This is a genomic window from Billgrantia aerodenitrificans, assembly GCF_021404405.1.
GTDB lineage: Bacteria > Pseudomonadota > Gammaproteobacteria > Pseudomonadales > Halomonadaceae > Halomonas > Halomonas aerodenitrificans.
Genome location: NZ_JABFTV010000009.1, coordinates 170,482 through 228,152 on the forward strand (window position 1 = coordinate 170,482; position 57,671 = coordinate 228,152).

The following is a 57,671-nucleotide window of genomic DNA, read 5'->3' on the forward strand; positions in this document are numbered from 1 at the left end:
GAACGGTATGCTGTAGCCATGCCCTTTGAGTAAAGAATCACGCTGGGCGATCTTGAGATCTTCAGCAACCATTTCGGAGCACATCACCTGCAGACTGATTTCCGGCTCCCAGCCCAGCTGACGCTTGGCTTTGCTGGGATCTCCCAATAGAGTCTCGACTTCAGTGGGACGAAAATAGCGAGGGTCGACACGAACTATTACGTCGCCAGGAATTACCGCCGGCGCCTTATTTCCTGACACGTGCACCACGATCGCCACCTCTCCGCCACCGCAGCCTTCGAATTTCAATTCAATACCCAATTCGAGTGCACTCATGCGAACGAAGTCGCGCACCGAGACCTGATGGCCAGTTGCAATCACATAGTCATCAGGGCTGTCTTGTTGTAACATCATCCATTGCATTCGCACATAATCCTTGGCGTGCCCCCAATCGCGCAGGGCATCAAGATTGCCGAGATATAAGCACCTATCCAAACCTTGGGCGATATTACACAAGCCACGAGTGATCTTGCGGGTGACGAAGGTTTCGCCTCTCCTAGGTGATTCATGATTGAAAAGAATGCCGTTGCAAGCATAGAGGCCATAGGCTTCGCGATAATTGACTGTAATCCAATAGGCGTAGAGCTTAGCGGCGGCATAGGGAGAACGTGGATAGAAAGGTGTACTCTCTCGCTGAGGAATTTCCAGAACCTGACCATACAGCTCGGAAGTAGAGGCTTGATAGAAGCGAGACCGCCGCGCGAGGCCCAGCAGACGGATCGCTTCAAGCAATCTCAGTGTGCCCAAGGCATCCACGTCGGCGGTATATTCAGGGGACTCGAAGCTGACCGCCACGTGAGATTGTGCAGCGAGGTTGTAGACTTCATCCGGCTGAACTTCTTCCATGATTCGGATCAGATTGGAGGCATCGGTCAAATCACCGTAGTGCAAGCGCAACCGTTGGTTATCGTCGTGAGGATCCTGGTAGAGGTGGTCGATCCGTTGAGTGTTAAACTGTGATGCTCGTCGCTTTATTCCGTGAACCTCGTACCCTTTTTCCAGGAGATATTCGGCTAGATAGGATCCGTCCTGCCCTGTGATACCGGTAATCAGCGCTTTTTTCATTATCATTCCCTGCCTATAGCTAGTACGTTTCATTCGCCTTTACGCATACACAACCTTTACTAGATCAGGCCTAGAAAATCGGTGCCTCATGATGTCGTTCGCCAGGGTTGCTCACTGCGCTTTCTTCGGCGGATTACTCTTAATTCGCTGGCCATTCGGTATAGTTTTCGATAGACAGCCGCGGGAAGCAGTCGGCTTATCAACATCAAAATTGAGTTTCTCAAACGTCGACGATGACCACCGAAATAGCGGTAAAGAGCGCGGCTAGCTTCACTAGATTCTTCCAATATAGGTAAGCGCTGCATTTCGATACGAGTATTTAGATAAACCTGGCAGGAAAGTCTTTCATCGAATGCGCAGTGCATACCGGAGCCATCGAAGCCAAGGTTCCGAACCAGCGAAAGCGGCGGGAAAAGGGCGAATTTTTTATATTTTAGCAAGTAAAGATGCCACTCCACATCTCCGGCAACGATCTCCCCATTGGCGCACCTCCTCACCAAAGGCAAAAGATGTGGGCTAGCATGATTCATGCGACGATAAAGAGTGCGGTCTTTGAGGAACTCCCGGTGCAGATCGGGGGTGTGACTAGCGAATCCCTTCTTGTCACGCCATACGGCAAATCCCCATGCACAGAAGGCACTAAGCAATAATGGTTCACTGCGTTCAGGAATCGACAGAGGCCAGAGATAACCGCAGATAGCTTGTATGGCATCATCAGTTTCGTAAAGCGATAAACCATCGTTCATAAAACGCAGGAACCCACGACCTGTCAGAACGTCATCCTCAAGATAGATCAGCCGGTCATGCTCACGATAGATCTGCTCCATGGCCGTGTCCTGGTTGGCAGGATGGCCAAAGTTGTACGATCGCTGAATCAGCGTAACCGAACGGAAGCCGTCAATGGATCCAAGATAGCGGCGCACAGTATCGACCGCCTCTTTATCGGTTGGTGACTTGGCGGCATCAGATGCTATGTAGAGATCGGTCATCTCGGCCAAGTCATTGCGCTTCAGTGCTTCTATGGTCTGACGTAAATGCTGGTGTCTACTATAGGTAGTGATCAGCACTGGCGCACAGTTTTCTGGAAGTATATTCACTTGGCCTCCCTTTTCCACATGGCAACCCAAGGTAAAAGATGTCTCACGAAACAAAGCGCTTTGATGGATATCATCCAAAAATGTCGGGTACGGCTATCTAGAATGTCGAGCAGTAATGATGGCAGCGCTTGGGCACAAACCGTTGCTACAGCAGCACCCAAAACACCGTATCGAGGAATCAAGACAAGATTAAGAAAGACATTTATTACAGCGCCAAGCAGGGTGCGGTAAAGCGATAAGCGCTGTAGATTTTCGACTAAAAAGCCCTTATGTGTGGCGAGACCAAGGAAGACAAAAACACTCGCCCAGATATGAATCGCAAGCACCGGCCCTGCCTCATGGTATCCCGGACCGAACAACAAAACCACTGCCCAGGAAGAAAGTATAGTCATGGGCACTGCAACCGCAAAAGCCAACAAGACCATGAAGTCGCACGTCGTCTGGAGACGCTTCAAATAGTACCGACGTCCCAATTGGTTGCCTTCCATCAGGGCAGGATAGACGGACGCGACGATAGCTACTGGAATGAAATACCATACCTCGCTGATCCGAGTGGCAGCGGTATAGATACCGACAGCCTCGTCACCTATCATCTGCCCCAGCATGATCTGGTCGATGCGCATATACACCATTATTGCCAAGCCCGAGAGGATTAACGGCCAGCTATTTGCCAATAACCGACCGGCTCGGTGCAGTCGAAATCGCCAGCCTACTAGCGCCCCGCCACGCCAGGCGAACATCGCCAGTAGCCCGATGATCGCTACCCCTCCCTCAATCATTAGGGCCCAGGCAAAAGCCTGCAACGGAGCTTGAAGCAGAATGAGACAAAGATTGACGACAGCAAAGATAAGAAAGACACCGTTTTCGACCCACACCACATATTTGGATTCAAGTCGCGATTCGTACCAAGCTTTTATCGCCTGAGATGACTTGACGATCACAAGCGGGGCTAACAAAATCACCAGACTACGTCCGATGGGGTCGTCACGCACACAGACGATTGCCACGGCAATCAGGAGGCTAGCTAAAATTCCGGAAATTAACTGTAGGACGAAAGCAGTGCCGAGAATCTCAGCCGCCGAGCTGGGCTCGACGATGAGCTCGCGAGTAACGATTTCGTTAAGCCCCAAGCTGCCTATGGCGGTAAACAAAGCGACAAACGCCAAGGCGTAATTCAAAAGACCGAAATCGGCAGGACCAAGGTAGCGAGCGATAGCGATCATCACCACAAGGCCCACTCCCATCCGCAGGATGCGATCCCCGAACAGCCAACCGGTATTAGCTATAATCTTGAGAAGTTGATCGCGGCTTCCGAACCGATGACTCAAGTTTTCGGTCAGTTGCCTTAGCAGTGACACAATCATAGGGCCACACCGTTAACCGGTGTAGCACGGCACACCAACGGGACGAGGCTCTTGACACCCCGGATACCGAACTTGGCCGTGAGACAGGCGGCATCTGGTGCCCGGCCCTCTGCCAGGCTGATTAGAGCACGGGGAAAATTCGCCCCAGCGAGGTGAGTGAATGGGTAACCACCACCGAAACGGGCATTGAATTCAAGTACACAGGGTGAGCCGCCATCGTGAGACAACATGATGTCGACATCGAGATTGGCACGGTGACGGAGCAACTTACCGAGCTGTTCCGCGACGCCGGCTACCTCAGTGTGCGAAACTGTCTCGGCACTGTCAGTCTCACCAGCACGCATCGCCAGTTTTCGCTTGACCACAGTGGCAAGGTGCTCACCTTCGAGGTCATTGAACACGTCGACACCATACTCTTCGCCTTTAATCATCTCTTGGATAATGATCGAGCGAGAAGGGTCGTGGCCGCTGAGTACGTTTAGGTAGGATTCCGCAATCTGTTTGCTGGTCAGGTGATGAAAAAAGCATAACGACTGTTGATCGTCAGCGCGGTGAATCGAGAGCGAGCCCATGCCCCAACGTGGTTTAACCATCAACGGAAAATCGACTTCGCCTCTCCGCAGTGCAACCAGAGCCATATCGAGCCCCAGATAGGTACGGGGACCGTTGATAGCGTTCTTGGCCAGAAAGCGACTGGTATGCCATTTGTCATTGGCCATTTCTACCACCCAGGGCTCACTCACAGCTACCACGATGCCGAGATCAGCGAAGCGCTGCCGAGCAGTAGAGATAACCGGAAGATCGATATCGAATAGCGACAAAAGGAGGCCGATACGCTCCATACGACAGATTTTCAATAGCTCATCTATATAGGCATCACTATGAATGGGAGGTACAATATAGGATCGCTCGGCGGCGACCATACCAGAAGTAAATGCCTCGGAATTGACCGCTACAACTCGCCCCCTCTCCTGAAGAGCTTCACGAAAATATTCGACTAGATAATTTCGTCTCCCGACGCAGCTCAGCAACACGTTCATGGACATGCCTTTTGGATGGTTACAACACGAGAATCGTCAGTCCGGTAAGTGCTTAGGATACTATCGCTGTTGTCTGCAGCTTTGAGCAGGTTGCCTTGCAAATCGAATATTGCGGGTGGGGCGGTGATGAAAGCTGGCGTATAGTTAATTGAATATGCACCACGATTAGCAAACATAATGAAGTCGCCTGACGCCAAGCTCCCCGTAAAGTCAGAATCAATTACATCATGCTCCATACACGTATTACCAACGAGCCGATAACGGCTTACTCTTTTTTTTCTTCGGCACTTCGTGATGCTGAAACAAGGGCTCTTCAATCGTGAGTTGGTAGGATTTACAGCGTTGACACTGGTATCAATCACGGCGTGAAGAGAACCAAACCGTTCACGCACTTCGATGACCTCAGCCACTAGCGACATGGTATCCCCGACCAAAGCTATACCGGGCTCAGCAATCAGCTTTAGTTCTTCCGATGTCAAACCGGTTGAGAAGGCTTTACCAATAGCAGCTGCATAGGCTTGAGCATCGGGAATAGGCACGCTGAAGCCCTGCCTCAATGCCTCCGGCAGAGAACCGAAAAACCCTCCGCCGATATTGATTGTCTTAATCGAATATCGACATGCTAGTCTCTTGGCGACCGCCATCAAACGCTCGACTCGAAGAGCGAAATCTTCAGCTCGTCTATCACGCGTGGAGAAATGGCAGTGCAAACCGTTGACTTCAACACCTGGCAGCTTAGCCAAAGCATTCAACGCTTGGTTCAGCTCTCCATTATCACAGTGAAAACCAAAGCGACTAGTCCCTTCACCATGAGGGAAGCAAATACGAAGCCCGACCCGCCATGCCCCCCCCTCGCCGACCAGTTCCCGCAGTTGGTCGATCTCGCTGAAGGCATCGAGGTTGACGTGAGAACCTCGGGTAAGGGCATACCGAAGATCTTCCTTGCGCTTGACCGGCCCATTGAAGATTATGCGCTCCGGGTCAAGGTAGCGGCTCGCCACGTCATATTCGAACCGCGAGACCACCTCCCCCATACCATGCTCATCACGGAGAATCTCACCGATCGCCGGCATATAGTTGGCCTTGAAGGCATAAGCCACTTCAGCACATGACACGTAACGCCGTAGTGCCTGTCGAAAGCCAAGGAAATTGCTACGAAAGCGTTCGGTGTCGAAAAGGTAGTAACTACCACCTGCCCGTCTGGATAGAGCGGCGAGGAATTCATGGCAATATTGCATACTGACAGTCTCCAGGCCTTAGCCCTGATCCGCGTGGTAAAGGCGTTCAGCTACCGGGCGATACCACTCATCAAGCGAGACCGGCACTCGTGCATTGTAGCCGAGGACTTGTCGGGTTAATGGAGACAATCCTCGGCCATAGTCTTCCCCCAGCATCCTTGCGTAGTCCATTTGTGGCTTAACGAAGGGACGACCATAGCCGATAGTTAGCGCTACCCGCTTGCGATCAGTGGCATTATGGCCGCCTCGATGCCAAAGCGCAGAGTTGAACAGGCTGACAGAACCAGCCGGTGCGACAATACGCTCATGTTGACGCTCGAATACATCGTCATCGGGCCGCCCCTCTGTTTTGTGTGAACCGCTGAGCACGTAAGTTGCCCCGTTCTCGAGCGTGAAATCATCACACATTATCAACATATTAAGACGCAGATGATAACCGGGAATAAATGTACGAACGTCACGATGCACCTGATGAACGTAAATATTAGCCCCAGGAAATCCCCCGATGGGAGTGCAGCAGTTACAAATATAGGGCTTATCATCAAAGTACCGGGCAATATATTTGTGAAAAAGATGCATATCGATGAATCGGTCAATACTGTCATTGCCACCAATACATTGGTGAGCGGTTCCGTCTCCGGAAGTATTGATTCCATTTTTTATTTGATATTTACTACAGACATCAATCCATTTCAGACTGTCCTCTCGTAAGGCTTGAGTAAGTTCGTCTGGCAAAATCTTCTCGAAGACAACCCAGCCCCTTTCACGTATTTCTTGGTCAAATTTTTCTATACTCATGCAATCGAACATGGTCGTTCCCTCTCTTGTCACCTAATAAACCACTGCACTCATCATGTTACCGGGCGCGACATCCGGTATGCATTTTCATGCTCCGCAACGACAGTAAAGCCTGCTTTGTCATACCAATGAATGGCGCGGCTATTATTTCTATTAACTTCCAGCTCTATTTTTTTGAAACCTCGTGTTTTAGCGGTGACGTCAACATGTGAAAGGAGAACTCCCGCGATCCCCCGCTCCCGGCATGCAGGCGCGACAATGAAAAGGCTAATATAGGCACAGCCCGTTGAGGGTCGGTTGCAATAGAAGGCGATGAAGCCCAAGCAGTACTGACCTTCACAATGCGAGACGAGCTCTGCTTGTGTGAGCAGCTTATCGATGTACTGCTCCAGCTCGACACCCGTAACTAGCTTGCCAGCCTGACGTGTCTGTTCTTCAACTATTAATTTGGTGATGGCTTGGTGCGACATTGGTCCTCTCCCTTGGTGCAGCCAGGCATGCCGAAGGCTATGCCAACGTGGCCCAGACTTTCCTTGACGGTCTCACAGATGACATCCACCTGTTGGGACGTCAGACCCGGGTAGATCGGCAGGCAGAGAATACGCGACGCAAGCGACTGTGCATTAGACTGTTGCTTACCTTTGTGGTGAACCTGGGCAGGACTCAGGCAAGCTACGTCATCAAGAGAAGGATAAAAGTAACGGCGTGCTTCAATACCTCGTGCTCCCAGTGCGGTTAGAACTTGCAGAAGTACGGCTTCACTCTCAAAAACTATGGGGAAGTAGGCATGATTTTGTGTGGCTTTGGGATTCCAGACTTGTAACCTAACCCAATCAGTGAGCTGCGTGCGGTATCGCTCCCAAATGTCTGCTCGTTGCGTCAACACGGTATCAATTTCATCTAATATACAGAGACCCATAGCTGCCTGAAACTCGTTGAGCTTGGCATTGATCCCCACTGCATCGATCCGGTCACGTTGGAGGGTTCCGAATTGTGTCATCAGTCTTGCTGTCTCGAGATCCTCACGGCAACGAAAGATAATCGCGCCACCTTCAATGCAGTGGAATATCTTAGTGGCATGGAAACTCAGAGTTGTGGCGTCACCACGGCGCAACAGACTCTTCCCCTTATAACGTACGCCGAATGCATGAGCGCCATCGTAAATCACCGGCAGGCCGTTTCTTGCCGCTATAGCTTCCAGATGTTCGACATTGCAGGCGTTACCGAAGACATGCACAGGTACCAGCGCCCTGCTGCATGGTGAAATTGCTTCTACTACTCGATGAGCATCCACACACCAGGTGTCGGGGTCAATGTCGGCAAAAGCCGGTTTCCCCCCATCCCACTTCAACGAGCTGGTCGTCGCGACGAAACTGAATGGTGTGGTCACCGCATTCCAACCTTCCTCAGCAGTTGGACCACTCACGCCCAGAGCGCGGTAGGCAATCTGAAGCGCCAGAGTACCGTTACCCACCAATAATAGATGTTCGACGTCTAGATATTCAGCCAGCCGTTCCCCTAACTGTTGCGTTAAAGGACCATTATTAGTTAGGCAGTGGCTGTTATAGATGCTATCTAGATAGCGTTCAAGACGGGCTCGCGCCGGCAAATAGGGACGTGTAACAGGGATCATTTTTCTTTGACCAAGTCGAGGAGGTATTTTCCATAGCCGTTCTTCGAAAGATCACCACCCGCCCGCGACAAATCGTTAACGCTAAGCCATCCGTTATTGAAAGCAATTTCCTCAAGACATGCGATCTTGAAGCCTTGACGTTTCTCTATTGTTTCAACGAACTGGGATGCCTCTAAAAGACTCTCGTGCGTACCTGTATCCAGCCATGCGAAGCCTCGACCCAAGATCTCAACATGCAGATCCCCACGTTCCAGATAAGCCTGATTGATACTAGTAATTTCGAGCTCCCCACGATCAGAAGGAGTAACCCGCTTGGCTAATTCAATAACATCATTGTCATAAAAATAGAGCCCTGTCACAGCGAAGCGTGACTTAGGGAGTTTAGGTTTCTCCTCAATGGAAAGCACGCGCTTCTTTTCGTCAAACTCCACGACCCCGAAACGTTCAGGGTCTCGCACCAAATACCCAAAAACCGTAGCCCCCTGGCTACGCTTGGCTACCTCAAGCAGTAATGGAGAGAACCCTTGGCCGTAAAATATATTGTCACCAAGGACCAGGCATACACTTTCTTGCCCAATGAAGTGCTCGCCAATGATGAATGCTTGGGCCAAGCCATCGGGACTTGGCTGAGTGGCATAGGTAATATTCAGACCAAACTGCCCACCGTCACCAAGGAGCCGTTGAAAGCAGTACTGTTCATCGGGAGTGGTAATAACCAGTATATCTTGAATACCAGCCAACATAAGTACCGAAAGGGGATAATAAATCATCGGCTTATCATAAACAGGAAGCAACTGCTTAGAGATCCCCATGGTTATTGGATATAACCGCGTACCCGACCCTCCGGCCAATATTATGCCTTTCATCAGGCGATCTCCTTATGTCCCATACCTAACCGCTCACGTTGGTAAGAGCCATCCTGCACACGTCGGCTCCATTCGGCATTGTTCAAATACCATTCAACAGTCTTACGCATACCGCTGAAAAAACTCTCACGTGGCTTCCAGCCGAGTTCCTCCCGAATCTTGCTAGTATCCAAAGCATAACGATGGTCATGTCCAGGGCGATCCGCGACATGGGTAATGAGATCTTGATACTGATTGACTCCAGCTGGTTTATCGGGAGCAAGTATCTCAAGCAAGTCACATATGTGATGCACCACCTGTAAATTGGCAAGCTGAGTGTTACCACCTATATTATAATTCTCACCAACTTTACCATGACTAAAAACACGCATTATTCCACGAGCATGATCATCTACATAGAGCCAGTCACGTATTTGCTCACCCGCACCGTAAACCGGCAATTGCTTGCCCTCAAGGGCATTGAGAAGCATAAGCGGTATCAGTTTTTCAGGGAATTGATAGGGCCCGTAGTTATTCGTACAATGGGTAACCAAGACGGGTAACCCATAGCTCCGCCACCAAGCTCTCACCAGATGGTCGGAACATGCCTTGCTGGCAGAATAGGGTGAGTTAGGGGCATAAGCAGCCTGCTCTGTACATGGCGGTGAACCAACTTCTATATCGCCAAAAACTTCATCCGTGGAGACATGTACAAAGCGAAAGCGTGACTGAGTCTGGTCAGGTAAATTTTCCCAATAACGGTATGCCACTTCAAGCAGCTGATAGGTTCCGATGATATTGGTCTGAATAAAGGTGCTTGGCCCTTCCAGCGATCTATCCACATGGCTTTCTGCCGCCAGATGAATGACGGCTTGAGGAGAGTAGTGCCTAAACAACTTCAACATCTCATCGTGTTGACAAATATCTATTTGTTCGAAACAATAATTTGGGTTAAAAACATTATCGCCGAGAGATTCTAAATTCCCAGCATATGTCAATTTGTCGACATTGACTACACGATACCTGGCATCACTAAGCAGGAGCCTGATCACTGCAGATCCAATAAATCCCGCCCCACCAGTTACAATGATTGGTATAGACATGATCACAACTCTCTTTATTCAGTGTCATTGATGTGCAGGATTAAAATAGCGACCGACTAATCGTATAGCTCAGCACAGGACATTTAACTATAAGAGTAGTGGTAATATCCGTATATCGAAGAGGCTCTACGTTCAATGGCATTTAGCACACTTCCCTTAACAAGGCAGCCTGCGCTTTCCAATCGCAGTTTTGCTAAATCTATTTCAGCAAGTGTATTAACACCATAGCGCACAGTCATCAGCGTCGTCCCGACTTGCTTGCCAACGATTGCCGCATCTGTTACCGCCATGATTGGTGGAACATCAATTATTACTAAATCATATCTCTTGCTGGCAAACTCAAGCGCTTTTGTAAAACCTTCCTGCATTAATAGCTCGGATGGATTAGGCGGTGTTATTCCACGTCCAATATAATCCAGGCCATCCAGATGAGTTGATCTTATGGCTTTATCTATATCCACTTTTCCTGAGATAAGCTCGGACAATCCCTCCTCTCTCTTCCCGCAAAATAAGTTATGTATCTGTCCCTTACGCACGTCTGCATCAATCACCAATATACGTTGGCCGGCTTGCGCGCAGACAGCAGCTAAATTTACCGCAACGAAACTCTTACCTATTCCTGGGCTCGGCCCAGTGATCATGATGCGATTGTTAGGAGCTTCCAGCATTGCAAAATGAAGGTTCGTGCGCAGACTTCTTAGTGACTCTATCGCAATATCAGTAGTATTGGCATAAGCCAGCACCCAGCCCAGCTGATTGCGTTTAGTATTTGACATTCTGGCTAACTTTACTTGTTCTTCTGACAGCGGCACTGTAGCATAGGCGGGCAGGCCTATTCCTGCTAACTGCTGAATATTTTCCACACCTCTATTTAATAGGCCTCGCAGTAAAACGATACTGATAGAAATAATTAGACCAAGTGCCGTGGCTAGCCCGACGACCATTGCTTTACGTGGTTTGATGGGGTGGGGGTGAATACCAGCAGTATCTAGTATTCTGACGTTTCCTACGGTACTCGCTTTGGCAATGCTCATTTCCTGAGCTTTATTAAGCATCTGTACGTAGACCTGTTGGTTGACTTCCACATCTCTAGCCATCCGAAGCACCTGTTGTTGAGTCTCCGGTAAAGCATCGATTCTAACCTCGAGCCTCCTTCTTTCATTTTGCAACCGTCCTAGCTTATCTAGCAGTGCTGCATACGTAGGATGGCTAGGAGTAAAACGCCGAGATATGTCGGCCTGGCTTAACTCAAGCTCGCTAACTTGAGTATCCACCTCTACCAACCGTTCCAAAAGCCCTTGGGTTTCTAGTGTCAAGTCGACACTCTCACGTTGATTTCTGTAGGAGTTCAATGAATCTTCTGCACCTATCAATCTATCATGTATATCTGGCAATTGGTTCTGGATAAATTCAAGACTTTTTTCAGCCTCGGCGCTTTGGCGCTGGATATTCTGCTCTAAATAAATATGAGTTATTGCTTCTAGAACATTGCGTGCCTCAATGGGGTCTGATCCTGTCACTGCCAGGCGTAGGATGCCGGAATCCGCTCCCTCTTCATGCACCGAATAACGCTGTCTTAGTATATCTATTGCCACCATACGGCTAAACTTTGTGAATTTAAATTCTGCTCCAGGCACAGCCTGCAATTCGCCAACATTGAGTATTAACTCGCCCTCTAGAAACGTCTCAACTTGCCCAACTTCACCTTTACCTAAACTATTTCCTTTTAGGTAAATGGAATAGCTCATCTCATCCATAACTTTTAAAATAAAAGTTTCACCCAAATACTCAAAGCCAACGTTGATTTCTGAGAGGGATATATATTCATTAGCAAATACATAAGGCCAGTTGAGGGCGAAATCCGGCCTCTCTATACCTCTGCGCAACAAAAAATTACCTATTAATGGTACTTTCCTAGGCTCAAGTAAAATTTCTAGGTTACGACGATCTACGGTCTGGCCAAGCACGAGCCGAGAGCGCAAGATTGATATTTCGGATTGAAACTGTGTGGCTTCCCTCGTCAGGCTGCGAATGTCCTGTAGAGGATTTACTGAAGGGCCATTAGGCTCAACTTGTACAAGCGCGTCGGTTCGATATATTGGTGTAGCCGTTAAGGCATAGCTGACGCCCATAAAGCAAAATAGTAATGTTATAACTATAATCTTCCACTTTTGAGCCATTAGCATATCGAAGATGTCGCGAAGATCGATTTCTTCGGGCTTAGGCATCATTGGTATATTTGCTTGATACTTAGTCATCTCGGCGCCTTCCTCATAAACTTCGCACATCATCCACCGAAGATGCTGCAGTACCGGGCAACCCGACGCTAGGCAGCAGCAAACTGATCACACGATTCCATCTAGCCAAGGGTGCTGTTGTTACATAGACTACATCACGGGCTTGAAGTGGGAACCCTGCCGCCAAGTACAAGTTGCTGGCATTAGTAATATCCAATTGGTATACAGTCGCCAGATGATCGTTAGCATTACTCAATGCTAAATCATTTCCTCGTATAATAAATATGCCAGACGGCTCGGCTGTATTTTCGTTAATTCCACCGGCACGTGACAATGCATCTGACAACATGAGGCTTTCATTTCCAAGTGTGATGAAACCAGGCACTAGAACCTGACCCATTACGGACACTTGTTGATCTGAGTTTGTTGAGACATGAATTGTATCACCATGTCTCAATAAGAGATTCTGGCTTTGGTCACCACGATTGAGAATATCATAGAGTGAAACTCGCTGCTCTCGGCCGTTACGGGTTAAATTAACCCTACGCCAGTTTGCATTCTCAGTTAGCCCCCCAGAAAGACTGATAGCATCTGTAAGGGTCATGGGCACCGTATTTATGGGAAGAGTTCCTGGGCTTTCTACTGCACCGCTAACGTACACTCTTTGAGAATTAAAGACTGCCACTCCAATATCGACTTGGGGATCTGCAATGTATGTGGAAAGACGCCGTGTTAGTACACGCCGAACTTCATCTAAACTTTTTCCTCCAACGTCTATATATCCAACATAGGGATAGAAAATCGTACCATCCTGCAATACTCGATGTCCGGCCTCAGCTGCGCTTCTTTCTGATCCAGCAGGGATGGTTAGCTCTGGATGATCGTATACTATGATATTAAGTATATCTCCTGCACCTAGACGATACTCATAGGTATCCAATTGATTCCTCAGCTCGGCTGTCATACTGGTAGCCATTTCAGCTGCTTCCTGCTGACGATAATCCATGACCAACTGAGGGGTTATGGGTAATATCATAACCCTTGCGTCTATCGATTCTGACCGTTCTATAGAATTTATATGTCCACCTGGCGCCCAGGCGCAGCCTGATAAAGCACTCACCAGGACAATGCTGAACAGCCAGCCAGACTGTTTGTAAGTAAGCATGACGATTTCCCCACGCCTTCGCATATCGATTTTTTAGTTATACCGTAAAAGCTATATATGCTTGCTTCAGTCCAGCTAGAACCCAACTACCCCTCTTTACCCACGCTACCGCCCTGGAGTTATATGGCCGGCTCCCTGCCAAAATTCCACTTGTCGCAATAAAGGCACAATTGAACTTAAAAACTAACTTTTTGACACGCTTCACAGACAATTATTTACAATTGCCCTGCAAACACACACCTCATTTTTTACGTTATATTTACTGACTTGAATCAAAAAAAATAGATTAGCTACTCGCTTTCTCGGGTAAGCTATAATTCTTATCATAACTAACACTCGAGCATTAGAATCGAGCAGACATACAGTATTAGTTTTTGCCAACAACTCTTTCAGGCCAGCACAAAACACTATCCAGTAAAGCACTGATTACTCTTTGTCTACATTTTTCTTCAGGGAGGTGTAATGACATTGGAAATACCACGCGCAACTGAGCATCCGGTTTTCTAGTCATGCAAAGTATTCGAGCATCATCTCAGGTGAACCTCAGGGTTAAATTTCTAGTGCTTGTGTTTAGACTCTTGTTTCGCTGTTTCACTTACTAAGCACACCTTGGGAATTCAAGTGCGCGCTCACGCTATCCTGAGGAACCACCCTCGGGGACAGCGCCAATCAGACGCTTCGCGGCGTCCTGACGATCGGGTAGGGGCCGGGGTCACCCCCGGCGCCCTCCTTGGGAATCGCGACGGCTCGGATCGGGCTGGGGTGGTACTCACCGGCCAGCAGCCGCTCGCGCAGTGTCGGCCAGTGTTGCTTCAGGTGGTCGGCCAACTGGTCCACCGTCATGCCATCGGCACCCGGCGCGCCTTTGTTGGCGACCACCCTACGGTAAGCCCGCGCCATGTTGGCCTTCTCTACCACGGCCTCCATGAGCGGGGCGGGTTCCGCTTTCGTCCACGATGACGACGCCGGGACCGTCTCGACGCCCGCCGGCCGGGACTCGGGGTTCCGCCCCTGTCCCTCTGGGTGGGTGACGGTATCAGCGTCAGTTGCCGTCGGCTAGCACTTCCCCTTGCCGGGCGTGCAGGGGACTTTCACCCCCAAGTCATCCTGAGGAACCACCCTCGGGAACAGCGCCAGTCAGGCGCTGCGCGCCATGCCTGGCGCACCACAAAAAACGCCGACCTTAGGTCGGCGTTCTTCTTAAAGATCAGCTATATAGGTCGAGCGTGGCTAAAAAACCCGATTGAGCCCGTTCTGTGCCGCGACCCGGTACGCTTCCGCCATGGTCGGGTAGTTGAACGTGGTGTTGACGAAGTACTTCAGGGTGTTGGCCTCGCCCTTCTGCTGCATCACGGCCTGACCGATATGCACGATCTCGGAAGCCTGGTCACCAAAGCAGTGGATGCCGTAGATCTCCAGCGTGTCCTGATGGAAGAGTATCTTCAGCATCCCTACCGTGTCACCGGTGATCTGGGCACGTGCAGTATCCTTGAAGAAGGCCTGGGCAACCTCATAGGGTACCTTGGCCTCGGTCAACTCGCGCTCGGTTCGACCGAAGGAGCTGATCTCGGGGATGGTATAGATACCGGTCGGCACCTCATTGACGAAGCGATAGTCTCGTTCGAGCAGCTCGTCGCAGGCGTTGAGCCCCTGATCGTAGGCGGCACTGGCCAGGCTGGGCCAGCCGATCACGTCACCGGCGGCATAGATGTGCGGAATGGCGGTGCGGTAATGATCATCGACCTGCAGCTGACCGCGCCCGTTGGCCTCGAGGCCGATGTTCTCGAGACCCAGCTCGTCGGTATTGCCGGTACGGCCGTTGGCCCACAGGAAGGCATCGGCGCGCAGCTTCTTGCCCGATTTCAAATAGACCACGACGCCGGAGTCGTCCCCTTCGACACGCTCGTACTCTTCGTTGTGGCGGATGAGCACACCATGCTTGCGCAGATGGTAGGAAAGCGCATCGGAAATTTCATCGTCGAGGAAGGAGAGCAGCCGGTCGCGGTTGTTGATCAGGTCGACCTTGACGCCCAGCCCCGAGAAGATGGAGGCATACTCGCAGCCGATCACACCGGCGCCGAAGATCACCAGCGTACGCGGCGTATGCGAGAGGCTGAGAATGGTGTCGGAATCGTAGATACGTGGATGGCGGAAATTGATGTCGGCCGGACGATAGGGGCGCGACCCCGTGGCGATGATGATCTTCTGCGCCACCAGTTCTTCCAGCGCCTCCTGGCGGTCGCGAACGAGCAGGGTGTGCTCATCCTTGAAGCGCGCCACACCGCTGTATAGGTCAATGCGGTTGCGGGCATAGAACTTGGTGCGCATCTCGACCTGCTGGTCGATGGTCATACGCGAGCGTTCCATGACCCTGGGAAAGGAGAACCAGCGTGGCTCGCCGATATCGCGGAACATGCGGTTGGTGTTGAACTGCATGATCTGCTTGACCTGATGGCGAAGCGCCTTGGAGGGTATCGTGCCCCAATGGGTGCAGTTGCCCCCGAGAACGGGCTGCTTCTCCACGACCGCGACCCGCTTGCCGTGCTTGGCTGCATTGATGGCGGCACTCTCGCCGGCCGGTCCGGTACCGATCACCACCACGTCGTAGTTATGGACTGCCATGGGCTCTTGCGTCTCCTTTCCCTTGTTGATGTCAGGTGCCGGCGTTCACTTGTCGCCATGACCCAACGGCATACGGCTCAGCAGCACGTAGCGGCTCAACGGCGAGTGGCATCGTAGCCAAGGTCGGCGCCACGACTCTCATCGCTTCTGCGGCGCTCGCTCGCCAGCCCCTTGCGCTTGCGATTCTCCTCCTCGCAGACTTCATCCTTGCCTCCGCAGATGTCACATCCCTCCTTGAGACCGAGCTGGTTGAGGCCGCCGCAGGAGCCGGCGATGGGCTTGCGCCCCAGGATCACTCCAATCGCCATGGCGGCCATGATCAACAGCATGAAGCCCAGAACGACGAGAAAAGTACTCATTGATGAAGCTCCTGGCGGCTAACGAACGAGCCAAGGCTCGAGTGCCGCTGTGTGATGGATTTCAATGCCCTGTGGTCTCTTGACAACAACCTTGGCCGCGCTATCCAGCTCATCGGCCAGCCGTATGGCCTCCTCGGGCCCGGCGTGGATCAGCAGACTGGCTTCTCGCATGGCCGTGCCGGCATCCGCTGCGATGACGCTGACGGAAAGCGGCGTCGCCGGTGTAACGAGGGGGGCTGCGGCCTCCTGCTGCACGAACCGATGCACCAGCGCGGCGTCCTGCAGGCGGACATGGCGCGCTCCTTCGGGCACTGGCAGGCCAGGCTGTTCGAGCGAAAGACGCCAGGCGCCGCCAGGCGGCGTACCTGAGCTCCGCATGACCCCACCCACCTCGACCAGCACGGCGACGGGGGCAACGGCATGGTGGCCCAGCCATAGCGTCAGACGGTCGACAGCCAACGCTTGGAAACGTCGATCCACCTCATGTTGCAGTGCCGCTGAAGGCGCCACCCAGAGCGGCGAGAACGCGGAAACGCTGGCCCTGATCAGTACCTCACGTTGCGCTTCGAGGTTTGCCAATTCACCTTGTATGCCGGCTTCGAGCTCGGCGGCATGGCCCGCTCCGAGGTCGGCATAGAGGGTGATATGGTAGCCCGTTCCCAGCGCCGTACCCTGATAGAGTTGCTCGTCGAGCTGCTGGCGGCAGGCACTGAGCAGAAAGGATGACAGCATGAGAAAGAACAGGGCCGGCCCGTAAAGGGCCAGCCCGGAGAGTCGCCCGTGGGCGAGCTGCATCATCCGCCAAAGTCGTCCAGCAGGATGTTTTCGGGTTCCACACCCAGATCGAGCAGCATCTTGATCACCGATGCGTTCATCATGGGCGGCCCACACATGTAGTACTCACAATCCTCGGGGGCCGGATGGTCCTTGAGGTAGTTCTCGTACAGCACGTTGTGGATGAACCCGGTGGGGCCGGTCCAGTTGTCCTCGGGCAGCGGATCCGACAGCGCCAGATGCCACTCGAAGTTCGGGAACTCCTCGGCCAGCTGATCGTACTCATCGTTGTAGAAGGTCTCGCGCCAGGAGCGCGCACCGTACCAGAACGAAATCTTGCGCTTGGAACTCAGGCGCTTGAGCTGGTCGAAGATGTGGCTACGCATCGGGGCCATGCCCGCACCGCCACCGACGAACACCATCTCGGCGTCGGTATCCTTGGCGAAGAACTCACCGAAGGGCCCCATCACGGTGACCTTGTCGCCCGGCTTCAGATTGAAGACGTAGGTCGACATCAGACCCGGCGGATGGCTGGTGCCGGGAGGCGGCGTGGCGATACGGATGTTGAACTTGAGGATGCCCTTCTCTTCCGGGTAGTTCGCCATGGAGTAGGCGCGGATGACTTCCTCGTTGTTCTTGTGGGAGATCTTGAACAGATCGAACTTATCCCAGTCGCCGCGATAATCTTCCTCGATATCGAAGTCGGAGAACTTGATGTCGTAGGGCGGCGCCACCAGCTGAACGTAGCCGCCGGCACGGAAGTCGACGTTCTCGCCTTCGGGCAGCTTGAGGTTGAGTTCCTTGATGAAGGTCGCCACGTTGGGATTGGAGATGACCTCACACTCCCACTTCTTGACGCCGAAGACCTCTTCGGGAACCTCGACCTTCATGTCCTGCTTCACCGGCACCTGGCAGGAGAGCCGCCAGCCGTCCTTCTTCTCACGCATGGTGAAGTGGGATTCCTCGGTGGGCAGGATGGCGCCGCCACCCTCCTCCACGCGGCACTTGCACTGGGCACAGGAGCCGCCGCCGCCGCAGGCAGAGGAAAGGAAGATACCGTTGGCCGCCAGCGTGTTGAGCAGTTTGCCACCGGCCTGGGTAGTGATGGTGTGCTCGGGGTCGCCGTTGACCTCGATGGTCACGTCCCCGGTGCTCACGAGCTTGCTGCGGGCGGCCAGGATCACCAGGACAAGGCCGATGACGACCGCGGTGAACATGAACACACCGAGCAAGATGACAGTTGTTCCAACCATGTCGGTTTCCTATTTGCTGTGAGTAACCTGCACTCCGGCGATGCCTGGCATCGCCGGAGACGCACCCTGGCTCAGAGCTGAATGCCGGAGAAGGACATGAAGCCCAGCGACATCAGACCCACGGTGATGAAGGTGATGCCAAGGCCCTGCAGGCCACCCGGCACATCGCTGTACTTGAGCTTCTCGCGCAAACCTGCCAGGGCGGTAATCGCCAGCGCCCAGCCCACACCAGAGCCGAGGCCGTAGACCACGGACTCGCCGAAGCCGTAGTTACGCTCGACCATGAACAGCACGCCACCGAGGATGGCGCAGTTCACGGTGATCAGCGGCAGGAACACACCCAGCGCGTTGTAGAGCACCGGTACGTACTTGTCGAGGAACATCTCGAGGATCTGCACCAGTGCGGCGATGACGCCGATGTAGGAAAGCAGACCCAGGAACGACAGGTCGATGTTCTCGGCTCCGGCGATGCCGGTCCAGGTCAATGCGCCTTCGGCCAGCAACGCGTTGTAGATCACGTTGTTGACCGGCACCGAGATGGTCAGTACCACGATGACCGCGATGCCCAGACCGAAGGCCGCCGAGACCTTCTTGGACACGGCCAGGAAGGTACACATACCGAGGAAGAACGCCAGGGCCAGGTTCTCGACGAAGACCGAGGCGACGAAAAGGCTAATATAGTGCTCCATGTTACACAGCCTCCTTCGGCTCGGTGTTGTGCTTCATCTTGAACTCGTTGGCCTCGACCTGTTCCGGGTGCATGCCGCGAATCGCCCAGATCAGCAGACCGATGATGAAGAACGCCGACGGCGGCAGCAGCAGCAGACCGTTGGGCACGTACCAGCCACCGTTCTGCACCGTCTCGAGCACGGTGAAGCCGAACACGCTGCCGGAGCCGAACAGCTCACGGACGAAGCCGACCAGCATCAGGATCAGGCCATAGCCCAGACCGTTGCCGATGCCGTCCAGGAACGACAGTCCCGGCGTGTTCTGCATGGCAAAGCCTTCGGCGCGCCCCATCACGATACAGTTGGTGATGATCAGGCCGACGAACACCGACAGCTGCTTGGACATCTCGTAGGCGAAGGCCTTGAGCACCTGATCCACCACGATGACCAACGAAGCGATGATGGTCATCTGCACGATGATGCGAATGGACGACGGAATGTGCTGACGAATCAGCGAGACGAACAGGTTCGAGAACGCACAGACGAAGATTACCGCCAGGGTCATGACCAGCGACACGCTCATGCTGGTGGTCACGGCCAGAGCCGAACAGATGCCAAGCACCTGCAGGGCGATGGGGTTGTTCCTCGTCAGCGGCGTCGTGAGAACGCTCTTGGGAGTAACGGCTGACATGATCGCTCCTTAAGCTTCAGCTTCGAGTTCGACATCGGCTTCCTGAGCTTCCTCCGGCTCGACTCCGGTACGGAATCTTGCCAGATACTCACCGAAGCCTTCCGGGCTCAGCCAGAACTGCAGCATATTGGTCACACCATTGGCGGTCAGGGTAGCACCTGACAGACCGTCCACCTGGTGATCGCCAGTGCCGCTGCCCCGCGCCACGCGAATGGCCGGGGTCACGCTCTCTTCGTCGGCGAAGATACGCTTGCCTTCCCACTGTGCCTGCCAGCGCGGGTTGTTGACTTCGGCGCCGAGTCCGGGCGTTTCGCTGTGCTCGTAATAGGTGATACCAACGATGGTGTTACCGTCGCCCTCGATGGACATGTAACCGCGCATCAGCCCCCACAGGCCCTGGCCGCGAATCGGCAGGATGATCTGATCGGGGTTCTCGGGGTCACCCACCAGATAGACGGTAGCGAAGTTCTCGACGCGGGTCAGCCCGGCGATATCGCGATCGCCCGACAGAGTACGACCGGTAGCCGGATCGCGAGCCGCCTGGAAGTGGTCGAAGGTCTCCGCATCGAACTCGTCGGTGTACTCACCGGTACGCATGTCCACCACACGCGGCGTGATCTCGGCAAAGGCCGCTTCCACGTCGATGCCCGGCTCGTGGAGATTGGCCACGCGCAGGATGTTGGTCTTGCGGTCGAGTTCCACGTTGAGCTGCTGCATGGGGCGCAGCGCCACCGCGGCGGTGGAGACGATGACGGAGCACACGATACAGAGTGCGAACGCCACCGTCAGAATCTTCTTGATGGAGTTGTTGCTCTGGGCCATCAGGCAGTCTCCTCGGCCGGCACACCGGTGCGCTGCATGCGGCGCTTGATGTTGGCCTGAACAAAGAAGTGGTCGATCAGCGGCGCAAACAGGTTGGCGAACAGAATCGCCAGCATGATTCCCTCGGGGAATGCCGGGTTCACCACGCGGATGAGCACCGTCATCACGCCGATCAGAGCGCCGAAGATCAGTCGTCCCTGGTTGGTCATGGAAGCCGATACCGGATCGGTGGCCATGAACACCATGCCGAAGGCGAATCCGCCGATCACCAGGTGCCAGTACCAAGGCATGGCGAACATCGGGTTGGTGTCGGAACCAATCAGGTTGAAGAGCGCACTGGTTGCGACCATGCCGAGGAACACCCCGAGCATGATTCGCCACGAGGCGATCTTGGTCCATAGCAATACCGCGGCCCCAAGGAATATCGCCAGCGTCGATACCTCACCCACCGAGCCGGGCACGAAGCCGATAAAGGCATCCCACCAGCTGTACTGGCTGGTCAGGTCGGCCATGCTCTCCTGGAAGGCAATGGACAGCGGAGTCGCACCGGTGAAGCCATCGGCGGCCACCCACACGGCATCGCCCGAGATCTGCGCCGGATAGGCGAAGTAGAGGAAGGCACGGCCGGTCAGCGCCGGGTTGAGGAAGTTCTTTCCGGTACCGCCGAAGATCTCCTTGCCGATCACTACACCGAAGGTGATGCCGAGCGCCACCTGCCACAGCGGGATGGTGGCCGGCAGAATCAGGGCGTAGAGAACCGAAGTGACGAAGAAGCCTTCGTTGACCTCGTGACCACGCTTGACGGCGAAGACCACTTCCCAGAACCCGCCGACCGCGAAGGTCACCAGGTAGATGGGCAGGAAGTAGGTCGCACCGAGCACGAAGTTGGCCCACAGGCTGTCCGGATTGTGGCCACCGGCCAGGGTCATGAGAATCGCTTCACGCCAGCCGCCCATGGAGGCGTAGCCGTCGGCGATCGCCACGTTGGCCATCCAGCCGGCATTCCACATGCCGAAGAACATGGCCGGGAAGGTACACAGCCACACGGTGATCATGATGCGTTTCAGGTCGACGCCGTCACGCACGTGGGCCGTGGTCTTGGTCACGCTTGGCGGAGCATAGAAGATGGTGTCCACTGCTTCGTAGAGCGGATACCACTTCTCGTACTTGCCACCCTTGTGGAAATGCGGTTCGAGATTGTCGAGCGTCTGTCGGATACCCATCATCAGGCCTCTTTCTCGATCATGGTGAGGTTGTCACGCAGGATGGGACCGTATTCATACTTGCCCGGGCACACGTAGGTGCACAGCGCCAGGTCCTCTTCATCCAGCTCCAAGCATCCGAGCTGCATGGCCACCTCGATGTCACCGACGATCAGCGAGCGCAGCAGCTGGGTCGGCAGAATATCCAACGGCATCACCTCCTCGTAGACGCCAACCGGCACCATGGCCCGCTCGGAGCCGTTGGTGGAGGTATTGGGCGCGTAGTTGGAGAGTCCCTTGAACTTCGACAGGTAGATGCCCAGCACCGAGTGGCGATTGACGCCCGGCGAGAGCCAGCCCATGAAGGCGCGCTTGTTGCCCTCTTCGAGCAGGGTCACCTGGTTGTGGAAGCGGCCCAGGTAGCGCAACCCGCCTTCCGCTGTGAATCCGGAGAACACCGAACCGGAGATCACCCGCGTACTCTCGGGTTGGAGGATTTCACCGGCCAACAGTTCCTCGGTGCTGGCACCGATTCGCGTACGCAGCAGTCGCGGCTTCTCGGCCCGCGGGCCGCCCACTGCCACCACGCGGCTGGTTTCGATCCGTCCTTCCGCGAACAGCTTGCCGAAGGCGATCACGTCCTGGTAACCGATGTGCCACACCTTCTTGTGCAGCGCGACCGGCGACAGGTAGTGAATGTGGGTCCCGACCAGGCCCGCCGGATGAGGACCGGCAAAGGTCTCGACCTGCACGCCCTTGACGTCGCCACCGGGAATCGGCGCATTGGGCGCGGTGCACAGGTACACCTTGCCATTGGTCAGCCGCGCCAGCACCTTGAGACCATCCTCGAACGCCTCGGGCTGTTCGTTGATGATATCGGCGGGATTCGGGCTCAGCGGATGCGTATCGACCGCGGTGACGAAGATGTCGGCCGGCACGCCGTCGATGGCCGGTGTGCGCGAGAAGGGACGCGTACGCAGCGCGGTCCACAGCCCCGACTCGACCAGTTGATCGACCACGACCTGGCGATCCAGGCTCTCGAGCCCGTTGCGGCCATGAGCCGTGAACTCGACAGCTTCTTCGTTCTCGTCGATCTTGATCACCACGGAAAGCAGCTTGCGCTTCTCGCCGCGGTTGATGGCAATGACCTCACCGGCCGCCGGGGCCGTGAAGCGTACGCCTTCGTTCTTCTTGTCGGTGAAGAGGAGTTGGCCCAGTTTCACCTTGTCCCCTTCCCGGACCTCCATGGTCGGCTTCATGCCGACGTAGTCGGTGCCCAGGATAGCCACGTGACGCACGGCTCGCGCATCCTCGATGCGCGGCTCGGGCGTCCCCATGATGGGGAGATCCAGGCCTTTCTTGACTTCGATCATAGTCTCGCCCAGTTGATGGATCGGAAATGCGAAGGAAAGGGGTTCGAATGGATTCGAATTCTTGTTGAGTTCAGTACGTTACCAGTCAGGCCCGAAGGCATTTCGGACCACCCCGAAAAAATCCCCAGCATTATAAAGACAAGCGCGACCAAAGGCCACACGACCTAAGGTCGCAAAAGGGGTAACGAAGCCGCTCGGCGCCTGCCTCGAGAAGGGTTCAAAAGGCGTTGAAAGGCGCTCGTTTCATGAAGTTCAAGCAGCCTCGAAGGCGACGGCCGGCACCTGGGCGGTACCGGCCGACGTGAAATGAAGGTGACTCAGGTCAGAAATTCCCGACCCATCGGGTCGGGAATTCGGCTGTGTCGCCTGACTCAAGCCTGAGCGCGGGGCAGCTTGAGGAAATGCACGTTGGAGATGTGCTGCAGGATACGCACCACCTGGCAGCTGTAGCCGAACTCGTTGTCGTACCAGACATACAGCACCGCCTGCCTGCCGTTGGCGATGGTCGCCTTGGCGTCGACGATACCGGCATGGCGGTTGCCGACGAAATCGGACGACACCACCTCGGGCGAGTCGACGTAGTCGATCTGCTTCTGGTAGGAGGAGTCGATCGACATGCGGCGCAGGTAGTCGTTGAGCGCCTCGGCATCGGTCTCGCGGCCCAGGGTCAGGTTGAGGATGGCCATGGAGACGTTGGGGATCGGCACCCGAATCGCGTTGCCGGTCAGCTTGCCGCCCAGTTCGGGCAGCGCCTTGGCCACCGCCTTGGCAGCACCGGTCTCGGTCAGCACCATGTTGAGCGGCGCGCTGCGACCGCGGCGATCGCCCTTGTGGTAGTTGTCGATCAGGTTCTGGTCGTTGGTGTAGGCATGCACCGTCTCGACGTGGCCGGTCTCGATGCCGTACTCGTCGTTGAGCACCTTGAGCACCGGCACGATGGCGTTGGTGGTACACGAAGCCGCCGAGAGAATGGTGTCGTCCGCGGCAATGTCGCCGTGGTTGATGCCGAACACGATGTTCTTGATGTCGCCCTTGCCCGGCGCGGTGAGCAGCGCCTTGGACACGCCCTTGCACTCTAGGTGCTGGCCCAGGCCTGCCTCGTCGCGCCAGATGCCGGTGTTGTCGACCACCACGGCGTTGTCGATGCCATAGGCGGTATAGTCGATGTCGCTCGGCTTGTCGGCGTATATCACCTGGATGACGTTGCCGTTGGCGGTGATGGTACGCGCCTCGTAGTCGACGCTGATGGTACCGTCGAAGGGCCCGTGGACGGAGTCGCGGCGCAGCAGGCTGGCACGCTTCTCGAGGTCCTTGGCGATGTCGCCACGGCCGCGCACGACGATGGCGCGCAGGCGCAGCAGGTTGCCACCGCCGGCCTTTTCCACCAGCACCCGCGCCAGCAGGCGACCGATACGGCCGAAGCCGTAGAGCACCACGTCCTTGGACTGACCGTTGTTGCCGCTGGAGTCGTGGCCATCGACGATCTCGGCGAGCTCTTCACGCAGGAAGGCCTTGGCGTCACCGCCGCCACGCTTCTTGAAGGCCACACCCAGCTTGCCCACGTCGACGTGAGCCGGACCCAGGTTGAGCTCGGTCATGGCCTGGACGAGCGGCAGGGTATCCTGCACCGAGAGTTCGGTGCCCTCAACCTTCCTGACGAAACGATGGTCCTTCAGGATACGGATCACCGAGCGATTGAACAGCGAGCGCCCGTAAAGGGTGGTGACCACGTTGTTGTGACGATACAGACTGCCGATCAGGGGGATCATCTGCTCGGCAAGCGCCTGATTGTCGTGCCATTCCTGGAAGACGGTCTCGAGGGGTTGCTGACTCACGTGAAGCCTCTCTGGTAATCGGGAATTCCTGTTCATTATCCCGTCCGGGCTCGTGGGGGGCAATCGCAGGATGGTCGCAGGTGCTGTAGGGGTATTACAGAAAACACAGGTTGACTACAAGCGCCGCATCGGGCTGGTATGATCCAACACCGACCACAGGCCGCCGTTCCATTCGGCATGGCGAATGCCGCAAAGGCCGCACACACGAACGACGATACGTCTCGACGCCATCATGCCCAAATTCTCGCTGCTCGACCCGCCCCGCCCCGCCGGGATCCGCGAAACCCTCTACTGGCAAACGCCGCCCGGCAGCGCGGCTGCGCTGGCGCTGGCTCATCTGGCCGACGATGAGCCGCTGCTGGTCATCACCCCGGATACCGCCAGCGCCCAGCGGCTCGAGGACGACCTGCGCTTCTACGCCAACGTACCGGTGCTGCCCTTCCCCGACTGGGAAACGCTGCCCTATGACAGCTTCTCGCCGCACCAGGACATCGTCTCGGAACGCCTGCGCACGCTTCGACGGCTGCAGGACGGCGAGCACGGCATCGTGCTGGTACCGATCAACACGCTCATGCAGCGCCTGCCGCCGGTGGACTACATCGCCGGCCGGGTGCTCACCCTCGAGGTGGGCATGCGGCTCGATCGCGAAGGCTTTCGCGACAGCCTGTCACGGGCCGGCTACCGGTCCGTGGAGACGGTCTACGAACCCGGCGAGTACGCCCTGCGCGGCGCCTTGATCGACCTCTACCCCATGGGCAGCGAGAGCCCGCTGCGCATCGACCTGTTCGACGACGAGATCGACACCTTGCGCCGCTTCGATCCCGACACCCAGCGCAGCCAGGACAAGGTCGAGCGGGTCGAACTGCTGCCCGCTCATGAGTATTCCCTGTCGCGCAGCGCCATCGCCTGCTTCCGCGAAGGCTTCGAGACACTGTTCGACGTCGACCCGCGCCAATGTCCGCTCTATGTTGACGCCCTGAAGGGCATCCCCTCACCCGGGCTGGAGCAGTACCTGCCGCTGTTCTTCGAAGAGACGGCGACCCTGTTCGAGCACCTGGCCGAGGGTACCCGAGTGGCTCTGCTGCCCGACGTCTTCAGCGCCGCCGAGCATCACTGGGCCGCCATCGAGAGCCGCTATGAGAACCTCGGCGTCGACCCGACCCGGCCGCTACTGCCGCCCCACCGCGCCTTCGTTCCGGTCGCGGAGATTTTCGCCGCCATCAAACGCCACCCGCGCGTCGAGCTGAGTGACGACCCAGAACAGCGACATGCCCACCCAGGTGCCGTGCAGGCACTACCGCAAGTGGCGGTCAACGCCCGCGCCAGGAAGCCACTGGCGGCGCTCGAGCACTTTCTCGCCGAGCATGGCGACACCCGGGTGCTGTTCGTCGCCGAGTCGCGCGGCCGCCGCGAGGCTCTGGAAGAGACGCTCGCCCCGCTGCAGCTGACGTTGCCCCATGTCGCCGGCTTCAATGCCTTTCAAGCCAGCACGGCACGACTGGCCGTCACCGAAGGCGAGCTCAGCGCCGGGCTGTGGCTGGAGCAGCCCGATCTCGCCGTGATCAGCGAGACGGAGCTGTTCGGCGACGTGGTGCGTCAGAGCCGCCGCCGCGAGAAGGCCACCGACATGGGCGAACTGGCCATTCGCCACCTTGCCGAGCTGCGCCCCGGCGCCCCGGTGGTACATCAGACCCACGGCGTGGGCCGCTACCGCGGCCTGGAACTGATCGAGGCCGGCGGTCAGGCGGCAGAGTTCGTGGCGCTCGAGTACGCCGACGGCGCCAAGCTCTACGTGCCGGTGGACAACTTGCATCTGATCTCGCGCTACGCCGGTGCCGACGACGAACTCGCCCCGCTGCACCGACTGGGCTCCGAACAGTGGGACAAGGCGCGACGCAAGGCCGCGGAGAAGATTCGCGACACCGCCGCCGAGCTGCTCGACGTCTACGCCCGCCGCGAGGCCCGGGAAGGCTTCGCCTGCGCCCTGCCCGACGAGGAGTATGCCCGCTTCTCCGCCACCTTCCCGTTCGAGGAGACCCCCGATCAGCGCGCCGCCATCGCCGCCGTGATCGGCGACATGACCGCCCCTCGCCCGATGGATCGCGTGGTGTGCGGCGACGTCGGCTTCGGCAAGACCGAGGTCGCCATGCGCGCGGCCTTCCTCGCCGTGCATTCGGGGCGTCAGGTGGTGGTCCTGGTGCCCACTACCCTGCTGGCCCGCCAGCACTTCGAGAACTTCCGCGACCGTTTCGCCGATACCGCGGTGCAGATCGAGCTGATCTCTCGCTTCACCGCCGGCAAGGGCCAGGCTGAGTCACTCGCGCGCATCGAGAGCGGCAAGGCCGACATCGTGATCGGCACCCACAAGCTGCTGTCGAAGTCGATGAAGCTGCCCAACATGGGCCTGCTGATCATCGACGAGGAGCACCGCTTCGGCGTCGCCCAGAAGGAGCGACTCAAGGAGCTGCGTGCCGAGGTCGACATCCTCACGCTCACCGCCACCCCGATACCGCGCACGCTCAATATGGCCATGAGCGGCATCCGCGACCTGTCGATCATCGCCACGCCGCCGGCCCGCCGCCTGTCGGTGAAGACCTTCGTCCAGCAGCGCGACGAGTCGATCATCAAGGAGGCGATGCTGCGCGAGATCTTGCGCGGCGGCCAGGTCTACTACCTGCACAACGAGGTCAAGACCATCGAGACCGCCGCCGAGACGATCCGCTCGCTGGTGCCGGAAGCGCGTGTCGCGGTGGCCCACGGCCAGCTCCCCGAACGCGCCCTGGAGCGCGTCATGTCGGACTTCTACCACAAGCGCTACAACGTGCTGGTGTGCTCCACCATCATCGAGACCGGCATCGACGTGCCTAGTGCCAACACCATCGTCATCGAACGCGCCGACAAGTTCGGCCTGGCGCAGTTGCACCAACTGCGCGGTCGCGTCGGGCGAAGCCACCATCAGGCCTATGCCTACTTGCTCGCTCCGCCGCCCCGCGCCATGACCAAGGACGCCGTCAAGCGCCTTGAGGCCATCGCTGCCGCCGACGACCTCGGCGCCGGCTTCACCCTGGCCAGCCACGACATGGAGATCCGCGGCGCCGGGGAGCTGCTCGGCGAGGAGCAGAGCGGCCAGATGGAGGCCATCGGCTACACGCTCTACATGGAGATGCTGGATCGCGCCGTGGCTGCCATTCGCGCCGGTAAGACGCCCAACATCGAAACCCCGCTGAACGAAGGGGTCGAGGTCAGCCTCAACCTGCCGGCGCTGATTCCCGACGACTATCTGCCCGACGTGCAGCAGCGCCTGGTGATGTACAAGCGCATCGCGAGCGCCGCCGACGAGGCCGAGCTGAAGGAGCTGCAGGTGGAGATGATCGACCGCTTCGGCCTGCTGCCAGCGCCGGTCAAGACCCTGATGCGCCAGACCCGACTGCGTCAGCGCGCCGAACGGCTGGGCATCGTGCGTCTCGAGGCCGGCACCGAACGCGGAAGGATGATCTTCGGCGGCCAGACCCGGGTCGATCCGCTGGTACTGGTCAAGCTCATTCAGGCCGAGCCGCAGCGCTATCGGCTCGACGGCGCCGACACCTTGCGCTTCGAAGCGACCATGGACAAGGAGGAAGGGCGCTTCCAGACCGTGGAGCAGCTGCTCGACGTACTCAACCGCAAGGCCCAGGCCGCTTGAGCGGCAACGCCAGGGTCCACGCAAGAAGCACGCCAGGACTCCCGCATCGCGCGGGAACGCTATACTATGCGTAGGTGTCCAATCGCAGCCTTGACACGAACCCGGCGCCAAGAACCGAAAGGCGCGTGACCGTTGCCGAATGACGTGGCATGTCTGGAGACATGCCACGCGTTGGCGACTTTATGACGAGAACATGACGTAAATGAAGAACCCGACACTGGCCAGGCGTATCGGCCTTGGCGTTGCCCTGTTCAGTCTTGCCGCCCTGTTGGCAACGGCAACGGTTGCCGACGAGAGTTCGAACGGCACCCGAGAGTTGCCCCGCGGCCATTTTCACCTGCCCGAAGCGGGTAACGTGATCGGCGAAGCCTATACCGTCGTCGTCGAAGAGGGTGAAACCCTGCTCGACATAGGCCGCCGCCACAACGCCGGCTACGAAGAGATGCGCATGGCGAATCCCGACGTCAGCATCTGGGCTCCCCAGGCCGGCACCGAGGTGGTGATCCCAGCCCAGCACATCCTGCCGGATGCTCCGCGCGAAGGTATCGTGGTCAATCTCTCCGAACTGCGCCTGTACTACTACTCGCGCCCCGGCATCGTCGAAACCTACCCGATCAGCATCGGCCGCGACGGCTTTGCCACACCGGTGGGTGTAACCCGCACCACCGTCAAGGTCAAGGACCCGCACTGGTCGCCGCCCCGCTCCATGCGCGAGGAAGCCGCGGCACGTGGCGAGCCGCCGCCCGCCGTGGTACCGCCCGGCCCCGACAACCCCCTGGGCCGCCACGCCATCCTGCTGGGTCTGCCGAGCTATCTGATTCACGGCACCAACATGCCCGACGGCGTCGGCATGCGTGCCAGCCGCGGCTGTATCCGCATGTACCCGGAGGACATCGAGTCGCTCTACGAGCGCGTTCCCAGCGGCACTCAGGTGAACATCATCGATCAGCCGTTCAAGGTGGCCTGGTCGGCGGATGGCGTGCTCTACGCGCAGTCCTTCCCGCAGCTCGAAGAGAACCAGGGCACCTTCGAGCCGATCATCAACGCCATGGAAGTCCTGGCCAACGCCTTCGGTGAGGAACGCCCGCCGGTAGACTACGCCCAACTGCGTCGCGTGGTGGAAAATCCCGACGGTCGTCTGGTCTCGCTGCTGCGTGTCGCCGAAGAGGAGCCGACTCCTGCCGCCCCGCAGCACGACAGCCTCGACAACGGAATCTTCTCCGAGATCGAACTCGGCCAGCTTTCCGGCCTCTTCACGGAGCTGGAAGCCTACCGCCGCTAGGCCTTCGCCCCACTGCCGACGGCAAGCGCACCACGCCGTCGGCGGCATCCGCTCCATGCCCACTTCACGAAGCCAATGCCCACGAACGAGAAAACCCCGCCGAGGCGGGGTTTTCTCGTTGCAGAACCGCCATCACCCGAGGGTGATGATGGCCCCAGCAGAATTACTTCTGCATGGAGCGCTGGAACATACGGTTCATTTCTTCGCGGTTCTGCTCGGACATCTGCAGAGCCGCCTGGGCGTCACGCTGCGCCTGGTTGGCAGTGTTTTGCGCCTGAGTAGCGATGCTGCGAGCTTCTGCAGCGTCCGCCTGAGCGGCTTCAGCAGTCTGGCGAACTTCGTCCAGAGCAGCGTTGGTAGCACAACCAGCCAGGATGGCCATAGAAGCAGCAGCGGCGGTCAGCTTCAGGGTGGTCTTCAGAGTCATGATGTTCTCCTTGAGTCTTCCTTGGTACTGCACAGGTTAGTACAGCGGCGTTGATGATGCCTGTGATCCAGGCTTTTCCTGCTCAATGCAGGATTCTTGCAGCGACTGCTGCCAAGCACAGGAGTCAAACGCTGTTTTATAATACCCTACGGCGCTTGTCCATAGCTCGAAACGTCCCTTGCGTATCTTGAGCCTAGCGGATGACGACGCGAGTGCCAATGTCGATTAGCTCGGAAAGCCTCTCGATCTCCGCGTCGGTTACCGCCACACACCCCTGAGTCCAGTGATAACTAGCATGAACCTCCGGGTCTGCCCTACCGAGGCCATGGATTCCGATGAAGCCCCCCAGCACTGTCTGCTGGGGCGGATACCCGTGACGCCGATAGTAGGCGAAATAATCTGCGTAATCCTGCTCCGTGTAAAGCCCTGTTTCCAACGCAGTACGCGCATGGGACGGCGTAGGATAGTCGATGCCGATGAAGATATGCCACTGACTTTCCCAATTAAAGCGATTGACGCGGAATTCACCCTTCGGCGTGACGTTGCCTCCGTAGGTGCGCATCGTGCTGGCACCGGAGCGACCCAGCGAGACAGGAGCGAAGCGCTCGAGCAGGGCGTTGCCCCGATAGACGCTCAGCGAGGATTCCCTATCGTCGACCAGCACCCATATCTCGCTGTCATGGCGAGGCGTGGGTGCGCGCGACAGAATGGTCTCGATCAGGCTTGCATGGGCTTCGCGCCCCGTCAGCAGAGCGAAGGGGGCCAGCAAGGCCAACTGGCCAAAGCGACGGCGGGAAACGGATCTCATCGACTCCTCACGGCAGGTCGGTTCGTTAGCGTTTTATAACGTATCCCGCTTCGACTGTCAGTCCACTTAACGTAACCGAACATTGCATCCATGACGCCGGTCAATGGCCTTCGTGCAAGCAAGCCTCTAGGCTCACAGACAGGTTTATCGTCATTAGCCACGGAGCCCACCCATGCCCGCTCAGCCCGGAAGCTCTCGCCCGCCCCGCCACGCCCAGCTCGCGACCACCGAGCAGAGCCCCGATTTCGCCGCCTGGGCCCAGGGGGTGGGTATGATCTCCCATGGCCCCGCCACTCAGGCGGCCATCGCTAGCCTGCTGGAACGCCATGCCCCCACCGCCGAACTCAGACGCACCTGGCTGGCCAAGCTGCGAGCCGCCGACCGGCTGGCCAACATGGGAATGTGGCTGGTGGCCCACATGACCTACGCGCAGCGCGTACGGCTGGATGGTGAGCCGCTCGTCGAAGGGGATTTCAAACCCCGGCCGGAAGGACACACCGGTGGCGCCCTCAACATGGTGCCCGCCTACGTCGGCTATCTCACTGCCAACAGCTTGACCTGCCTGACCCGCAGCTGGCTGATGGGGCAAGGTCACTGTGTGGCCGCCATCGATGCACTCAACGTGCTGGTGAACAATATGGGACCTGCCCACGCGGCTCGCTATGCGCTCAGCGACGAGGGCCTGACGCGGCTGGTCAACGATTTCTACCACTGCGGGGTCGATGCCGACGGTCATCCCGTCTCCCCTCTCGGCAGCCACGTCAACGCCCACACGGCGGGTGGCCTGAGCGAAGGCGGGTATCTCGGCTTTGCGGGCCTACAGTATGTGCACATGCCTCTTGCGCACCAGAATCTTGTGGCCTTTCTCAGCGATGGCGCCTTCGAGGAGCAACGCGGGAGCGACTGGGTACCGCGCTGGTGGCGAGCCGAGGACAGCGGCTCGATCGTGCCGGTGATGATCGCCAATGGCCGCCGTATCGATCAGCGTACGACCATGAGCCAGTCGGGCGGCACCCACTGGTTCGAGGAGCATCTGATGCTCAATGGCTTCGCGCCGCTGACCATCGATGGCCGGGACCCCGCCGCCTTCGCCTGGGCGATCATCACTGCCGAAACGGAACTGGCCGAACAGGTGGCTGCCCTGGAAGCGGGACACGGCCGCTACCCCCTACGCCTGCCCTATGTCATCGCCGAAACGGTAAAGGGCTACGGCTTTCCAGGCGCCGGCACCAATGCAGCGCATAATCTCCCGCTGCTCGCCAGCCCGGCCGAAGATGGCTCGGCTCGCGAGCGCTTCAATGCAGGCGCTGCCGCGCTCCACGTGCCGCTAGCCGAACTGCGCCAGGCGATCGATACACTCAACGATCACACTACGAGCCAACGCCCCAAGGAGCGCAATCACGAGCTGGCCGTCGCCGTGACGCCGCTACCCACCGCCCCACTGCTGCCGACCTTCATGCCAGGCCAATCCGTCTCCCCCATGGCAGCCATTGATGAAACCTTCAAGCGCCTCGTGCTGGCCAACCCCGAGCTGCGGGTGCGGGTGGGAAATCCCGATGAGATGCGCAGCAACCGGCTCGACCAGACCCTGGACCTGCTAAAGCACCGGGTGACCGACCCGGAACCGGGCGTCGCCGAGGCCCTCGACGGCTCGGTGATCACTGCCCTCAACGAAGAAGCGGTGGTGTGTGCGGCACTGGCCAACAAGCAAGGCCTGAACCTGGTGGCATCGTACGAGGCCTTTGCCGTCAAGATGCTGGGTGCCATGCGCCAGGAGATCATCTTTGCCCGTCATCAGCACGAAGTCGGCCTCGAGCCGGGCTGGCTGACGGTGCCGCTGCTGGCCAGCTCCCACACCTGGGAGAACGGCAAGAACGAACAGTCGCACCAGGATCCGACGCTGTGCGAAGCCTGGCTGGGTGAAATGGACGACGTGGCGCCGACGCTGTTCCCGGTCGATGCGCCAAGCGCGGCCTATGCGCTGCGAGAGCTTTACCGCTCACGCGGCCGCATTGCACTAGCGGTGGTAGCGAAGAACCCCGTGCCGGTAGTGCTCGATGAAGAGCAGGCCAGGCGCCTCTACGAGGACGGCATAATCTGCCTGCACGATACGGCGGCTCCACGTGTCCAGCTGTTCGCGATAGGCGCCTACCAGTTGATCGAGATGCAGCGTGCCCTGGCAAGGCTGACCCTGGCGGGAGTCGAGGCCAGCCTTTATGTGATTCAGGAGCCCGGCAAGCTGCGCGAGGCCAGGGACGAACGAGAGGCGACCGCCACCCTCGGCCAGTGCCGGCTCAGCCAACTGGTGCCGCCTACCCATGCCAGGGTCTTCCTCGCGCACTGTCGCCCCGAGCCGTTGTGCGGCGTGCTGCGCCCGCTCGACACCGGCAGCGGTTCACGTTTTCTTGGCTATCGCAACCGCGGCGGCACGCTGGATACCTTCGGCATGCTTTATGCCAATCGCGCTACCTGGGGCCATGTGTTGGAGGCCGTCAGCGAAGTGGCAAATCTCGAACTCGAGGCCCTGCTCGATGAACCGGAGCGCCTGGCACTTGCCGGCGAAGGCGATCCCCAGGCGCTGCGCTGAAGCGTTCGGCACTGCGCTTATCGGCAAGCGCAGCGCCTTAGGCTTTGTACGAAAAGTCGGCGAGCGATGGCCAGACAAGGCAAAAATTGGCGAAAAGACGGAGTTTACGAAGTGTAAATGAGTACTTTGAGCCGATTTTTAACGCCGTATGGGCGAGCGCAGACAGTTTTCGTACAGAGCCTAGCCTCAGGCCGACAGGAAGGCCCCCATACGAAACACTTCCCGTAGGCTGGTGATGCCCGACTCGGCCTTGGCCAGACCGTCGGCCAGCATCAGTGTCACGCCGCGCTTCAGCAAGTGCCGGCGCAGCTCGGCCTCATCGGCATGGCGCAGGATTCGGGCATGATCCTCAGGGGTGAGCTGCCAGATCTCGAACACCCCGATGCGACCGCGATAGCCGAGGCCGTCGCAGCTTGAGCAGCCCGATGCGCTCCAGGTCAGCTCCGGCACTGCCAGGCCTATCGCCGCCAACCACTCCCGCTCGCGACGCTCAGGTGACACCTGCTTCCGACAGTGCGGGCATAGCCGCCGCACCAAGCGCTGGGCGATGACCAGGCCAAGATTGGCGCTGATCTCACTGTCGCCGAGCCCCATCTGACGCATGGAGGTCACCACGCCCACCGCATCGCGACTGTGCAGGGTCCCCATCAGCGAGCGTCCGCTGCTGGTCACGTTCAGCGCCGCAAAGGCAGACTCGCGATCGCGAATCTCACCGATAAGAACGTAATCGGGGTCGAGACGCAGCAAGGAACGGGTACCGCTGGCAAAATCGAGGCCATGATCCGGATCGACCTGAATCTGATTGATGCCCTCGATACCGTACTCGACGGGATTTTCCAGCGTGACCACATGGCTGTCGGAGAGGCGCAACTGGCCGAGCAGCGTATAGAGCGTGGTGGTCTTGCCGGCACCGGTCGGCCCGGCCACCAGCAGCATGCTGCCCGTGGCATCCATCCAGCGCCTGATGCCCAGCGCGCCTTCCTCACCGATGCCCAGCCCGGCCGTATCTTCATATGCCTGTGGCGGTGACAGAAAGCGTACGGCCAGCTTCTCCCCCGCGACACAGTGCACGGCGGTAACGCGAAGCGAGCGCTCCTCCGCCGGGCTCTCTGCGTGGAACCAGTGGAAACTGCCCTCCGCAGTGGCCAGCGAGGGTACCGGGTTGAGCTTGGCAAGCACCTTGAACTGGTTGACCAGACGCGCACCCTGCGTCAGATCCACATGTAGTGCCTCGACGATGCGTCCATCGATGCGCAGACGAATGCGGTATCCCCGCCGCTCGGGGTCCAGATGGATATCGCTGGCTCTGGCCTGCTGGGCATCATCGAGCAGCGCATGCGCCTCCAGCGTATTGCCGCTCGGCAACGGCTCTGCCTCGAGCAGCGCCAGCAAGGCAGGCAGCAGCTGATGCCGGAAGCTCTCCTCGGACACGGCGTTTCCTCCCTGATTGGTCCATGCGCCATATCGCGCCGAAGCACGACCGCTGCAGGAAGTCTAGCTCAGGTAAGGTTCGCCACACGGAAAAGGCCTCATCACGCAGTGAGCCCCGGCAGTTCGACTGCCGGGGCTCACTTGGCTACTGCGAGGTCACCTGCCCCGGCGACAGCGCTCTAGGCGTGGGATTCAACGGTGAAGATGCTCTGCAGCTTGTGCTTCTTGCCGTAGATGTGCACCGTGGTCTCGTCGAAGGGAAAGCGGTCGCGATACTGACTGCCATTGTTGAACCTGGGCTTGTGCGCGTTGATCATCGCCGCCGTCAACCGCTCGCGATTGGGATGCCCCACCAGTCCCACGGCATACCAGAGCTCCTCACCCGGCTGCAGGAAGGCCGCCCACTTGTCGTGATCAGGATGATGCTCCAGACCATAGCGGGCACTGCGGTGCTCGCCCACATAGAGCAGCTCTTGCACATCCATCTCATTGGTTTCCGGGTCGCGGGCGGCGCGGAAGACACAGAAGAAGCCCGACTCATCCGGCGTGTCGTGCAACTGCTCGCGCGTCCAGTAGCCCAGCACCTTGGGGGAGAGTAGCTGTTCCGACATGGGTGACCTCCTCAGTAATCTTCCAGTCGTTGCATGTCGCGGGCGATGCGCCGCACCTCGGCTTCATGCCCCGAGGCCAAGGCCTCGAAGAAGCCTTTCTCGCCGCTGCCGCCGGCCAGCTCGGCACGGTGGGCGTAGAGATCCTGAAGCGTCCGGTGCGCAGTCAGCGCCGTGGCCAACACGTCCTGCACACTCTTACCATCGACGCCATCCGGCAAACGTTCAAGTACCGGTGCATGAGGAAAATCGTTGGGATCGTCGAACCAGGCTTCCAGCACGCTGCGGTGATCGCTGCCGTCATCGAGATAACCCAGCAGATCGCCTTGCAGCTTACGCTCGCGTTGGGCCAGGTATTCGAGCGCCATCTTGACCCGCTCATCGTCCCCTGAGGCTGCCAGGCGAGCATACTGATCGGCCAGACGGGCATGATAGTCCGCGGCCCAATCGACCAGCTCCTTGACTTGATGAAAGCGCATGGGCATTTCCTCCCGAACCTCCGCCAGCCACGCCGACCGGCTCTCTTGCTTTCATCCTAGCCAAAGCCGGGTGAACACGCTTGACGTACATCAACGGAAGACGATATGAGCACCAGCCGCCGGGCGATGGCGGCTACCACTCCTGGCTGGTCTCGCGCAGCGACTGGATTTCACGCTTGGCTTCCTCGAGGCAGGCCCGCAGCTCGTCGCCCAAGGCTGCACTGCCGCCCACCGCGATCATGCCCGCAGCGCTCGGCCTGCCCCGCCGGGCAACACCAGCGCTGTCGTGCAGCGCCTCAATGCGCTGCAGCAGCCAGCTCAGCCAGCTGTCGGGGCGGGCCGCCAACTCACGCAGCCGGTGCAACTCGGCAATGCCGAGCCCATCGCCCCCGAGCAGCTCGCGCCAGTCGTGTCGCGGCAGGCGGGCGTGCTCGGTGACCTCGCGCAGCAGCGACTCCAGCGCCAGCTCGGCCAAAGCCAACGCGGCCTCTTCGCTCGCCATGCGCCGGGCCTCGGCATGCTCGTCGTTGCCGGAATCGATGTCGAGCAGCAGCTCGGCCTGATACAGCAGCTGATTGGTACGGCCACGAGGGGTCACTTGCGCTTGTCCTCCACCTGCCATTTGCCATTGTCGAAGAGCGCCCGCCAGCCGGTTGCCTTGCCGTCATCCTCGGTCATGACGAACTGCTCCTTGCTCTTGCGCGAGTAGCGGATCTGCGCCGGGCGACCGTCCGGATCCTCGGCAGGCGCATCGAGCAGGTAGTGGTATTTCTCGGGCAGTTCCTTGGCATGTGCCTTGAGTTCACGCACCAAGGGTGGGCGCGTCTCGCGATTGCGTGGGAACTTGCTCGCCGCCAGGAACAGACCGCTGGCGCCGTCGCGCAGCACGTAGTGATCGTCGACCTTCTCGCAGGCCAGCTCCGGCATCGGAATGGGGTCCATCTTGGGCGGCGCCACCTCACCGCTGCGCAACAGCTTGCGGGTGTTCTTGCACGCTTCGTTGGTGCAACCGAAGTACTTGCCGAAGCGGCCGGACTTGAGCTGCATCTCGCTGCCGCACTTGTCGCACTCGATGGTGGGGCCCTCATAGCCCTTGATGCGGAACTTGCCGTGCTCGATCTCATGGCCGTCGCAGTCGGGGCTGTTGCCGCAGATATGCAGCTTGCGTTTCTCGTCGATCAGATAGCTGTCCATCGCCGTGCCACACTTGGGGCAGCGATGCTTGGCGCGCAGCGCCTGGGTCTCGGCCTCTTCGCCGGCGTCCGCCGGCACTGCCTCGTCGCCGGGCAGCAGATCGATGGTGGTCTTGCAGCGCTCCTTGGGCGGCAGATTGTAGCCGGAGCAGCCCAGGAACACCCCGGTGGAGGCCGTGCGGATCTGCATCTTGCGCCCGCAAGTGGGACAATCGATATCGGTGGGCACCGGCTGATTGGGCCGCATACCCGCCTCGCTCTCGGCGGCCTCCAGCTCCTCGCGGAACTCGGCATAGAAGGCATCGAGCAGTTCGCGCCAGTTGCGCTCGCCCTCGGCCACCTCGTCGAGGCTGTCCTCCATGCGCGCGGTGAAGGAGTAATCCATCAGGTCGGGGAAGGACTCCTTGAGGCGCTCGGTGACGATGTCGCCCAGCTTCTCTGCGTAGAAGCGCCGGCTCTCCAGCTTGACGTAGCCGCGATCCTGAATGGTGGAGATGATCGAGGCGTAGGTCGAAGGACGGCCGATACCGCGTTTCTCGAGTTCCTTGACCAGGCTAGCCTCGGTGTAGCGGGCCGGCGGCTTGGTGAAGTGCTGCTGCGGGTCGAGTGCCTCGAGCCGCATGGGGGTACCCTCGGCCAGGTCCGGCAGGGCCTGGTCCTCGTTCTTGCCCATGGGCTTCATCACCCGGGTATAGCCGTCGAACTTGAGCACCCGACCCTTGGCCTTGAGCTCGTAGCCTTCAGTCTCGACCGTCAGCGTACTGGAGAGGTACTCGGCCGGGGTCATCTGACAGGCCACGAACTGACGCCAGATCAGCTCATAGAGCCGCTCGGCATCGCGTTCCATACCGGCCAGGTCGCCAGCCTTGCGATTGACGTCGGAGGGACGAATCGCCTCATGGGCCTCCTGTGCCCCCTCCTTGCTCGAGTAACGGTTGGGCGACTCTGGCAAGTAGCGCTTGCCATACTCTTGCTCGATGTGTTCGCGGACCATGGCCACCGCATCCTGGGAGAGATTGGTGGAGTCGGTCCGCATGTAGGTAATATAGCCCGCCTCGTAGAGGCGCTGGGCCAGGGTCATGGTCTTCTTCACCGAGAAACCGAGGCGGCCGCTGGCGGCCTGCTGCAGGGTCGAGGTGATGAAGGGAGCGCCCGGCTTGGATCGCGTCGGCTTGTCTTCGCGAGCGGTAATGGCCAGCGAGGCCTTGCGCAACGCCTCGATACGCGTAAGCGTCTCGGCCTCTGTGGTGGGCCGGAACGCCTTGCCGTCCTGGCGCACCAGCTCGAAGCGTACCGGTTCACCTTCGCTGGAGACGAGGTCGGCGTGGACGTCCCAGAACTCCTCGGGCACGAAGGCACGGATCTCGCGTTCGCGCTCGACGATCAAGCGCACCGCCACCGACTGCACGCGACCGGCGGAAAGGCCACGGGCAATCTTGGCCCACAGCAACGGCGACAGCATGAAACCCACCACGCGGTCGAGGAATCGACGCGCCTGCTGCGCTTCGACACGGGGCAGGTTGAGCGTGCCGGGCTCCTTGAAAGCCTCCTTGATGGCGTTCTTGGTGATCTCGTTGAACACCACGCGACGGTAGCGCTCGTCGTCCCCGCCGATGGTCTCCTTGAGGTGCCAGGCGATCGCCTCTCCCTCACGGTCGAGATCGGTAGCGAGATAGACGGCGTCGGCCTTCTCGGCCAGCTTCTGCAGCTCGGCCACCACCTTTTCCTTGCCGGGCAGAATCTCGTAGTGGGCCTTCCAGCCGTGCTCCGGATCGAGCCCCATGCGCCGGATGAGCTGTTCCTTGGCCTTGTGCTTCTTGTACTCGGCTTTCTCTTCGGGCGACATCTTGCGCGTCGCCGCCGCCTGGCGTGCCCGTTCCTTGGGGTCGGTGGCCGTCTTGCCCGAGCCGCTGGTCGGCAGGTCGCGAATATGACCCACGCTCGACTTCACGATGAACTCGCTGCCGAGATATTTATTGATCGTCTTGGCCTTGGCCGGCGACTCGACGATGACCAATGACTTGCCCATAGTGCTCCACATTCTACTAGGCGGGACTCTTCCCCGCCTGACGGTTTCGGCCCGCCTGTCCTCGGCGGACGCTCCGTGCGGGGTGAAAAATCCGCCTACCCTACCCCAGCAACCCGTTTCGCGCCAGCTGCTTCCACATGGCGGCAGTAAAGCAGCAATCTCGACATAGCATCAAGAGAACATCAAGAGAAGGTAAAACAGCAGCGCCTCTGCCGCTAACGGCAGAGGCGCCAGGAGACCACGCAAAGTAGCCACTCGGCCGTTGCGCGTCAGCTCTTGCGAGGCTTGCGCGGCGCCCTCTTGGCGACCGGCTTCTCGCCGCCGGCATCGCCACTTTCCTTGGACACGGTGGCCTTGGTCGCGGAGGCCTTGCTGCCACGGCTGGCGCGCTTGGCCGGTGCCGCTTTCGCCGGGCTCGGGTCGACCTTGGTCTCGGCATCCTGCAGCATCTTCTCCACTTCATCCCTGGCGGCGACCTCGGCTTTGGCTTCCGCCGCTACTTCGTCGTGCAGGGCGACGAGGGCCTGGCGACTTGCTGCCGGCTCGACCCGTTCCAGCGCCTCGCCGAAGAGCTCCCGAATATGCTCATAGCGCTTGCGCACCTGCTCGGAAAGCTCGCCGCTGGCGGCCAGTACATGCTCGATATGCTCGAGGGAGTCGCGAATCGCCTCGGGCCGTTCTCCTGCCAGCAGCTCTGGAATGGCTGCCAGCGCCGCCTCACGGTCGAGCTTGAGGATGAAGAACTGCTCACGCACCAGATGCTTGAAGTCCGACAGGCTGCTGCCCGGCTCCAGCTCGGCCCGCGACGCCCGCAGGCGCTTGAAGTTGCGCTCGTCGGTGGTGGGCGCCCCGCCCAGTACATAAATCACCGAACGCATCACCGCCTCGTGAATACCGCCTTCGGCGACGCGCTGGCGCAGCTCGTCCTGACGCCGCTCAATGAAGCGCCGATGCTCCGGCTCGCTGCCGGGCTGACGGCGATGTACGTGGGCATCGCCGCCCAAGCCGACCATGGCCTGCAGCAGCGGCTGGCCGTACACCGTAAGGAAAGCATGTTCGATGCTCTGATCGCGGATCTCGCGCCAGGTATCGAGCGCCCGGGAAATCTGGTCGGAGCAGGCCTTCTCCAGTAAACGCAGCAGGTTGCTGTCGTCGACCGGATGCCGGTCGCGACGCACCCAGTCGGCCAGCACCGGCAGCGGCACCGACAGCGGATTTCGGTCCGACAGCAGCTTGTAACCCAGGCGGATCGGGTGCATACGCCGCATGAGACGTGCCGCTTCGGGGGTGATGGTCGCCCGGATCCAGGGCTGCACGAACAGCCGATAGAGCCCCAGATTGATTTCCGAGACGCGCGCCACGGTAGCGAAGCGGGTGTCGTCATCGGCGCGGTGCTGCAGCACGTCGCGGTTGAGTCCCTCGATGGAGCGCGCCTTGAACTCGAGCAGGTAGTCGCGCTCGATCAGTTCGGCATCGTCACGCTCCTTGGCGCTGGTGACCTTGGTCTCGTAGAGCCCCGGTGGCAGCACGTCGATATAGTCGATGTTGGCCGTAAACTCGGCGTGCTCCTTGCGCGACACGCTGCCCGACACAAAGATGCCCAGGTGCCCGGTGCTGTCGTGCACGCAGTAGACGATGGTCTGCCCGCTGGCAATGATGTCGTCTACTCCGCCATAAAGGTCACGCACCCAGCCCAGCGCCTGGGGCGGCGGCGTGATGTCGTCGCCCTGGGAGCAGAACACCACTACTGGAGAGCGCACGTTGCGCAGATCGATGCGGCGGCCGTCCGAGGTCACCAGTTGGGCGGTGGAGAGGCGGTTGCCGACGAACAGGTTGTCGACGATGTACTGGATCTCCTCGCCGCCCAGCACCACGTGACCGCCCCACCAGCGCTCGAAATTGAGATAGCGCCCGGCCTCGGTGTCGACGTTGGCGTACAGCCGGTACTGCTTGTCCCACCAGGTATTGGCCGGATTGAGGCGTTCGAAGTTCTGCACCAGCAGAGCGCCGTCGAACAGGCCATCTCCCAGGTCGCTGGCCAGGGTGGTCATCCAGCTGCCGCCGGTCATGCCGCCGGTGTAGCGCATCGGCGCCTTGCCCCGCTCACCAGCCCAATAGGAGAGCGGCGCACCGGCAATGAGAATGGGGCCGAAGACGTCCGGCTCGAGCGAGGCCGCCATCATGATCTGCCAGCCCGCCTGGCAGTTCCCCACCACCATCGGCTTCTCGGAGTCGAGATGGTGCTCGATCACGCAACGCAGAAAGGCGATCTCCGCCTCGACCACGTCTTCCACGGTCTGGCCGGGCTCCGGATAAGGCAGAAAGCCGATGAAATAGCAGGGATGACCGGCGCGCAGCGCGACACCGATCTCGCTGTCGGGCTTGAAGCCACCGATGCCGGGCCCGTGTCCGGCACGCGGGTCCACCACCACGAAGGGGCGGGACTGGGGATCGACTTCGATCCCGGCCGGCGGCAGGATCCGCATCAGTTCGTAATTCACCGGTCGCGGCAGGGTGCGACCGTCCATCACCACCTCGGCATCGAAGCCGAGCACGTTGGGTTTGGTCTTCTCGATGTGTTCGAGATACTGGTTGCCACGCTCGCGCATCACGTCCATGTAAAGCACACTGCGCTCGACGGCATCACGCCAATAGTCGAAAACGGCACGGCCAAAACCGAATGGGTCGAGCAAGCTGAGCGCCTCTGCGGGCGGTGTCGGCATCAGTGAGTTCATGTTCGGCTCCAGTTTTCCCGGCGCACGTCAGGGGCGTCAGGAGGAGAAAATTTGCTGCACTGCAACAAGCATAGTACTCCCTGCGCCGGATGGACGCAGCCGTTTTGTCGATTTTTTGTGACCGCTCGCGGTAGCCTCAGTCCACTTCGCCATTGCCGGGCGCGACGTCGCCATGCCATTCAGCCAGTGCCCGCCGCTCACGACGCCTGGCCTCGGCCGCATCGCGCCCCCACACCAGCAGACGAACCCGGGCCTCGTTCCCGACCGCTGCCGGTCGATCGAGCCTGACCCCCGGCCCACCGCAAAGTAGCCCTTTGCCCAGCGGAAGCAGGCGCAGGCTGGCATGACCCGGCCGCCCCGGACCGTGCCCCATGTGGCCGACCCTGGGGCGCCGCAACCTCTCCCCTTGCACCAGACGAATCTGCTCGACAGCCAGATCGAGCCCACTCAATACCTCGGCCAGGCCCTCGAAACCCGTCAGGCCGGGGCACATGTCGACAAAGCCCAGGCGGTTGTTGGCCAGGGTGAAGCTCAACGTCGCCAGGCCGACCAGACCCAGGGCGCGGGCACCCTGCACGGCTAGCTGCCCAAGATAGGCGCGCTGCTCCGGCGTCAGCCGTTCGCTCGGCGCCACGGCGAAATCGTCGGCCATCCGCTCGTGCTCGACCAGGGCCAGCGCCTGGCCACGATTGTCGGCCAGCACCGGCAGATGGACGCACGGTGCAGAGGGCACCGGCTCGGCCAGCGGCAGGCCCGCTTCCCGCATCAGATGCCGGGCGGCATCGCCGTTGCACATGGCGTCGAGCAAGGTCGTGCCCGAGCCGACGAACGCCAACCCGGCGCCGGCACAGGCCCGTGCCAGGCTGCGCTGCTGCTCTGCCGTCGCCTCACCCGGGTGCAGTGCATCGCAGGCCAGCTCACGCGCGCGTGCGATCAGCGCATCGTCGGCCAGACAGCCGCCGGCATGCCAGGCCAGCCCGAGTTCGCTACAGGCCTGACCTGCACGCAGGGCGCCAAGCCCGCTACCGGCCACCAGCAGACGCTGCCGGCGCAATGGATCGAATCGAAGGCTTTGCATGGATTCCCACTCTGTGACGCTATGACAAGGCAGTGATAGCATGACAAGGGTTCTTCACCGGGCCTGCCTGTGCCCTTCCAGCGGATCGATCGATGACAACCCCAAGGCTGCTGAACCGCCTGACCTTTCGCCAGTTGCAGGTCTTCCAGGCCGTGCATCGGCAGCAATCCTACTCACGCGCCGCCGAACAGTTGGGCCTGACCCAGCCGGCGGTCAGCGCACAGATCCGTCAGCTCGAGCAGGCCCTCGGCCAACCCCTGTTCAAGTACGCTGGCAAGACCCTGCACGTGCTGCCGGCGGCCGATGCCCTGGCAGCCTCGACCCAGGCCATCTTCGGCCAGGTCTCGCGACTGCAGATGACGCTGTCGGACCTGGACGGCACGATTTCCGGGGAGCTCAATCTGGCGGCCGTCTCCACGGCACAGTACGTGGTACCTCATCTGATCGCCCGCTTTCGCGCTCACTACCCCAACGTTCAGGTACGCCTGCGGGTCTGCAACCGCAGCCAGGCCCTGGAAAGGCTGGCCGCACGCAGCGACGACCTGGTGATCATGGCGATGGTGCCCGAAGAGGACGACAACCTGGTCTTCATGCCGTTCCTGGAGAACGAACTGATACCCATCGTCTGGCCCGGCCATCCACTGCTCGAGGCGCCCTCGCCCACCCTGGAAGATCTGGCCCGCCACTATCTATTGATGCGTGAGTCAGGCTCCGGCGTACGCACCGCTTTCGAGCAGCTCGCCGCCGAGCAGGACGTGGCCTTGCAGCATACCATGGAGCTGGGCACCAACGAGGCGATCAAACAGGGGGTGATGGCTCACCTGGGTGTCACCGTGCTGCCGCGGCTGGCAGTTCGTCTCGAGATCGGCGCCGGACTGCTGGCGGAGCTGCCACTACCGGGTTTTCCCCTGCGCCGCTCCTGGTGCACGGTCTACCCCCGAGACCGCTTCCCCACACCGGTCACCGAACTGTTCCTGCGTTTCGTGCGCGAGCGTCTGGGCGAAATCGAAGCGCACTTCCGGGCGCCACCCCGGCCAATCCCCGACCATGGCGTCGTCTGCCTGCCGCTTACATCAGGTTGAGCGTCACGCCTGCGTCGCCCTGCTCCGCTGTGCCAGTCAGGCGCGATATGGTAGATTACGGGCCTGCGACCAACGTATCAATTGCCGTGCCTTTGGCCAGGTCCGCCCGCGATGATGGCGCACCGATGAACTCTGGCACGGCCGTGGCAGCCGCCTAGTGGAGAGGCTCACACCTATGAGCGACAACACCTCGAAACGCGTGCCTAGCGGCGCGAAGTTCCGCACCGAGCACGGCTTCGCCGCCATCAAGGACGGTATCAAGCTGCAGCGCAGCCAGACCGATGAACAACCGGAACCGGGGCGCAAGCCGAAGTGGCTACGCGCCCAGATGCCCGGCGGCGGGCGTTTCGAGGCAGTGAAGCGCAACGTCAAGGAACACCGCCTGAGCACCGTATGCGCCGAGTCTCACTGCCCCAACATGGGCGAGTGCTGGAGCAACGGTACGGCCACCATCATGCTCATGGGCTCGGTGTGTACCCGCGCCTGCCGCTTCTGTGCCGTAGATACCGGCAATCCCCGCGGCTGGCTGGACAGCGAGGAGCCGGCCAATACCGCCAAGTCGGTGGAGCTGATGGGCCTGCGCTACGTGGTGCTCACTTCGGTTGACCGTGACGACCTGGCCGATGGCGGCGCCTCTCACTATGCTGCCTGCATTCGGGCGATCAAGGCCAACACGCCCGCAGTGGTAGTCGAGGCGCTCACCCCCGACTTCGATGGTGACCAAACTGCCATCGAGCAGGTGGTCGACTCCGGACTGGAAGTGTTCGCCCAGAACGTCGAGACGGTGGAACGACTCACCCACTACGTGCGCGACCCGCGTGCCGGCTACCGCAAGACCCTCGACGTGCTGGCCCACGCCAAGCGCTACCGCCCCGACGTGCTGACCAAGACCAGCCTGATGCTGGGGCTTGGCGAAACCGACGAAGAGATCCTCCAGACTTTCGACGACCTGCGCGCCATCGACGTCGACATCGTCACCCTGGGGCAGTATCTGCGTCCGACGCGCAACCATTTGCCGGTAGAGCGCTGGGTCACGCCAGACGAGTTTGAGCGCTATCGCCGCCTGGGCCTGGAAAAGGGTTTCATGGAAGTGGCCTCCGGCCCGCTGGTACGCTCCAGCTACCGGGCCGACCGGGTGTTCGAGAAGAACAATCTGGGCCTGGCCGCCCCCGCCGAGGTACCGGGCCAGGAGCCCGACCCCAACCGCATTCAGGCGATCAACGTCGGTTGATGGCGCTCCCCGCCGGCGGCCTTCACACGGCCGCCTGTGCTTCCTGCAGCTGCAGCTCGCGCCCCAGCTCACTCGCCAGGCTCCGCGCCAGACTCAGACCCACCTGCTCCACCGAAGGCGGCTTGGCCACCAGATCGGCCAGGCGCGTCATGGCCATGCCGGCATAGCCGCAGGGATTGATGCGTGCGAAGGGGCTCAGGTCGGCATCGACATTGAGCGCAACGCCGTGATAGCTGGCACCGCGCCGGATACGTAAGCCCAGCGAGGCGATCTTGGCCTCGCCGACGTAGACACCGGGGGCATCGGCGCGTGCCCGCGCCTCGATGCCCTGCTCCACCAGCACGGCGATGACGGCATTCTCCAGCGCCGAGACGAGATCCCGCACCCCGAGCCGCGAGCGCCGCACGTCGAGGAGCGGATAGAGCACCACCTGCCCCGGCCCGTGATAGGTCACCTGGCCGCCGCGATCCGTCTGCACTACAGGAATGTCGCCCGGCATCAGCAGGTGCTCGGGCTTGCCGGCCTGCCCCTGAGTGAAAACCGGATCATGCTCCACCAGCCAGAGCTGGTCCGCAGTCGTCTCGTCGCGGGTATCGGTGAGGTCGCGCATGGCCTGCCACACCGGGAGGTAGGGTCGTCGGCCCAGGCGATGAAGCTCGATAGGAGCGGCCATAGCGGCGCATGGCGCCATCTATACCACCATGTGCACGCGGCCGGTGGCCTTGAGATCGGCGAACAGCGCCTTGAGCTGCTTCTCACCGGTCGCCCGCAGGGTCAGCCTCACCGAAAGGTAACGGGCAGTACGGCTCTCGACGACCTCGATGCTTTCGGCATCGAAGCTGGCATCGTGGCGCAGCACCACCTGGCACACAGTGGCGGTGAAGTCCTCGGCGGCATCGCCCACCACCTTGATGGGATAGTCGCAGGGAAAGGTGATCGTCGGCGCCGCTTGGTTTGTCGCCGGGGCTTGGCGTAAATCGCGCAGTTTGTCGTCTGACATGGCTCTCTCGGGGTCGTGGCCCTTCCTATCTATTCCGAGTATTTTACTCGGCTTTCACTCGGCACCCAAGCCATCGGCAGCCAAGCCGCTGGTGCCCAAGGTATGCCAAGGAGTCCCATGCAGGCGGCGCACAGCGGCGCCGCCTGTCTCGAATGGCCTGGGAACGACCTAGAACCAGCCGCTAAGCAGATTGCTGAAGAAGCGCCTCACCTGATCGAATAGGCGCTTAAATAGGCCGCCCTCCTCGATCGTCTCGAGGGCCACCAGGGGGTGTTCGCCCACGACTTCATCACCGAGACGAACCTCCAGGGTGCCGACCCGGTCGCCCAGGCTGATGGGCGCATTGAGGTCCTGGCGAATGTCCAGCCGCGCATGCAGCTCTTCGTTGCGCGCCCGCGGCAGAGTCATGGCCACGTCGCGGTCGACGCCGACGCGCAGCTCGTTCTTCTCGCCGCCCCAGATCCGGGGTGAGTTGAGCACCGCCCCCTGATCGTAGAGATTGAGGGTTTCGTAGTAGCGGAAACCGTAGCTGAGCAGCTTCTGGGTCTCCTGGGCACGGGACTCCTCCGAGCTGGTGCCCATCACCACCGAAATCAGGCGCATGCCGTCGCGCTTGGCCGATGCCACCAGGCCGTAACCCGCCTCGGTGGTCCAACCGGTCTTGAGGCCGTCGACAGTGGGGTCGCGCCACAGCAACCGGTTGCGGTTGGGCTGGCGAATGTCGTTGTAGGTGAAGTATTTCTCGGCGTAGACCGCGTAATGTTCCGGGTAGTCGTTAATGATGTACTGCGAGAGCAGCGCCATGTCGCGGGCCGATGAGTACTGCTCCGGATGCGGCAGCCCGGTGGCATTGGCAAAGCTGGTGTTGTGCAGCCCAAGGCGCGTGGCGTGCTGATTCATCAGATCGGCAAAAGGGGCTTCACCGCCGGCCAGGTGCTCGGCCACGGCCACGCTGGCATCGTTGCCCGACGAGATGATGATGCCGTAGAGCAGATCGCGGATGGAAACCTCGGTGTTGACCTCGATGAACATCTTGGAGCCGCCCGTACGCCAGGCGTTCTCGCTGACGCGCACGGTGTCGTCCAGGTTGATGTTGCCACGGTCGAGCTCCCGCTCCACCAGATAGGCGGTCATCAGCTTGGTCAGGCTGGCCGGGGGAAGACGCTCATCGGCGTTGTGCTCGACCAGCACCCTGCCGCTGTCCGCATCCATCAGAATCCAGGACTTGGCAGCGATCTGCGGTGGAGCCGGGATCATGGTCTGTGGGGTCGGGGTCGGAGTTGCCTGGGCCAGAGCCTTGGAGACGCACAGCAACAGGCCGAACAGCATCAGTGGCAGCAGCCGACGGTAGATAGGGGTGGACAGCACTCGCATGGGCATGAATCTCATCACTACGTCGAGAAAGGTCAAGGGGAACGGCGCGACTCAGTCGGCGCCGTTGACAATAAAGGCTTGTTCGAAGCCGGCACGCCTCAGCTCAGCGCGCACAGGCTCGACCTGCCCGGCGTGGGCCAGGGGGCCGACCTGGACACGATACATACCGGTGGCATCTGCCACCCGCACGGGATGAGACAGCTCGCTTTCGAGGCGCGCCTTGAGCGCCCGGGCGTTGTCGGCGGATCCCAGCGCGGCGATCTGCAGATAGATCGGCATGCCGTTGCTGCCAGCCTGGTTGGACCCACTCGATGCAGCAGCGCCGGCGCTCGCCGCCGGGGCACTGGCCTGCTGAGGTGCCGAGCTGGCTTGCTGAGATGCCGGGTTACTGCGTGGAGTCGCCTGAGCCGCCGTTTGGACAGCGCCAGAGGAGGTTCGGTTCGCGCCGTTACCACCATTGCCGCCATTTTCGGCCAACCACACCTCCGCATCGATCGCTTCGACCTTGACCCGACCGGTGCCGCGCTCGAGGATGTCGAGCCGCGCCGCTGCCGCGTAGGAGAGATCGATCTCGCGATCGTTGTGGAAGGGACCGCGGTCGTTGACTCGGACGATGACCGAGCGACCGTTCTCGAGGCTGGTCACACGCGCATAAGTAGGCAGCGGCAGGGAACGGTGGGCCGCGGTCATCTCGTACATGTCGTAGATTTCGCCATTGGACGTGGCGTAGCCATGGAATTTCTCACCGTACCAGGAAGCCGTACCCTGGCGGGCGTAGCCTCGCGCGTCGGGCAGTACGTGGTAGGTCTTGCCCCACACCTCGTAGACGGGACGATTGCCGCCACGTGAGAGCGGCTCCACGCGCGGCACGGCATCGGGAATCTGGCTGACATCCGGGGGATTGTCCGGATAGGCATCGCTGTTCATGGCATAGCGACCGCCGCTGCTGGATGGCGCCGGGGCGGCGGGCTGTCTATCGGTACTGTCACGCTGCGGCGCGGTGGTCGGCCCGCTGCTCGCACAGCCCGCCAACAAAGCGGTAACGGCAAGCACGATCGGCAGCGCTTTCATGGCGATTCCCCTCGTTCGGCGGATCCATTCTGCGGCAGAGGGCCGAGCTCGCGCATGGCGGCGATCTCCTCGGCCAGCTCGGTCACGGCCATGGCGTAAAGATGGCTGTGGTTGTAGCGGGTAATGACGTAGAAATTCTCATGACCGAGCCGATAGCGCCAGCTCGACTCATCCACTTCCAGCGCCAGCGGGATCACCCACTGCTCACCATCGAGCCCGCCCTTGGCAGCGACGCCCGCCTGCTCCAGCTCACTCACTTCGACGTAGGGACGCTGAGTGCGGTTGAAATCGATACCGGAAGGCGGCTCATCGGACGGCCCCTGAGCTTCAACGTAGATCAGCTCGCCGGGGCGCCAGCCATGCTCGGCGAAGTAGTTGCCCACGCTGCCGATGGCATCGACGGGATTGGTCCACAGGTTGCGCTGGCCGTCGCCGTCGAAATCGACCGCGTAGGCGCGGTAGCTGGTCGGAATGAACTGCGGATAGCCCATGGCGCCGGCATAGGAACCCTTGAGACTGCCGGGGTCCACCTCCTGCTCGTGGGTGATCTCGAGAAAGGCGGCAAGCTCGCCACGGAAGAAATTACCGCGCACCGGATGATGGAAGGCCAGCGTCGAGAGCGAGTCGATGACGCGGTGACGTCCGGTGAAGCGGCCATAGCTGGTTTCGACGCCGATGATGGCCGCGATCACCTCCGGCGGCACACCGTATTCGGCATAGGCGCGCTCGAAGGCATCCTCGTGGGCTTCGATGAAGTCAACGCCACGCGCGATGCGCTCCGGCTGCAGGAAAATCTCGCGATACTCATCCCAGCGCAACCGCCGCTCGGCTGCCCCCTCCATGGCATCGAGTACGCCCTGCTGGAAGACGGCCTGTTGCAGCGCCGTCTCGAGCCAATCGCGTTCGATGCCGCGCTCGGCCAACTCTTCCACCAGTTGCCTTGCCCCCTCGTGCTGGGCAGGGGTGAAATCCGCCGCCTGAAGAGACGGTACCATCAATCCCAGAACCGTTGCCGTTACAGCGGCAATTCGAGGTCCTTTCCACCCTTTCCACTTGCACTCAGGCGTCATGCTTCTGCCACTCCCTGACCGGGGCATTGTCGCTCGAACCCGCGCTACCACCGTTAACGCGGCAACAGACGACGGTGTCCGTGAATCGACATGAGAATACCGAATCCCGCCAGCAAGGTCACGCTGGAGGTGCCGCCATAGCTCACCAGTGGCAGCGGAACGCCGACCACCGGAAGAATGCCGCTGACCATACCGACATTGACGAATATGTAAATGAAGAAGGTCAGGATGATGCTGCCTCCCAACAACCGACCGAAAGTATCGTGCGACGCCATGGCCAGCCACAGCCCGCGCAGGACGATCAGCAGATAGAGAAACAGGATGAGCAGCATACCGACCAGGCCGAACTCCTCGCCAAGCACCGCCACGATGAAATCGGTGTGACGCTCGGGCAGGAATTCGAGCTGCGACTGGGTGCCCTGGAGCCAGCCCTTGCCCCACAGGCCGCCGCTGCCGATGGCAGTGGTCGACTGAATGATGTTCCAGCCGGCGCCCAGCGGATCGCTCTCCGGGTTGAGGAAGGTCAGCACCCGTTGGCGCTGGTAATTGTGGAGATTCACCCACAGCAAGGGCAGTGCCGCCGCCGCGGCAACGGAAAGAAAGAGAATGAAGCGCCAGGAGAGCCCGGCCAGCAGCACCACGAACACGCCGGCACAGGCCACCAGCAGCGAGGTACCCAGGTCCGGCTGCCGGGCGATCAGCAGCACGGGCAAACCCAGCAATACCGCGCACACCAGAAGATCCTTCCAGCGTGGCGGCAACTCACGCCGGCTCAGCCAAGCGGCCAGCATCAGCGGCATTGCCAGCTTCATCAACTCGGAAGGTTGAAAGCGGATCACGCCGGGAATCACCAGCCAGCGCCGCGCCCCCATACCGACATCGCCCACCAGTTCGACGGCGACCAGCATCAGCAGTCCGGCGCCATAGAGCAGCAGCGCCCAGCGCATCAGGGTGGCCGGCGGCAACTGAGCCAGCACCAGCATGATCACGAACGCCACCACGAAACGCGACGCCTGGGCCATCACCACTTCGATGCGCTGGCCGCTGGCACTGTAAAGCACGCCCAGCCCGACCGTCAGCAGTATCACCAACAACAGCAGCAGCCAGGGATCGAGATGCGTGCGCTCCCAAATGCTCTTGCGCCGCGAAATACCGCTTTCCGGCGCCCGCACCGGCCGGGCGCGCAGCCCGTTCATCAAGCCGAACATCACTCAGTTCCCCGCCACGCTGCTGTCATCGTTTTCCATCGTCTCGCGGATCTCGTCTGCATCGGGCGCCTCCTCCTCCAGCAGCCAGGCATCGGTCATCGCCCGCGCCAGATGGGCAGCATGGGTACTGCCACCACCGGCATTCTCCACGATCACGGAAACGGCGATCTGTGGATCCTCCAAGGGGGCGAAGGCCATGAACAGGGCGTGATCGCGCAGCCGTTCGGCCAGCTCTTCGGCGTTGTAACGCTGGTCCTGACCCAACGAGAACACCTGCGCGGTGCCCGACTTGCCGGCCATGCGGTACTTCAGGCCCACGCCGGTCCGCCGCGCCGTGCCTTCGCTGCCGGTCAGCACTTTCTCCATGCCGGAGAAGACACGGTCCCACCAGACATCACTCTGCACCGCGATATCGTTGGGCGTATCGGGTAGCTCCACGGGCACCGGCTCGTCGCCGATCCGGCTCGCCAAGCGCGGCTTGACCCATTGACCGCGGTTGGCGAGCACCGCCGTGGCGGTTGCCAACTGCAGCGGCGTAACCTGCCAGTAGCCCTGGCCGATGCCCACCGACAGCGTCTCGCCGGGAAACCAGGGCTGATTGAAACGCGCCCGTTTCCAGTCGCGCGACGGCATCAGCGCCCCGCTCTCGCCGAACACATCGTGACCGACGCGCTGACCGAAGCCAAAAGCGCTCATCTGCTCATGCAGGCGGTCAATACCCATCTCATGGGCCAGCGAGTAGTAATAGGTGTTGTTGGAGACAGCGATGGAACGCTCCATGTCCACCCGCCCGTGCCCCCAGCGCAGCCAGTTGCGATAGCGCCGGCTGTCGTTGGGCAGCTGGTAGAAGCCGGGGTCGTTGATGACACGATCGGGCGTGATCACCCCTTCTACCAGGCCTGCCAGGGCGAGGAAGGGCTTGATCGTGGAACCGGGCGGATACTGGCCGCGAATGGCCCGGTTGAACAGCGGCAGATCGATGTCCTCCTGCAACGCCCGGTAGGAGGCGAAATCGATGCCGGTGACGAACTGGTTACTGTCGAAGCCGGGCGCCGACACCATGGCCAGTATCTCCCCGGTAGCGGGAACGATGGCCACGATGGAACCGCGTCGGCCATCGAGCAGCTCATAAGCGAGGTTCTGCAGATCGCGGTCGAGGGTCAGCGTCAGGTTCTGTCCCGGCACGGGATCGGTACGACCGAGTTCACGCAACACACGGCCACGCGCATTGGTCTCCACCTGGCGCAATCCGGCCTGTCCGTGCAGCACGTCTTCGTAAAAGCGTTCCACGCCGGTCTTGCCGATGAAGTGAGTACCCGCATAGCGCCCAGGGTCGAGCGTCTTGACCTCTTCAGCATTGATGCGACCGACATAGCCGATCGCATGGGCCATGATGTTCGCATCGGGATAGAAGCGCAGCAGTTGGGCTTCCACCTCGACCCCGGGCAAGCGGTGCCGATTCACTGCCAGCCGGGCGATCTGGACCTCATCGAGATCGCTCATCAGCAGCGCGGGCTGGAATGGTCGCTGCGGCTGCCGGGCGCGAATGCGAAATCCTTCCGCCTCTTCCGGCGTCAGCTCCAGCAGCTCCTCGAGCCGGTCCAGGGTGGCATCGAGGTTTTCGGCCCTCTCACGTATCAACGTCAGGTTGTAGGTCGGACGATTCTCGGCCAGCAGCATGCCGTTGCGGTCGAAGATCAAGCCGCGGGTGGGCGGCAGCGGCTCCACCCGCACGCGGTTCTTCTCGGAACGCGTCGTGTAGACCTCGTGCTGGACCACTTGCAGATAGACGAGCCGTCCCGACAGCAACCCGGTCAGGATCAGGATCGTCAATACGGCGAGCAGGGCGCGTACGCGAAAGATGCGCAGCTCCTGCTCGGGATTCTTGAGGGTGTCACGGCGGTCGCGCATGCCGACAATAGATCTCACTCAGTTTCGGTAAGGCGCCGTTCAGCGGTGGTAGGGATGCCCCACCAGCAGGGTCCAGGCGCGATAGAGCTGTTCGGCCAGAATCACCCTGACCAGTGGATGCGGCAGCGTCAGCGCCGACAGCGACCAGCGGCGATCGGCGGCCGCGGAGAGCTCAGGGGCCAGGCCATCCGGCCCACCCACCAGCAGCACCACCTCACGCCCTTCGAGCCGCCAGCTCTCGGCCTCCTGGGCCAGACGCTCTGTGCTCCAGGCTCGCCCGCCGACTTCCAGTGCCACGACGAATTCATCGCCCCGCAGCCGCTCCCGTATGCGCTTGGCTTCCGACGCCACGGCCCTGGCCGTATCGGCATTCTTGCCACGCTGTCCAGGAACGATCTCTTCGATCTCCAGAGCGAAGTCGCGCGGCAGGCGCTTGCGATACTCCTCCACCCCTTCGTTGACCCAACCAGGCATGCGAGTGCCGACCGCCAACAGGCGGATCCTCATGTGCCGCCCTGCTCCTGATGCTCGCCATCGCTCGGCAGGTCGGCCCACAGCCGCTCCAGGTCATAGAGTTGTCGAGTATCGGGCAGCATGACATGCACCACGAGATCGCCAAGATCGACCAGCACCCAGTCGGAGCCGGCCTGCCCCTCTACCCCCAGGGGCTGAATGCCGCTTGCCTTGGCCCGTTCGACCACATGGTCGGCCAGCGCCGTCACATGACGGGTGGAGGTACCGCTGGCCACTACCATCAGGTCGGTGACACTGGTCAGCCGGGAGACATCGAGCAGTGCGACATCCTTGGCTTTGAGATCCTCCAGTGCATCTACTACCAGTGTCTTGAGCGATTCGTTATGCATAGCCCCTCATCAACGGGAAGTCTTGGACTCCGCCATTGTAGCGTCTTGGGCAGCTGCTGGCAGCGTTCAAGAGTGACGATACAACGAGGCGGCGTCGATTCTTCTCTCCACCGCTTCCGGCAGCAGGTAACGCACGCTGCGCCCCTCCGCCAGACGCTGGCGTATCGCCGTTGCCGAAAGCGCCATGCGCGTGGGCAATGCCAGGCGCAATAAACCACCCGCAGCACGCCGCATGAGAAGCTCGGGTCTATCGACCTCACGTCCGGCGATCAGTTCGGTAAGCGCGGAAGAAAGCGGTGCGGCATGGTCGGGGCGGTCGATGACGACCAGGTGAGCCAGCTCGAACAGCCGCTGTGGCTCGTGCCAGTCGGCCAGACGCAGAAAGGCATCATGGCCCAGCGCCATGATCAGGCGCGCCTCGCGACCGTACTCGTCGCGCAGCCCGGCCAGGGTATCGACGCTGTACGACGGGCCGTCACGCTCGAGTTCTCGCCCATCAGCCACCAGCCCCGGCGTATCGCCTATTCCTAGCCTAAGCAGGTTCAAGCGCTCCTGCGGCGCCACCTGGGGCCTGTCGCGCAACGGCGGCATGCACGCCGGCACCATGTGCACCCGATCGAGCGCCAGCGCCTCGTGCAGCTCCACGGCGCTGCGCAGGTGCCCCAGGTGCACGGGATCGAAGGTGCCGCCGAACATGGCCACGCGCGGCGGCTCGAGCGGCCTCACGGCCTGCTGCGAAGGCAAGGCGCCGCTCTGCGCCGTCACTGGCGTACCTGGCCGTCGCCCAGCACAACGTACTTGCGCGTGGTCAACCCTTCGAGCCCGACCGGACCGCGCGCATGAAGCTTGTCGGTGGAGATGCCGATCTCCGCACCCAGGCCGTACTCGAAGCCATCGGCAAAACGGGTCGATGCATTGACCATCACCGAGCTCGAATCGACCTCGGCCATGAAGCGACGCGCCAGCCCGTAGTCTTGGGTCACGATGGCATCGGTGTGGTGCGAGCCATAGCGCTCGATGTGCTCGATGGCAGCTTCCATGCCATCGACCACCCGCACCGCCAGTACCGGGGCCAGATATTCGGCGTACCAGTCTTCTTCGCTTGCGGCAGCGATACCGTCGAGAATGGCCCGGCTGCGCTCACAGCCGCGCAGCTCGACCTCGTACACGGCATAGGCTTGCGCCAGGCGCGGCAGCAGCTCCTCGGCCACCGGCGCATCGACGAGCAGGGTCTCCATGGTGTTGCAGGTGCCGTAGCGATGCGTCTTGGCGTTGACGGCGATCGCCAGCGCCTTCTCGGGATCCGCCGTGGCATCGATATAAACATGGCAGACACCGTCCAGGTGCTTGATCACCGGCACCCGCGCCTCTCGAGAGATGCGCTCGATCAGGGACTTGCCACCCCGCGGGATGATTACGTCGACATACTCCGGCATGGCGATCAGCTGCCCCACCGCGGCACGGTCGGTGGTGGCCACTACCTGCACCGCGTCCTCGGGCAGCCCAGCCTCGCGCAGCCCGGCGCGAATGCAGGCGGCGATGGCGGCATTGGAATCCCGCGCCTCGGAGCCGCCGCGCAGGATGCTGGCATTGCCCGACTTCAGGCACAGGCTGGCGGCCTCCATGGTCACGTTGGGCCGCGACTCGTAGATGATGCCGATTACCCCGAGCGGCACGCGCATCTGACCCACCTGAATACCGCTGGGCCGGTAGCGCAACCCCTCGATCTCGCCCACGGGATCGGGCAGTGCCGCCACCTGCTCGAGACCTTCGATCATCGCATCGATGCGCGCATCGTTGAGCGCCAGACGATCGAGCAGGGCCGGCTCGAGGCCGTTGTCGCGACCACGGGCCAGATCGGAGGCGTTGGCCTCCAGTATCTCACCGCGGCGACGCTGAAGGTGCTCGGCCATGGCCAGCAGGGCGCGATTCTTGTCGCCGGTCACGGCGCGACGCATCTGAGTGGCAGCGGCACGTGCCGCCTGCCCGAGGCCAGCCATGTAGGCCACGACATCGTCGATCTGGGTGGCACTGGTTTCGTTTTGGGAGGCGTGAGCGGTCATGCGGAACGAAGTTCTCCTGGCAGAGCGCCACACGGCGCTGCGAACGTTATACTGGCGCGATACCACGTTGAACCCCATAGTAAGGCACCATGCAGAGCAAGTACAAAGTCGGGCTGATGCGCCTGAACCTGTGGGCCGCGGCGCTGTTACTGATCCTGCTGGCTTACCTCGCCGAACCGCTCTCCAGCGCTCTGCTGCTGGTGTTGGCCAGCGTCTGGCTGATGGTGACGGCCAGTCTGCTCGAACTCAGCTACCGGCGCCCCCCCACCGTCCCCTGGCAGTTGTTACCCAGCATGCTGTTGGCCGGCCTGCTGCTCGTGGAACCTGAGCGTCACGCGCTGTGGCTATGGGTGTGGCCCGCTCTACTGATGCTACCCCAGCCCGGCTGGGTGCTGGCGCTGAGCTGCGCCCTGGCCGGACTCACCTGGTGGCGCCTGGCAGATCTGCTGGGCATCGAGCAGACGCTGTTCTCCGGCCTGGTACTGCTACCGTTGATGCTGCTCGGACTGGCCCGCAATCGCTATTTGTTACCGTCGCGTGCCGGTTCGCGTCAGCGCATGCGCCTGGTGCCGGGCCTGCCGCTCTGGAGTAGCCAGCAGCTCTCCGCCGACCTGCGCCGCGAGCGCGCCCGCTGCCGGCGGGAGGGCGTACACGGAGAGCTGATGCTGCTGCGCATGCCACGCGGCAAGTTCTGGCCCTTGGCCCAGGAGCTGTGTCGCCTGACCCACGATTTCGAGAACTGTTATCGGCTCGACCATCGCACCTTGGCGACGCTGCTGCTCAGCCGCAACGACGACCAGGCCCAAGCCCGGCGTCAGACGTTGCTCAAGGGGCTTCGCCCCAATGCCGAGATACGCTTCGTACCGCTGAACCAGGTCTCGACTCTCGACGACCTGACGCGGCACTTCACGCATCGCGCCCCCCAGCCCCAGACGGAGCGACCGGATGGATGACGATAGCCGCAACGCCGCGGGCAGACTCATCGTGGCGTATGCCTTTTCTGCGCTCTTGCTGGGGTGCTATGCCGCCTGGCGCTATCTGATGGGCGACTACAGCCGCATCCTGCTGCCGGCAGCCCTGGCGCTGGTCATGCTGGTCGCCTGCCTGCTACACGTGGCCCGCCCCAACCAGGCTCGTCTGCCAGCCTATCTGGCACTCCTCGTCGGCTATTCGATGCTGGCCCTGGAACTGCCCTGGCTGGAAGAGGCAGGCATCATGTGGATTGGCCTCGCGCCG

The 57,671-nt window shown here is 60.4% G+C and carries 50 protein-coding genes (2 of these 50 only partly in view); 7 read left to right on the forward strand and 43 right to left on the reverse strand.

All coding sequences use genetic code 11. The features are described 5' to 3' along the window. The 23 genes from gmd to HOP59_RS17460 all read right to left on the reverse strand — a co-directional run. Window positions 1-1,110: the 5' portion of a GDP-mannose 4,6-dehydratase gene (gmd, locus tag HOP59_RS17350; protein ID WP_010629055.1), read on the reverse strand. 15 nt of this gene lie to the left of the window's left edge; the window shows 1,110 of its 1,125 coding nt (coding positions 1-1,110); it begins with the start codon at window positions 1,108-1,110; its stop codon lies off the left edge, out of view. 80 nt (window positions 1,111-1,190) lie between these two features. Next, window positions 1,191-2,201, reverse strand: a complete 1,011-nt coding sequence (locus tag HOP59_RS17355) for a glycosyltransferase family 2 protein (protein WP_010629056.1) — start codon at window positions 2,199-2,201, stop codon at window positions 1,191-1,193. After that, the gene (locus HOP59_RS17360; protein ID WP_234254792.1) at window positions 2,198-3,565 is read right to left on the reverse strand and encodes a flippase; all 1,368 of its coding nucleotides are present in this window, start codon (window positions 3,563-3,565) and stop codon (window positions 2,198-2,200) included. Before HOP59_RS17360 ends, HOP59_RS17355 begins: the two co-directional genes overlap by 4 nt. Then, complete coding sequence (locus HOP59_RS17365; protein ID WP_234254793.1) at window positions 3,562-4,605, reverse strand: ATP-grasp domain-containing protein; 1,044 nt, start codon at window positions 4,603-4,605, stop codon at window positions 3,562-3,564. Before HOP59_RS17365 ends, HOP59_RS17360 begins: the two co-directional genes overlap by 4 nt. Continuing rightward, complete coding sequence (locus tag HOP59_RS17370) at window positions 4,602-5,843, reverse strand: alanine racemase (protein WP_234254794.1); 1,242 nt, start codon at window positions 5,841-5,843, stop codon at window positions 4,602-4,604. The genes HOP59_RS17365 and HOP59_RS17370 overlap by 4 nt, the downstream gene beginning before the upstream one ends. An 18-nt stretch (window positions 5,844-5,861) precedes the next feature. Beyond that, window positions 5,862-6,653 carry a phytanoyl-CoA dioxygenase family protein gene (locus tag HOP59_RS17375; RefSeq protein WP_234254795.1) on the reverse strand — a complete coding sequence of 264 codons (792 nt, stop codon included), beginning with the start codon at window positions 6,651-6,653 and terminating at the stop codon, window positions 5,862-5,864. Window positions 6,654-6,694: 41 nt separating this feature from the next. Then, window positions 6,695-7,111: a GNAT family N-acetyltransferase gene (locus HOP59_RS17380; RefSeq protein ID WP_010629061.1), complete on the reverse strand. Its 417-nt coding sequence runs from the start codon at window positions 7,109-7,111 to the stop codon at window positions 6,695-6,697. Further along, window positions 7,084-8,274, reverse strand: coding sequence for a DegT/DnrJ/EryC1/StrS family aminotransferase (locus tag HOP59_RS17385; RefSeq protein ID WP_141638647.1), 1,191 nt, complete (start codon window positions 8,272-8,274; stop codon window positions 7,084-7,086). Before HOP59_RS17385 ends, HOP59_RS17380 begins: the two co-directional genes overlap by 28 nt. Next, entirely contained in the window at window positions 8,271-9,140 is an 870-nt protein-coding gene (gene rfbA / locus HOP59_RS17390) for a glucose-1-phosphate thymidylyltransferase RfbA (protein ID WP_010629063.1), read from the reverse strand. Before rfbA ends, HOP59_RS17385 begins: the two co-directional genes overlap by 4 nt. Then, window positions 9,140-10,222: a dTDP-glucose 4,6-dehydratase gene (gene rfbB, locus HOP59_RS17395; RefSeq protein WP_010629064.1), complete on the reverse strand. Its 1,083-nt coding sequence runs from the start codon at window positions 10,220-10,222 to the stop codon at window positions 9,140-9,142. Before rfbB ends, rfbA begins: the two co-directional genes overlap by 1 nt. An 83-nt stretch (window positions 10,223-10,305) precedes the next feature. Beyond that, window positions 10,306-12,480: a polysaccharide biosynthesis tyrosine autokinase gene (locus HOP59_RS17400; RefSeq protein WP_234254796.1), complete on the reverse strand. Its 2,175-nt coding sequence runs from the start codon at window positions 12,478-12,480 to the stop codon at window positions 10,306-10,308. 13 nt (window positions 12,481-12,493) lie between these two features. Further along, window positions 12,494-13,624 (reverse strand): polysaccharide export protein, encoded by a 1,131-nt coding sequence (locus HOP59_RS17405; protein WP_234254797.1) that lies wholly within the window; start codon window positions 13,622-13,624, stop codon window positions 12,494-12,496. 669 nt (window positions 13,625-14,293) lie between these two features. Then, on the reverse strand, window positions 14,294-14,551 hold the full coding sequence (locus tag HOP59_RS17410; protein WP_010629067.1) for a hypothetical protein: 258 nt from the start codon (window positions 14,549-14,551) through the stop codon (window positions 14,294-14,296). Between the two features lie 303 nt (window positions 14,552-14,854). Continuing rightward, the gene (gene sthA, locus HOP59_RS17415; RefSeq protein WP_010629068.1) at window positions 14,855-16,246 is read right to left on the reverse strand and encodes a Si-specific NAD(P)(+) transhydrogenase; all 1,392 of its coding nucleotides are present in this window, start codon (window positions 16,244-16,246) and stop codon (window positions 14,855-14,857) included. Window positions 16,247-16,341: 95 nt separating this feature from the next. Then, on the reverse strand, window positions 16,342-16,605 hold the full coding sequence (gene nqrM / locus HOP59_RS17420; protein WP_010629069.1) for a (Na+)-NQR maturation NqrM: 264 nt from the start codon (window positions 16,603-16,605) through the stop codon (window positions 16,342-16,344). Between the two features lie 18 nt (window positions 16,606-16,623). Further along, window positions 16,624-17,403 (reverse strand): hypothetical protein, encoded by a 780-nt coding sequence (locus HOP59_RS17425; protein ID WP_234254798.1) that lies wholly within the window; start codon window positions 17,401-17,403, stop codon window positions 16,624-16,626. Next, window positions 17,400-18,632 (reverse strand): NADH:ubiquinone reductase (Na(+)-transporting) subunit F, encoded by a 1,233-nt coding sequence (gene nqrF / locus HOP59_RS17430; RefSeq protein ID WP_010629071.1) that lies wholly within the window; start codon window positions 18,630-18,632, stop codon window positions 17,400-17,402. Before nqrF ends, HOP59_RS17425 begins: the two co-directional genes overlap by 4 nt. 71 nt (window positions 18,633-18,703) lie before the next feature. After that, the gene (nqrE, locus tag HOP59_RS17435; protein ID WP_010629072.1) at window positions 18,704-19,321 is read right to left on the reverse strand and encodes an NADH:ubiquinone reductase (Na(+)-transporting) subunit E; all 618 of its coding nucleotides are present in this window, start codon (window positions 19,319-19,321) and stop codon (window positions 18,704-18,706) included. Window position 19,322: 1 nt separating this feature from the next. Beyond that, window positions 19,323-19,991 (reverse strand): NADH:ubiquinone reductase (Na(+)-transporting) subunit D, encoded by a 669-nt coding sequence (locus HOP59_RS17440; protein WP_010629073.1) that lies wholly within the window; start codon window positions 19,989-19,991, stop codon window positions 19,323-19,325. Between the two features lie 9 nt (window positions 19,992-20,000). After that, window positions 20,001-20,813, reverse strand: a complete 813-nt coding sequence (locus tag HOP59_RS17445; RefSeq protein WP_010629074.1) for a Na(+)-translocating NADH-quinone reductase subunit C — start codon at window positions 20,811-20,813, stop codon at window positions 20,001-20,003. After that, window positions 20,813-22,039, reverse strand: coding sequence for an NADH:ubiquinone reductase (Na(+)-transporting) subunit B (locus HOP59_RS17450; protein ID WP_010629075.1), 1,227 nt, complete (start codon window positions 22,037-22,039; stop codon window positions 20,813-20,815). Before HOP59_RS17450 ends, HOP59_RS17445 begins: the two co-directional genes overlap by 1 nt. Then, window positions 22,039-23,388 carry a Na(+)-translocating NADH-quinone reductase subunit A gene (locus HOP59_RS17455; RefSeq protein WP_234254799.1) on the reverse strand — a complete coding sequence of 450 codons (1,350 nt, stop codon included), beginning with the start codon at window positions 23,386-23,388 and terminating at the stop codon, window positions 22,039-22,041. Before HOP59_RS17455 ends, HOP59_RS17450 begins: the two co-directional genes overlap by 1 nt. Before the next feature lie 371 nt (window positions 23,389-23,759). After that, complete coding sequence (locus HOP59_RS17460; RefSeq protein ID WP_234254800.1) at window positions 23,760-25,223, reverse strand: glyceraldehyde-3-phosphate dehydrogenase; 1,464 nt, start codon at window positions 25,221-25,223, stop codon at window positions 23,760-23,762. Window positions 25,224-25,455: 232 nt separating this feature from the next. On the opposite strand from HOP59_RS17460, the gene mfd reads away from it, so the two are divergent. Then, a complete protein-coding gene (gene mfd / locus HOP59_RS17465; RefSeq protein WP_234254801.1) occupies window positions 25,456-28,905 on the forward strand; it encodes a transcription-repair coupling factor in 3,450 nt (1,149 codons plus the stop codon). A gap of 202 nt (window positions 28,906-29,107) precedes the next feature. Then, on the forward strand, window positions 29,108-30,187 hold the full coding sequence (locus tag HOP59_RS17470; protein WP_234254802.1) for a L,D-transpeptidase family protein: 1,080 nt from the start codon (window positions 29,108-29,110) through the stop codon (window positions 30,185-30,187). Between the two features lie 163 nt (window positions 30,188-30,350). Here the strand turns inward: HOP59_RS17470 and HOP59_RS17475 are convergent, their stop codons facing one another. After that, window positions 30,351-30,614, reverse strand: a complete 264-nt coding sequence (locus tag HOP59_RS17475; protein ID WP_010629080.1) for an Lpp/OprI family alanine-zipper lipoprotein — start codon at window positions 30,612-30,614, stop codon at window positions 30,351-30,353. A 193-nt stretch (window positions 30,615-30,807) separates the two neighbouring features. Continuing rightward, window positions 30,808-31,422, reverse strand: a complete 615-nt coding sequence (locus tag HOP59_RS17480) for a L,D-transpeptidase family protein (protein WP_010629081.1) — start codon at window positions 31,420-31,422, stop codon at window positions 30,808-30,810. 172 nt (window positions 31,423-31,594) lie between these two features. Here HOP59_RS17480 and HOP59_RS17485 point away from each other — a divergent pair, with 172 nt between their 5' ends. Then, on the forward strand, window positions 31,595-34,009 hold the full coding sequence (locus tag HOP59_RS17485) for a phosphoketolase family protein (protein WP_234254803.1): 2,415 nt from the start codon (window positions 31,595-31,597) through the stop codon (window positions 34,007-34,009). Between the two features lie 186 nt (window positions 34,010-34,195). On the opposite strand, the gene HOP59_RS17490 is transcribed toward HOP59_RS17485, so the two are convergent. From HOP59_RS17490 to HOP59_RS17520, 7 genes are all read right to left on the reverse strand, one after another. Continuing rightward, the gene (locus HOP59_RS17490; RefSeq protein WP_234254804.1) at window positions 34,196-35,440 is read right to left on the reverse strand and encodes a GspE/PulE family protein; all 1,245 of its coding nucleotides are present in this window, start codon (window positions 35,438-35,440) and stop codon (window positions 34,196-34,198) included. Between the two features lie 179 nt (window positions 35,441-35,619). After that, a complete protein-coding gene (locus HOP59_RS17495) occupies window positions 35,620-36,051 on the reverse strand; it encodes a hypothetical protein (RefSeq protein WP_010629084.1) in 432 nt (143 codons plus the stop codon). Between the two features lie 11 nt (window positions 36,052-36,062). Next, entirely contained in the window at window positions 36,063-36,527 is a 465-nt protein-coding gene (locus tag HOP59_RS17500; RefSeq protein ID WP_234254805.1) for a 2-hydroxyacyl-CoA dehydratase, read from the reverse strand. A 133-nt stretch (window positions 36,528-36,660) separates the two neighbouring features. Beyond that, window positions 36,661-37,125, reverse strand: a complete 465-nt coding sequence (locus HOP59_RS17505) for a DUF6586 family protein (protein WP_234254806.1) — start codon at window positions 37,123-37,125, stop codon at window positions 36,661-36,663. Then, window positions 37,122-39,749, reverse strand: a complete 2,628-nt coding sequence (gene topA / locus HOP59_RS17510) for a type I DNA topoisomerase (protein ID WP_234254807.1) — start codon at window positions 39,747-39,749, stop codon at window positions 37,122-37,124. The genes HOP59_RS17505 and topA overlap by 4 nt, the downstream gene beginning before the upstream one ends. A 269-nt stretch (window positions 39,750-40,018) precedes the next feature. Continuing rightward, a complete protein-coding gene (locus HOP59_RS17515) occupies window positions 40,019-42,484 on the reverse strand; it encodes a DUF3141 domain-containing protein (protein WP_234254808.1) in 2,466 nt (821 codons plus the stop codon). A gap of 136 nt (window positions 42,485-42,620) precedes the next feature. Further along, window positions 42,621-43,562 (reverse strand): ATP-binding protein, encoded by a 942-nt coding sequence (locus HOP59_RS17520; protein WP_234254809.1) that lies wholly within the window; start codon window positions 43,560-43,562, stop codon window positions 42,621-42,623. Window positions 43,563-43,654: 92 nt separating this feature from the next. Here HOP59_RS17520 and HOP59_RS17525 point away from each other — a divergent pair, with 92 nt between their 5' ends. Continuing rightward, entirely contained in the window at window positions 43,655-44,644 is a 990-nt protein-coding gene (locus HOP59_RS17525; RefSeq protein WP_010629091.1) for a LysR family transcriptional regulator, read from the forward strand. Between the two features lie 175 nt (window positions 44,645-44,819). Next, window positions 44,820-45,875, forward strand: a complete 1,056-nt coding sequence (gene lipA / locus HOP59_RS17530) for a lipoyl synthase (protein WP_010629092.1) — start codon at window positions 44,820-44,822, stop codon at window positions 45,873-45,875. Window positions 45,876-45,897: 22 nt separating this feature from the next. Here the strand turns inward: lipA and lipB are convergent, their stop codons facing one another. From lipB to HOP59_RS17585, 11 genes are all read right to left on the reverse strand, one after another. Beyond that, window positions 45,898-46,548, reverse strand: a complete 651-nt coding sequence (lipB, locus tag HOP59_RS17535) for a lipoyl(octanoyl) transferase LipB (RefSeq protein WP_234254810.1) — start codon at window positions 46,546-46,548, stop codon at window positions 45,898-45,900. An 18-nt stretch (window positions 46,549-46,566) separates the two neighbouring features. Next, the gene (locus tag HOP59_RS17540; protein WP_010629094.1) at window positions 46,567-46,875 is read right to left on the reverse strand and encodes an HP0495 family protein; all 309 of its coding nucleotides are present in this window, start codon (window positions 46,873-46,875) and stop codon (window positions 46,567-46,569) included. Between the two features lie 168 nt (window positions 46,876-47,043). Next, on the reverse strand, window positions 47,044-48,255 hold the full coding sequence (locus HOP59_RS17545) for a D-alanyl-D-alanine carboxypeptidase family protein (RefSeq protein ID WP_422676737.1): 1,212 nt from the start codon (window positions 48,253-48,255) through the stop codon (window positions 47,044-47,046). Window positions 48,256-48,300: 45 nt separating this feature from the next. Next, window positions 48,301-49,320, reverse strand: coding sequence for a septal ring lytic transglycosylase RlpA family protein (locus HOP59_RS17550; protein WP_234254812.1), 1,020 nt, complete (start codon window positions 49,318-49,320; stop codon window positions 48,301-48,303). Further along, complete coding sequence (mltB, locus tag HOP59_RS17555; RefSeq protein WP_234254813.1) at window positions 49,317-50,315, reverse strand: lytic murein transglycosylase B; 999 nt, start codon at window positions 50,313-50,315, stop codon at window positions 49,317-49,319. The genes HOP59_RS17550 and mltB overlap by 4 nt, the downstream gene beginning before the upstream one ends. A gap of 128 nt (window positions 50,316-50,443) precedes the next feature. Further along, window positions 50,444-51,598, reverse strand: coding sequence for a rod shape-determining protein RodA (gene rodA, locus HOP59_RS17560; protein ID WP_234254814.1), 1,155 nt, complete (start codon window positions 51,596-51,598; stop codon window positions 50,444-50,446). Between the two features lie 3 nt (window positions 51,599-51,601). Then, complete coding sequence (gene mrdA / locus HOP59_RS17565; protein ID WP_234254815.1) at window positions 51,602-53,509, reverse strand: penicillin-binding protein 2; 1,908 nt, start codon at window positions 53,507-53,509, stop codon at window positions 51,602-51,604. 39 nt (window positions 53,510-53,548) lie between these two features. After that, window positions 53,549-54,016, reverse strand: coding sequence for a 23S rRNA (pseudouridine(1915)-N(3))-methyltransferase RlmH (rlmH, locus tag HOP59_RS17570; protein ID WP_234254816.1), 468 nt, complete (start codon window positions 54,014-54,016; stop codon window positions 53,549-53,551). Beyond that, window positions 54,013-54,372, reverse strand: coding sequence for a ribosome silencing factor (gene rsfS / locus HOP59_RS17575; RefSeq protein ID WP_010629101.1), 360 nt, complete (start codon window positions 54,370-54,372; stop codon window positions 54,013-54,015). Before rsfS ends, rlmH begins: the two co-directional genes overlap by 4 nt. A gap of 66 nt (window positions 54,373-54,438) precedes the next feature. Next, entirely contained in the window at window positions 54,439-55,068 is a 630-nt protein-coding gene (gene nadD, locus HOP59_RS17580; RefSeq protein WP_051004663.1) for a nicotinate-nucleotide adenylyltransferase, read from the reverse strand. Between the two features lie 65 nt (window positions 55,069-55,133). Continuing rightward, entirely contained in the window at window positions 55,134-56,435 is a 1,302-nt protein-coding gene (locus HOP59_RS17585; RefSeq protein WP_234254817.1) for a glutamate-5-semialdehyde dehydrogenase, read from the reverse strand. Between the two features lie 89 nt (window positions 56,436-56,524). Here HOP59_RS17585 and HOP59_RS17590 point away from each other — a divergent pair, with 89 nt between their 5' ends. Together HOP59_RS17590 and HOP59_RS17595 are read left to right on the forward strand one after the other, a co-directional pair. Beyond that, the gene (locus tag HOP59_RS17590) at window positions 56,525-57,388 is read left to right on the forward strand and encodes a hypothetical protein (RefSeq protein WP_010629104.1); all 864 of its coding nucleotides are present in this window, start codon (window positions 56,525-56,527) and stop codon (window positions 57,386-57,388) included. Next, window positions 57,381-57,671 carry the start of a diguanylate cyclase domain-containing protein gene (locus HOP59_RS17595; RefSeq protein WP_010629105.1) on the forward strand. Its footprint extends 642 nt past the window's final position, so the window shows 291 of its 933 coding nt (coding positions 1-291); it begins with the start codon at window positions 57,381-57,383; the stop codon falls past the right edge of the window. Before HOP59_RS17590 ends, HOP59_RS17595 begins: the two co-directional genes overlap by 8 nt.

Bases quoted from the DNA above. Each gene is read 5' to 3' on its own strand.
- HOP59_RS17360 (WP_234254792.1), bottom strand. From the start codon at position 3,565: ATGATTGTGTCACTGCTAAGGCAACTGACCGAAAACTTGAGTCATCGG.
- HOP59_RS17365 (WP_234254793.1), bottom strand. From the start codon at position 4,605: ATGAACGTGTTGCTGAGCTGCGTCGGGAGACGAAATTATCTAGTCGAA.
- HOP59_RS17370 (WP_234254794.1), bottom strand. From the start codon at position 5,843: ATGCAATATTGCCATGAATTCCTCGCCGCTCTATCCAGACGGGCAGGT.
- HOP59_RS17375 (WP_234254795.1), bottom strand. From the start codon at position 6,653: ATGTTCGATTGCATGAGTATAGAAAAATTTGACCAAGAAATACGTGAA.
- HOP59_RS17380 (WP_010629061.1), bottom strand. From the start codon at position 7,111: ATGTCGCACCAAGCCATCACCAAATTAATAGTTGAAGAACAGACACGT.
- HOP59_RS17385 (WP_141638647.1), bottom strand. From the start codon at position 8,274: ATGATCCCTGTTACACGTCCCTATTTGCCGGCGCGAGCCCGTCTTGAA.
- rfbA (WP_010629063.1), bottom strand. From the start codon at position 9,140: ATGAAAGGCATAATATTGGCCGGAGGGTCGGGTACGCGGTTATATCCA.
- rfbB (WP_010629064.1), bottom strand. From the start codon at position 10,222: ATGTCTATACCAATCATTGTAACTGGTGGGGCGGGATTTATTGGATCT.
- HOP59_RS17400 (WP_234254796.1), bottom strand. From the start codon at position 12,480: ATGACTAAGTATCAAGCAAATATACCAATGATGCCTAAGCCCGAAGAA.
- HOP59_RS17405 (WP_234254797.1), bottom strand. From the start codon at position 13,624: ATGCTTACTTACAAACAGTCTGGCTGGCTGTTCAGCATTGTCCTGGTG.
- HOP59_RS17410 (WP_010629067.1), bottom strand. From the start codon at position 14,551: ATGGAGGCCGTGGTAGAGAAGGCCAACATGGCGCGGGCTTACCGTAGG.
- sthA (WP_010629068.1), bottom strand. From the start codon at position 16,246: ATGGCAGTCCATAACTACGACGTGGTGGTGATCGGTACCGGACCGGCC.
- nqrM (WP_010629069.1), bottom strand. From the start codon at position 16,605: ATGAGTACTTTTCTCGTCGTTCTGGGCTTCATGCTGTTGATCATGGCC.
- HOP59_RS17425 (WP_234254798.1), bottom strand. From the start codon at position 17,403: ATGATGCAGCTCGCCCACGGGCGACTCTCCGGGCTGGCCCTTTACGGG.
- nqrF (WP_010629071.1), bottom strand. From the start codon at position 18,632: ATGGTTGGAACAACTGTCATCTTGCTCGGTGTGTTCATGTTCACCGCG.
- nqrE (WP_010629072.1), bottom strand. From the start codon at position 19,321: ATGGAGCACTATATTAGCCTTTTCGTCGCCTCGGTCTTCGTCGAGAAC.
- HOP59_RS17440 (WP_010629073.1), bottom strand. From the start codon at position 19,991: ATGTCAGCCGTTACTCCCAAGAGCGTTCTCACGACGCCGCTGACGAGG.
- HOP59_RS17445 (WP_010629074.1), bottom strand. From the start codon at position 20,813: ATGGCCCAGAGCAACAACTCCATCAAGAAGATTCTGACGGTGGCGTTC.
- HOP59_RS17450 (WP_010629075.1), bottom strand. From the start codon at position 22,039: ATGATGGGTATCCGACAGACGCTCGACAATCTCGAACCGCATTTCCAC.
- HOP59_RS17455 (WP_234254799.1), bottom strand. From the start codon at position 23,388: ATGATCGAAGTCAAGAAAGGCCTGGATCTCCCCATCATGGGGACGCCC.
- mfd (WP_234254801.1), top strand. From the start codon at position 25,456: ATGCCCAAATTCTCGCTGCTCGACCCGCCCCGCCCCGCCGGGATCCGC.
- HOP59_RS17470 (WP_234254802.1), top strand. From the start codon at position 29,108: ATGAAGAACCCGACACTGGCCAGGCGTATCGGCCTTGGCGTTGCCCTG.
- HOP59_RS17475 (WP_010629080.1), bottom strand. From the start codon at position 30,614: ATGACTCTGAAGACCACCCTGAAGCTGACCGCCGCTGCTGCTTCTATG.
- HOP59_RS17480 (WP_010629081.1), bottom strand. From the start codon at position 31,422: ATGAGATCCGTTTCCCGCCGTCGCTTTGGCCAGTTGGCCTTGCTGGCC.
- HOP59_RS17485 (WP_234254803.1), top strand. From the start codon at position 31,595: ATGCCCGCTCAGCCCGGAAGCTCTCGCCCGCCCCGCCACGCCCAGCTC.
- HOP59_RS17495 (WP_010629084.1), bottom strand. From the start codon at position 36,051: ATGTCGGAACAGCTACTCTCCCCCAAGGTGCTGGGCTACTGGACGCGC.
- HOP59_RS17500 (WP_234254805.1), bottom strand. From the start codon at position 36,527: ATGCGCTTTCATCAAGTCAAGGAGCTGGTCGATTGGGCCGCGGACTAT.
- topA (WP_234254807.1), bottom strand. From the start codon at position 39,749: ATGGGCAAGTCATTGGTCATCGTCGAGTCGCCGGCCAAGGCCAAGACG.
- HOP59_RS17515 (WP_234254808.1), bottom strand. From the start codon at position 42,484: ATGAACTCACTGATGCCGACACCGCCCGCAGAGGCGCTCAGCTTGCTC.
- HOP59_RS17520 (WP_234254809.1), bottom strand. From the start codon at position 43,562: ATGCAAAGCCTTCGATTCGATCCATTGCGCCGGCAGCGTCTGCTGGTG.
- HOP59_RS17525 (WP_010629091.1), top strand. From the start codon at position 43,655: ATGACAACCCCAAGGCTGCTGAACCGCCTGACCTTTCGCCAGTTGCAG.
- lipA (WP_010629092.1), top strand. From the start codon at position 44,820: ATGAGCGACAACACCTCGAAACGCGTGCCTAGCGGCGCGAAGTTCCGC.
- lipB (WP_234254810.1), bottom strand. From the start codon at position 46,548: ATGGCCGCTCCTATCGAGCTTCATCGCCTGGGCCGACGACCCTACCTC.
- HOP59_RS17540 (WP_010629094.1), bottom strand. From the start codon at position 46,875: ATGTCAGACGACAAACTGCGCGATTTACGCCAAGCCCCGGCGACAAAC.
- HOP59_RS17545 (WP_422676737.1), bottom strand. From the start codon at position 48,255: ATGCCCATGCGAGTGCTGTCCACCCCTATCTACCGTCGGCTGCTGCCA.
- HOP59_RS17550 (WP_234254812.1), bottom strand. From the start codon at position 49,320: ATGAAAGCGCTGCCGATCGTGCTTGCCGTTACCGCTTTGTTGGCGGGC.
- mltB (WP_234254813.1), bottom strand. From the start codon at position 50,315: ATGGTACCGTCTCTTCAGGCGGCGGATTTCACCCCTGCCCAGCACGAG.
- rodA (WP_234254814.1), bottom strand. From the start codon at position 51,598: ATGTTCGGCTTGATGAACGGGCTGCGCGCCCGGCCGGTGCGGGCGCCG.
- mrdA (WP_234254815.1), bottom strand. From the start codon at position 53,509: ATGCGCGACCGCCGTGACACCCTCAAGAATCCCGAGCAGGAGCTGCGC.
- rlmH (WP_234254816.1), bottom strand. From the start codon at position 54,016: ATGAGGATCCGCCTGTTGGCGGTCGGCACTCGCATGCCTGGTTGGGTC.
- rsfS (WP_010629101.1), bottom strand. From the start codon at position 54,372: ATGCATAACGAATCGCTCAAGACACTGGTAGTAGATGCACTGGAGGAT.
- nadD (WP_051004663.1), bottom strand. From the start codon at position 55,068: ATGTTCGGCGGCACCTTCGATCCCGTGCACCTGGGGCACCTGCGCAGC.
- HOP59_RS17585 (WP_234254817.1), bottom strand. From the start codon at position 56,435: ATGACCGCTCACGCCTCCCAAAACGAAACCAGTGCCACCCAGATCGAC.
- HOP59_RS17590 (WP_010629104.1), top strand. From the start codon at position 56,525: ATGCAGAGCAAGTACAAAGTCGGGCTGATGCGCCTGAACCTGTGGGCC.